A 57,671-nucleotide genomic window follows, 5' to 3' on the forward strand; every position below is an offset into this window, starting at 1 on the left:
ACTTGAAGCGCTTTTTTGACGATTAAGAGAGCCAATTTCAGACAAAAGAAAGTCTCTTTTAGCCTCTAAATCACGGATAGTTCTCGTCAGAAGCAAGCGGTCAACCCAATCAATTACAAAGGAGCAAACACGACCAAATAGTGAAAGTACGACCATGGTCATGACTAGAGCTTCAATCAGTGAATGCGCATCATCGCCAGTTAATTGATAAATTACCGTTTCCATGATTAAGCCTTGTTCGCCTTCATGAAGTTATCGAAATGCTTTTTGATTTCTTCATCGACAGGAACAAGCTTGTTAACCAAGATATCGAGCGGGTCATTAGGGTTGGCACCAAAGTTCAACTCGTATTCACGGTTAGCCACAAAAGCGCGTGACTGGATAAGTTGACGTGCGTATTCCACATCAATTTTCAGTGCTTGCTTGTTGTATGGGATGTCAGTTGAAAAGCCGATGCCCGTTTGTTGAAACTTCTCGTTATCGACTTCTTCAACGGCACGAAGTACAGACAGTTCCGCGAACTCCATGCCAGATTTAGGGAAACGCTTGATAGAGATACCAGTTATTGTAGGCATATTCTTGACTCCAAAATTTCGATTTTCTGTTTAGTGTATTCGTCAGGAATGCCCAACGATGTATTGAAATTAGCGCGGCGATGGTGCGTAGGAATGAGCATTCCAAACGCTTCACCCAAGTCTCCCTCAGTCATAGCAACGACCTCAGATAGAGCCTTACCACATTGACGACGAACCCAAGCAATACGAGCCATAAACTCCAATCCGGCTTTCTTCTTATTCAGTTCAAGCTTCATTGGTTCAGCAGGGTCGATACTGGCTGCAAAGTCACACAGACCAGCAAAGGCCGAAGCAGGCGAGGCGAGTAGTGCTAAATCGCACTTCTTCAATTCCACTTCGTTGCGATACCAAATCACTTCAGGGTCAGCGATATTTTGCTCGAACTTCTTGTTATAGATACGCCAGTAAACTGAAGACGTACGAGAGCCAACAAGTACAGCTTCCTCTGATAATTCACCAGACTGTGAAACGCGCTTATGAGGAACCATTGTCGGACCACGACCACGAGAAGCAGTACGAAATGCTCCCTCATAAAAACATTTCTCAGCATACTTACAGTCAAAGATTCCGGTGTAGTCATCCACGCAGAGATCCAAACGGGCTAGGCGAGTGATGCCCAAAAGAGACAACCACCAGTGCAGTTTTTTGTGTGTGGTGAAGTCGAATAACTTCGAACAGCCAGTACCATTAATCTGTACATAGACCGTGTCATTGTTGCCACCAACACCAACCAAACCACATTCAACAGTTCCCGTAGAATCGTAAATCACCATCGAATCTTCATAGCCATGCAAGCCACGACCACGCATAGGCGACAGACGGAAGTTAAAGACTTTCGCCATAAACTCATCAAACCTATCAGCCAAAACTTTACGGCATTTGTTACGGTGTAACTCAATTGATTTTTCTATAGCTTCTGGTGAGTTAAGACGTCCTTTAACGGTTTGCTTCTTAAACTCAGGAAACTGCAAGTTGATAAAGTCTTGTTCGTTAGAGCTATCCAAATGTCTCAGTGAGCCATACGAAAATGAAAAGGCTAGGTGATCCACTTGAACCGGACGAATCTCATCATGGAACTTATGTGGTTTTTTAGATAGCACTGAACACGCCCTTAACCAAAAGCTCTTGGTAGTTTTCATCAGTGATTTCAACAATCTGAAAAGACACCATTCCATAGTGAGCTTCCATGAACTGGAAGAAATCGCGTGGAGTCTTAAAGAAGTTATGACCCCAAGGAAAGTAAGCGTTGATGCCATGATTGGGTTCATTGTCGAAGTAGATTGAATCCATGACTATCGGCTCACAGGGTAAGAAGTTTGAGCCAGAGGCCAAGAAGCTTGGAGTTGGTTAACAATCGCATGAGCATCTGACACAGAAAGGAATTTACTTTGAAAGTGCTGAGCTGTGGTGATCACAAAGTGTTTACCTGTTGCAGTAACTCCAAAGCCTGCAAAATAATGAGGGAAACAACCAGAAACTAATAAAACATTTACCATAGTGATCACCTTGAAAATTTGAATTTGACTGAGGTGAAACATCTCAGTCCTGATTTGTGTGTACTATAAGACACAGAAATCAGGACTGACAAGACCGCTTTTTGTGGACTGACGGTATACAATTGAAGGAAATGGAGGGACAACCATGTACCAAAATAAACTGTTAGATGCCTATAAAGAGGCTCAAAACTACGTACAAGATAAGCAGATTGCACACGACTTGGCGTTAAGTCGTCAAAAGATAAGCGCAATTAGAAGCGGAGCTCGCTATCTAACTGAAACAGAAGCACTTTTTATTGCAGAAAGAATCGGTTTGTCAGAAGAAGAAGTCTTAGTGTATTTAGCCGCTGACCGCAGCAAAAACCACAAGGCTCAACAGGCTTGGCAGAACATAGCAAAAAAGTTTAACGGGCTTAATATGTCAGGCGTTTCAATGGCTTGTGGTGGATTAGCGTTATGGATGATGCCCACTCAAGAAGCACTAGCCAACTGCGTATTATGTATATTATGTTAAATATGGTTTGGTAATCATAAGGCAGAGTTCGATATACGATGCCCTGCCTTCGTTTCTATCCAACTGATACTGTGTATTTAACCATAATGGCTATTTACCATAAAATACCTAATAAACATATTTCCTAATCTTCGATTAAGAATACGTTTATTAGATCTCAAGCATTAATCTATCTATAGCTTCTGTTATTTCTTTTGTTCTTACCGGTTTGGTCACGAAATCATTCATACCGACATCTAAACATGAGCATTTATCTTCAACCGATGTGTGTGCCGTTAGCGCGACGATTGGTGTTTGTATGTTTGCTTCTCTCATGTATTTGGTTGTGGTTAAACCGTCCATTACCGGCATCGATACATCCATTAGGATAATGTCTATCGAGTCGTTGTTGTCTTCGACAAATCCTATCGCTTCTTCGCCATTACTTGCGATAAAAACTTCATGACCCTGTCTTGTTAGAATGAGCTTAATCACCATTTGGTTTGTTGGGTTGTCTTCAACAACCAGCACTGAATATCGGCTTCTTAGTTCTCTTGAGCAGACATCATCTTCCAGTTGATTGCAGTTGTTAGTCACTCTGGTGAGCACTGGCAATTGGACTTCGAACTTAGAACCTTTCCCAGGCTCGCTTTCCACTGATATACGTCCACGCATCAATTCGACCAATCTCTTTGTGATCGCCAAACCTAAGCCTGTGCCACCAAACCTTCGTGTGATTGTACTATCTGCTTGCACAAACGGGCTGAACAATGACGATAGCTGTTGCGAACTAATTCCAATGCCGGTGTCTTCGACTGCTATGTAGAATGAGCTCTGCTGGTATTTTATGGATACATGAACGTGCCCATGTTCCGTAAATTTGATGGCATTGCCTATTAAGTTAAACAAGATCTGTGCTAAACGGCTCGGGTCTATATAGTGAAGTTCACCCTCAGGGATATCACTAGAAATCGTGAGCGTTAGACCTTTATCGTCTGCCGCCTTCTTTTGTTCAGATAAAACAAAAGTTACAGTGTCTCTTACGTTGCTCCATTGTGGTGCTAATGAGAAGCACCCGGATTCTATTTTGGAAAAGTCCAATACATCACTGATGATCGCTAGCAAAAGCTCAGACGATGTACTCATATTTAGCAGTATAGACTGTTGTTCTGGCGTTAGTTGAGTCGATTTCAAGGTGTCGATTAGCCCAATGATTGCGTTCAGTGGCGTTCTTAACTCGTGGCTCATCATGGCCAGGAATTCTGACTTGGCTTTGTTGGCTCTTTCAGCGTCTTTCCTTGCAGTGACAAGCTCCGCGGTTCGCTCTCTCACTGTGGCTTCGAGTTTCTCTTTGTTCTCTATGTCGAAAACAGCGCGCTCAATAAGCGGGCGAAAACGGTTTAGAGTTGCTTTAGTTTCGATACTAAAATGTTTGGTATTCGAGTGAATAAAAATAATGACCGATTGCGTTAACCCGCTATCGATACCAGTAATCAACACCGAGTTTATTTGGTCAAGAATAATGGGATGCAAAGAGTTGAATTCACCCAGAGACTTGGGTTCAAAAAGGATAGCGCATTCCCCATTAATGACTCGAGACAGCTTACCACAATCTGTCCAGTGCATCTGTTCAAAGACTTTATTATTTGTCAGTAGCGTCTTGAAATCACCTTCGTTCCCTACTCTTGAGACTACGATAAAGTCGTCAAATTTGATGTACTTTTTTAACACAAACTCAAGGCTAGAAAATATCTCAGATATGTTACTTGCTTTACTGATCGCAGAGATAGTCGATAGGATCACCCTATTCTCTTCAGCCAGTTTTCTCTCACGGGCTTTTAGTTTTTGTAGTTCAATACGTGCTTCTTGCAGCGCTTCTTGACCTTCAGAGCCCATTATTTTTTTAACCTATAAAACGTTGCTGATGACACCATTAAGTTACCGTGTGCGTTCTCTCCACCAGAAAGTCTTCCTTGCTCACCAAAAGTGAATGGGCATATGTAAGGAAGCCCATTAAGTGCTTGATTTATTTGTTCACAAACCTCATCCATGTCTTGTTTAAGGTTTAACATTGGACCGGCACAAAAGATGTTGATAGCACCTAATTTCTCTTCCAGATCCATGTCATTGTAGTAAGACGAATGAATGATGTTGGCGGCGCGGCTAATTAACTGCTGCTTGGAACCTTGCATTAAGTATATGGTGTCGCCTTCGTTGATGTCGGTAAATAACTCGATTCCGTCGCACTCTGTTTCTCGGATAGAGTGTGAAAGCTTGAAATACGGATAGTTGTAAGACGAACCGACTTTTCTTCCCAAAGGATAAACAGACGATTTTTCAAAGATATAGCCGTCGTCGCTGCCTCCTAAGTGGAAATTGGTCCACTCGTTGTAAACCGTAGCAGCTGGCCTATGATCTATCTCCAGTAAGATTCTGTTTCGTACTTTAGTCACGGTACCTGAGTAACGCGTGGGCGTGTGACCTGCACTGAATGATGAATAGATGGATTGAGAGGCGAAAAAAACCGTTAAAGAGATCCCGTTAATAGAAAGCGACTCTTCGGTAAAGATACTCCAGTTACCAGATACCTGATTATCGGCAGCACTGCCACCAATGATAGGAACTTCAGTCCCGAACTTAGTATCGATAGCTGCCATTACTTTCTCCTCGTTACCAGGAGTAGAATGAAGCAAGATTAAATCTGGGATCTCACCTTCTCTATTTGCGTTTCTAAGCGCTGTATCTATAGCGTCGAAGGTGCTTTGCTCGATGGATTGGCTGAAGTGTTTAATACCCGTTCCGTAGGCATTAATACCTGAATCATAGATGATGAGTACACCGATGACTGGACCTGAATGAAAGCCCGTTTCAGTCATTATTCCATGGCAGGTGGTACAGCCGTGTATAGGAGTGTTGGGAAGCGCATCTACGAAATATCTCTGCACAGCGAGCGTGGAGTACTCTTCTGTGCAGTAACAAATGAGGCAAGCGATATTCTCAGGGTTTTCTACCCCTTGAAGCAGTTCATCTACTGCGATTTTATCGTCTAGGGAATAAGAGACTTTTGATAGAAATTTCATAGATTTCTGGAAACTTTATTAATGTCTTCTTTATAACACTTTAATGCACAAGGTTTCACTGGTTTAGTCAACATTTCTATCAAAGAGCGAGGTGTTGCTCAGTTTTCCATTTTATTCTTTGGATAGGTTTACTGTATACGTCATGACCTGTTGTGGAAATGTAACCGTTATTGAGGCGCTCTTATCATCGGTTTGTAAAAGCCAAGATGAAGCCCCTTTCGATTCTAAAACTCCGCTTCCTTCATAGCTAATGATAAATTTGCCAGTTTTAGATGTTTCGATCGAATACCCCTGGCTATCGTCCGAAATCAAAACATTATTATTATCAATACCAAATTCACAAGGTTTTGAAACGATACAGGTTATTGTCTCGTTATTATCGTATGTCACTGTTCTCCAAGTAAATGCAGCTATTAAAATAACCAACATGACGATAATTTGAACAAGCCTGCCTTTTGTTAGCTTTTGTGCCGCCATTATAATCTTTACTCCTTGTTACAAAGTTCAAAGTTTTTAAATAAAAATCCAATTCCAGACCAAGCGTAAGGTTACTACTCTGTCATTGATTTGTTAATTCAAGTATAGTGTCGCGTTGAAAATGCCACTTTTTTTTAAAATCAGCAAGTGGAAATAAGGTCCTGAATAGGCTGAATTTCCTTTTCTAATTTGGGTGGCATTACGACGTGAGTCGTGTTGGAAGTAAAGTGTAGTAAATAAGAAATTGGAAGCATGCAAATGAGCCAAGAAAAGCAGCTTGAACAAAACTACAACTATACGGTCGTCCGTCAATTTACCCTGGTTACAATTTTGTGGGGTATTGTCGGTATGGGCGTTGGTGTTTTGATTGCCGCTCAATTAGTTTGGCCACAGCTAAACTTTGATACGCCGTGGTTGACGTACAGTCGTTTACGTCCCCTGCATACTAATGCGGTTATTTTTGCGTTCGGTACAAGTGCGCTGTTTGCAACATCATATTATGTTGTGCAACGTACCTGTCAGACGCGTCTCTTTGGTGGCCCTCTCGTAGCCTTTACCTTTTGGGGTTGGCAAGCGATTATCCTGTCCGCTGCAATTACTTTACCGTTAGGTTTGACCTCTGGTAAAGAATACGCAGAACTAGAATGGCCAATCGATATTGCTATTACTCTTGTGTGGGTAGCTTATGCGGTCGTGTTCTTCGGAACCATGATTAAACGTAAGACATCACACATTTACGTAGCAAACTGGTTCTTCGGAGCCTTCATCATCACGGTTGCCGTGTTGCACATCGTTAACAGCCTAGCTGTTCCTGTATCTGCGTTTAAGTCGTACTCGATTTACTCAGGTGCAATTGATGCAATGGTGCAATGGTGGTACGGACACAATGCGGTAGGCTTCCTATTGACAGCTGGTTTCCTAGGTATGATGTACTACTTCGTTCCTAAACAAGCTGGTCGCCCTGTTTATTCTTACCGTTTGTCGATCGTTCACTTCTGGGCACTTGTGTCTCTGTATATCTGGGCTGGTCCTCACCACCTACACTACACTGCACTTCCAGACTGGACTCAGTCTCTAGGTATGGTTATGTCTTTGGTTCTGTTTGCTCCTTCTTGGGGTGGCATGATCAACGGTATCATGACTCTGTCTGGTGCGTGGCATAAGCTTCGCTACGACCCTATCCTACGTTTCCTAATCGTTTCTTTATCATTCTACGGCATGTCGACTTTCGAAGGCCCAATGATGGCAATTAAAACGGTTAACGCACTATCTCACTACACGGACTGGACTATCGGTCATGTTCACTCTGGTGCGTTAGGTTGGGTTGCAATGGTTTCTATCGGTTCGGTTTACCACTTAGTTCCTAAACTATTTGGTCAAGAGCGTATGTACTCTGTATCTCTAATCAATGTTCACTTCTGGTTAGCAACGATTGGTACGGTTTTCTACATTGTTGCAATGTGGATCTCTGGTGTGATGCAAGGTCTGATGTGGCGTGCAGTTAACTCTGACGGTACATTAACTTACAGCTTCGTTGAATCTGTAGAAGCGTCTTACCCGTTCTACTTTGTACGTTTCCTAGGTGGTTTCATCTTCCTATCTGGTATGTTCTTAATGGCATACAACACGTACAAAACTGTTTCTGCACCTAAAGATAGCCTTAAAGCTATCCCTCAACCGGCTTAAGGAGATTTAGAATGAGCTCAAATTCAAATAATCGCCATGAGTTGGTAGAGAAGAACGTTGGCTTACTAGCGATCTTGATCGTTATTGCTATCAGTTTTGGTGCTTTAGTAGAGATTACCCCTCTTATCTTCCAAAAGCAGACAACTGAACCTGTAGAAAACCTACGTGTTTACTCTGCTTTGGAAATGGAAGGTCGTGATATCTACATTCGTGAAGGTTGTAACGTATGTCACAGCCAAATGATTCGTCCTTTCCGCTCTGAGACTGAACGTTACGGCCACTACTCTGTAGCTGGCGAAAGCGTTTGGGAACACCCTTTCCTATGGGGCTCTAAGCGTACTGGTCCTGATCTAGCGCGTGTTGGTGATCGTTACTCTGATGAGTGGCATCGTGTTCACCTTATCGACCCTCGTGAACTTGTTCCTGAATCAAACATGCCTGGTTTCCCATGGCTTGCTGAGAATGTACTTGATGGCAAATTGACTCAACAGAAGCTTGAACTCTTCCGTAATCAATTTGGTGTTCCTTACACAGACGAACAAATTGCTAACGCTAAACAAGATGTTGAAGGAAAAACAGAGATGGATGCAATCATCGCTTACCTTCAATCGCTTGGCCACGCAATGAAATAAGGAATAATTATGGACATTATTACATTTCAAAGTGTTTGGACTGTGACTGTTTTTGCTTGCTTCATCGGCATCGTTTGGTGGGCATATGGCAAGAACCGTAAATCACGTTTCGACGAAGATGCGAACCTAGTGTTTGCTGACGACGAGCCAGCAACAAGTTCTAAAAATGAAGGAGTGACAAAGTAATGAGTACATTCTGGAGTATCTGGGTTAGTGCGATTACGATTGGTACCCTAATTGGTTGTGCTGTCTTACTTCGTTGGTGTTTTAAAGACAAAACAGGCGTAGAAGAAGGTCAAGATATGGGCCATGAATACGATGGTATTCGTGAGCTTAACAACCCACTACCAAAATGGTGGACATACCTTTTCATCAGTACGATTGTTTTTGCAGCGGTTTACCTTGCTCTATACCCTGGCCTAGGTAACTTTAAAGGCCTTTTAGGTTGGACAAGTTCAGACCAAACGGTACGTAGCGTTGAAGAGTCTCGCTCTGCAATTGCTGCTGCGCAAGCAAACAAACAGTTAGATGCGTACGCGAAAGAGCTTGATGATGCAGACACCTACTTCGGTGAAGCATTCAGAAAGCTGGCTCACGACGAAAACGGTTTACGTTCAATCCCTGACATTGCATCAGACGCTGACGCAATCAAAGTGGGTCAACGTTTATTCTTGCAAAACTGTTCTCAGTGTCATGGCTCTGATGCACGTGGTCAGAAAGGTTTCCCTAACCTAACTGATGACGCATGGCTATATGGCGGTGAACCTGAGGCTATCGTTACAACAATTATGCACGGTCGTGTTGGCCAAATGCCAGGTTGGAAAGACGCGCTTGGCGAAGAAGGTGTAAAAGAAGTAGTTAGCTACACTCTTAGCCTTTCTGGTCGTAGCGTAAACGCACGTGAAGCAGAAGCTGGTAAAGCTCGCTTTGTTGTGTGTGCAGCGTGTCACGGTACTGATGGTAAGGGTAACCCTGCTGTTGGCGCACCTGACTTAACTGACCGCGATTGGTTGTTTGGCGATTCTCGTGCAGACGTAACTGAAACAGTTATGTACGGACGTTCTGGCGTAATGCCTGCTTGGAAAGACATTCTAGGCGAAGACAAAGTACAACTGGTTTCATCTTACGTGTGGAGCTTAAGCAACTCAGATAATAAGTAACATTTCAATAACAGCCTCTTTCTAAGAGGCTGTCTTTCCTTTATTTTATAACCTCTTCTTTTTATTCTTTTTTGAGATCTTTTTTATGGTAAAGCCTTGGTATAAACAGTTTTGGCCGTGGTTCTTAATCGCGTTGCCAGCGACAGTAGTTATTTGGACCATTATGACGGTTATTGTGTTTACACAGAACTCTGTAGACCTAGTGACTGAGGATTACTATAAAAAAGGAAAAGGCATTAATGTCGACATTTCAAAAGTAAATATCGCCAAAGAGCTGGGTCTATCAGCTTCGCTTAATGAGAAAGGTAACTCAGTTATCATCACGTTAGATAAAGGCAAACTTGATCACTTCCCTGCTATCAGCGCAATGTTTGTTCACAGAACACTACCAGATCGCGATTTCACTCAGCTACTAACCGCTGATGCGAGAGGCAACTACACAATGACTCTGGATCATCACTTAGAAGGTCCGTGGTTCATTGAGTTGACGCCGCATGACGAACAATGGTTAGTTCAAGGTCGCATGAACTTCCCGATTGAAACTCCTACTCAACTAACGAACTAAAGCTTATGTGTGAATCCTGTTATCACTGCGGTGAAGATGTACCAGCGGAAACGGATTTTGAAGTCGAGATCTTAGGATCGCCTCGTAAGATGTGTTGTCCGGGCTGCGAGACTGTAGCTCAGACAATCGTTGATAGCGGTTTGGTTTCTTACTACCAATACCGTACCGCTCCCGCTGAGAAAGCGGATCTAGTGCCAGAGCAACTTCTGGCACTCAGTCATTATGATAATGAAGACGTTCAATTGGAGTTTGTAAGGAACTCTGAGAATGTTTCTGAAGTGACATTGTCACTAGAGGGTGTTTCATGTGCAGCATGTGCATGGCTAATCGAGAAACAAGTCTCTTCAAAACAAGGTGTTGGTAGCATCCGGGTGAACACCACCACCAACCGCGCCCTACTCAGCTGGGACAACACGCAAGTTAAATTGAGTGAGTTGTTATCGGCGATCCATACCTTAGGTTACAAAGCTGCGCCTTTCGAGGCTGACCAACAAGAAGCAGCCTATCACCGCTCAATGAAGAACTACCTCTATCGCCTTGGCGTTGCTGGTTTAGCAACCATGCAGGTGATGATGCTGGCGGTCGCACTATACCTTGAAGTATTTGGCAATCTTGAGCCTGAGTTTAAAAACTACTTCCGCTGGGTAAGCTTGATCTTTGCAACGCCGGTATTGCTTTATTCTGCTCTGCCGTTCTACATCAATGCATGGCGCAGTATTAAGGGGCGAACGCTGGGTATGGATGTGCCTGTGTCGATTGCTCTGCTGTTTGCTTACGTTGCGAGCTTGGTGGCAACCGTGACAGAGAAAGGAGAAGTTTTCTTCGAATCTATTTCGATGTTTACCTTCTTCCTGCTGCTTGGTCGTTTCTTAGAGATGAGAGCGCGTCGTAAAGCGGCGGCAGCGAGTGGTAATCTGCTCAAGCTCGTTCCTGCAATGGCGACAACGTTAGATGGCGACCAAGTTCCAGTGAAAACCCTTAAAGTAGGCGATCAGATTCGCGTACTACCGGGTGAGCATATTCCTGCGGACGGTAAAGTACTTTCTGGTCGAGTTCACATTGATGAATCCATGCTGACTGGCGAATCTATCCATGTCGTGAAAAACGAAGGCGATACTGTCTTCGCTGGTACGTTGAATGGTGACGAGTCGTTTGAACTGGAAGTGATGACATCAAAAGCGGACTCGGTCATCTCTAATATCGTTCGTCTTCAAGATGAAGCACAGTTGTCTAAGCCTCGTATCGCGGAGATTGCAGATATTGTAGCTCGTTACTTTGTAGCGGTTATTTTGATTATCTCTTTCGGTACTTGGTTCTACTGGCACCAAACTCGTCCAGAAGATGCATTCTGGATCATGTTGTCTGTACTGGTAGCGACTTGTCCATGTGCTCTTTCACTGGCTACACCGACTGCAATTACTTGTTCAACATCCCGTATGGGCAACTTTGGTATTTTACTGCGTAAAGGCCACGTATTCGAAACCTTGTGTAAAGTGAATCACTTGATCATCGATAAGACGGGTACATTGACTGAGGGTGATATTCGTATCAGCCGTGTGGAAACTTTCTCTGAGCTTGATAAAGAGACGTGTTTAAAAGTGGCTGCGAGCCTAGAACAGCATGCTAACCACCCTATAGCGAAAGCATTCAAGACTCACGTGTCCGATGATGTTGAAGTCAGTTCCGTAAACAACGTGATTGGTTCGGGTATTACCGGTGAGTGGAACGGTCAAGAAGTGGCGATAGGTAGTAGTGAGTTTATTCTTGGTGAAGCTCAACCGACGCAAAGCAACGGCATCTACTTGTCGATGGCGGGACGTCATATCGCAACCTTCACTTATGAAGACCCGATTCGTAAAGAAAGCATCGAGTTCATCCAAAAATTCAAAGAAGCGGGTATTAAAACCACCCTGTTGACTGGCGACTCCTTGATTAACGCGGAGCCTGTGGCTGAAGAAATTGGGATTACCGATATTGTCGCGAACGCGAAACCAGAGGATAAGCTTGCTTACCTTAATTCTCGTGACGAAAAGGACATTACCATGATGGTCGGCGACGGTATTAACGATGCGCCTATTCTTGCAGGGGCTCACCTTTCTGTTGCGATGGGCGGTGGTACAGATGTAGCTAAAGCATCGGCTGATATGGTTTTGTTGGGCGACAAGCTTGATAGATTACTTAAGTCGCGTACATTGGCGCTAAAAACGCGTAAGATAATCCGCGAAAACCTAGCATGGTCATTGGGTTACAACCTACTCATCCTTCCATTGGCCGTAGCGGGTTTGGTTGCTCCATACATTGCCGTTGTTGGCATGTCTGCAAGCTCTATTATTGTTGTGTCTAATTCGTTAAGGCTTTTAAAAGAGCAAGGTAAATAATGGAAAGTTTATACATCCTGATTCCCATTGCGATTGTACTGGTGTGTATCGCTGTTGGTATTTTTCTATGGGCCGTTAAGAGCGAACAGTTTGAAGACCTGGAGCGTCAAGGTCACAATATTTTGTTTGATGAAGACGAAAAGGCCCACAATCACTCTGACAGCAAGCCTGTTAAGAATGATAAAGCCAATACAGAAAGCCAAACTAACTTAGATAAAAAGACCGATGACGCCTGATTGGATCGGAGCCTTTGTTGTCGGACTGATCGGCGCGGGCCACTGCATGGGAATGTGTGGTGGCATTGCGTCGCTCCTTTCAATAGGCAATACCAAACCTTCCCCGGTTATTCCCCTACTTTACAACCTTGGTCGCCTCCTCAGTTATGCTGTGATTGGTGGCGTGATTGGCGGTGCTATATCTTCAATTGGCCAGCTTAGCGATTTCAACGCGCTACTTAATTGGCTGCGTTTGTTCGCTGCCATCTTTATGATCATTCTGGGTCTATATATCGGTAAGTGGTGGTTCGGCTTATTATTCTTTGAAAAAGTAGGTCAGAGGCTATGGCGTTATATTTCTCCAATTGGTAAATCCTTCCTTCCACTCAAGCATCCAAGCCACGCTCTACCGTTTGGTTTCATTTGGGGTTGGTTACCGTGTGGTCTGGTCTACTCTATGCTGACCTGGGCGGCTGTGTCAGGCAGTTGGTATAATGGAGCGGGAATTATGCTCGCATTTGGCTTAGGAACGCTTCCTGCGATGCTGACGGTTGGTATGGGCGCTAGCTTCCTCAAGAAATTGCAACAAGCTGACTTATTTCGTCAACTCGGTGCGATTTTAATCCTGATTTACGGTTTATACACCGGATATATGGCACTGCAGCTCATTATTTATACCGTATAGCCATTCTTTAAATCCGGTTTTTTTACTACCCAACTGGATAAAGGAATGCTAAAATATTGACGTATATCAAATAGTGAAAGATTGTTATGATTTCTGAAAAGCCTGTAACGAAACGTGTCCAATCTGGTGGCTGTGCGATCCATTGCCAGGATTGTAGTATTAGCCAACTTTGTATTCCGTTCACTTTGAATGAATCTGAACTTGATCAACTTGATCAGATCATTGAGAGAAAAAAGCCTATTCAAAAAGGCCAAGAGTTATTTAAAGCCGGTGACGAGCTTAAATCTCTCTACGCTATTCGCTCTGGAACGATCAAGAGCTACACGATTACCGAGCAAGGTGACGAGCAGATTACTGCATTCCACCTAGCGGGCGATCTTGTTGGCTTTGATGCGATTACTGGTGACCTACACCCTAGTTTCGCACAAGCACTAGAAACTTCTATGGTATGTGAAATCCCATACGAGATTCTTGATGACCTATCAGGAAAAATGCCGAAGTTGCGTCAGCAAATTATGCGCCTGATGAGTAACGAGATTAAAGGCGACCAAGAAATGATTCTGCTTCTTTCTAAAAAGAACGCGGAAGAGCGTCTTGCTGCATTCCTTTACAATCTTTCAACTCGCTTCTCTCAACGTGGTTTCAGCCCACGTGAGTTCCGCTTAACGATGACTCGTGGCGATATTGGTAACTACCTAGGTTTAACAGTTGAAACTATTAGCCGTCTTTTAGGTCGTTTCCAGAAAGCAGACATCCTAAGCGTTAAAGGCAAATATATCACTATCGAAGATCACGATGCGCTGATGGAACTTGCTGGCGTTTCAAAAGAATAGTCTAGATATCAATGATGTAGTTCAATAATGAGCTACATCATGTTTCTCCCTTAAAACCTCTTTTATTTCTCTTAATCTCTCCATAACTACGCTACATTATTTATATGTTCGGTCTGAAAAGTAGGCTTAGTTATGAGTATCTATAACAAAATTTTAGTTGTCGCAGACATTAATCACGATGAGCAACCTGCTCTAGTTCGTGCTATCCAACTTGCTAAGAAAAGCACCTCAACAAGCCATATCACTTTCTTTTTGTCTATCTACGACTTCTCGTATGAAATGACATCTATGCTCTCTGTCGATGAACGAGACGCAATGCGCAAGGGCGTGATTCATCAGCGTGAAATCTGGATGAACAAAGTCGCACAGCCTTATCTAGATGATTCTATCGAATTTAATGTGCAGGTGGTTTGGCATAACCGCCCGTATGAAGCGATCATTGCAGAGGTATACAGCGGTGGTCACGATATCTTGATTAAGGGCACGCGCAAGCACGACACCTTGGAGTCAGTTATCTTCACGCCGACTGATTGGCACCTATTGAGAAAATGCCCTAGCCCTGTACTGCTCGTTAAAAACGATTTCTGGCCAGAGCACGCGAAAATTTATGCGTCCGTTCACGTAGGCTCAGAGACAGAAGCGCATTTAGAACTTAACGATACTATGGTTGATCGACTCCTCGAGATAACTGGTCGTTTGGATGCGGAACCTTTCTTAGTTAACGCTTACCCAGTCACTCCGGCGAATATCACTATCGAACTGCCTGAGTTCGATCCTACGTCTTACACCGATGCGGTTCGTGGTCATCACTTGACGGCGATGAAGGCACTGCGTCAGAAGCACGGTATGTGTGAAGAGCAGACCGTTGTTGAACAAGGCTTACCAGAAGATGTGATTCCACGTGTCGCGTCTGAAAACAACGCTGCAATGGTAATCTTGGGTACAACCGGTCGTACCGGCTTATCTGCGGTGTTCATCGGTAATACTGCGGAGCATGTTATCGATAAAATTAACTGTGATGTTTTGGCGCTTAAGCCATCTGGTTACGTTAGCCCACTCGACCCTAACCTTTCGAAAGGTTAATGCGTTTAAGCAGACGAACTTAACGGCGAGTTCAACTTATAAAAAAACGCCTCAAGCATTGCTTGAGGCGTTTTTATTTGTCTGTTGTAGGCGCATCTATTGCGCCACAACGAATATTCTTATTATACGTTTGTTACGTCGATGAACATTGACTCATCGATGTTAGAAGATGAAATTTCAGCTTCTTGGAATTCGTACTCTTCACGCTCGCCACTACGGTCTAGTGGAAGGTTTACAAAGTCAAACAGTTCGCGGTCAGCCAGTTGGCTTGGGCTAACGTTTTGAATTGATTTAAAGATCTTTTCAACACGGCCTGGTGTTTTCTTGTCCCAATCAATCAGCATTGCTTTAATGCTCTGACGTTGTAGGTTTTCTTGCGAACCACATAGGTTACAAGGAATGATTGGGAACTCTTTGTGTTCAGCGTATTTGATTAGGTCTGTTTCACGACAGTAAGTCAGTGGACGAATAACAACGTTACGACCATCATCAGAACGTAGCTTAGGTGGCATAGCCTTTAGGCGAGCGCCGTGGAACATGTTAAGGAACATAGTTTCCACGATGTCATCCATGTGGTGACCAAGAGCGATCTTAGTCGCGCCAATCTTCTCAGCGAACGAGTACAAAGTACCGCGACGCAGACGAGAACATAGACCACATGTTGTCTTACCTTCTGGAATCTTCTCTTTAACTACTGAGTACGTATCTTTATCTACGATGTAGTAAGGAATGTTCAGCGTTTCAAAGTATTCAGGAAGAATGTGCTCAGGGAACCCAGGTTGTTTTTGATCTAGGTTTACCGCAACAACATCAAATTTGATTGGTGCTGCTTCACGTAAACGTAGCAAAATATCTAGCATCGCAAATGAATCTTTACCGCCACTGATACATGCCATTACCACATCATTCTCTTCGATCATGTTGTAGTCGATGATGGCATTTCCAACATTTCTTCTCAGACGTTTCTGAAGTTTGTTGAATTCTAGTACTTCTTTTCTATTATCGTTTTGGTTCATTGCGACTCTCACACCGTCGTATTACCGACTGTAGATTGCTAGTGGGACTGTTTTAGGGCGTGGATTATACGGATTTTTATTTCATGTTGAAATAGTAACGGCAGGATAAACAAGGTGACTGGTTGAAAGATGCCACTTTATCTAGTGATAACCGCTCATCTTTCATAAAACATGAGCTTCAAAAGCGCAAACCATACTGGTTGTAGGAAAAGAAAAGCAGCCTTATTTGGTTTGAGTTGGCTGCTTTACGATGTTTTGCTTAGATTAACGCCGTGTGGTCAGTAGCCTAACCCAAGGTTATTGAGCCGGAATGTAAGGTAACACACGAGTTGTCGCTTCTGGTAACGTGATGCTGTCACTTCCATTGAGTTCTTCTAGTGTGAACTTAGCGCGCCCTTGGGTAATTGGGAGCTGCTTGCCGTTAGAAAGCGTGATGTTACCTTCAAGTTTGTTTGCGAACTCAAGTGTTAACCCTTGGATTTCCGGTGTGAACCAGCTTGAGAACATGCCGCTTACGTCTTCTAACATTGCTTGCATCTGTGGTAACAGGTTTTCCAGCTGTGCCACCTCAACCGTACCAGCTAAAGGTGCTTTAGTCATAACAACCAAAGAGTATGCGCACTCTTGTTCTTTTGTTTGCACAAAAATAAGCGGGTTTGCTGAACGAAGGTTTTGGTCTACTGGTAGCAGAAGCTCGTTAGCTGGAGAGACTTTCAGCTCTTCATAGTGTTCTTCTTTTTCCATCCAAGCTTTGCTGATATGACAGGTTGTTTGGGCTTGCTGATCGACAAAGAAGACCGCAACTTTAACGTCCTCATGCCCTTCTTTGGTGTTGTTTTTAAGCTGTGTGTAAAGCTTAGAATAGGTAAACATGTATTCTTGCGCTGCAGCAGGTAAAGAGATCCCTAGGCTTAGAGAAGCTAATAAAGCGAGTGCTGTCTTTTTCATTGTTATAGTCTTGTCGAAGTTGAGCGTTTATAAATAGAAAGAGCAGCCAATGAGCTGCTCTTTATGTGATGTTATTTGGTCAAACTTACCGTTTAAGCTCGCCAAATGACTATCAAATCGAGTTACTTTTTCCAGTATACCTCGTTGTGACGGATCATAGCTTGTAAATCAGTCACATAGTCTGAACCTCGCTCAGAATATTTTAGCAAGCCGTTGGTGAGCTCTGTTGCGGTTTCGGTTGTTAACAGATCGTCGCCCTGTGCCGCTAGTTTTGCGCGAATTGCTCTTAGGTCTGCATAAGCACGGTTTCGGTTTAGGTTCATGAAGTAACGGTGCACAGACTCTTGGCTTGAAGAGAATGTTGCCACTTCATGTGAGCTACCTTCGTTACGTTGTAGCGGAATTAGGCCACAACCTTTGGTGTAACACCAATGACCAAAATAGTTATTCGCTTTAGTGGCGAAACGAGATGTGCCCCAAGCCGATTCATTGGCTGCCTGAGTTAACACAAGCGCTTCAGGTAGCACGTTTACACGATTCAACATTTCTTTCTGCCAAGCGTCATCTATGCCCGTTGAAGGTACAGGTAGGCTATACAGTTTCCCTAGTCTCTTTGAGTATGACGCATCTTCAGAGTCAACATTGTTCATCCCCGCTTCTGAAAGCTTGGTTAGAAACGCACGCTCTTTCGTGATTCGCTTGTTTTCGATGTTGATACTTGGGCGAAGGTATGAAAAGAAGGTGTCTTTCTTTTCATTTACATCTTCAATCGCTGCGAAATCTGGCTTATTAGAAGAGACGGTCAAATCACCAAAGTTTTGCTCTGAGTCTGGAGCCTTTTGCCCTGCTCGCCTGCGCTCTTCTTCTTGTTGGTAAAGCATTGGGCCAACTAACGAGATCGAGCCAACTAGGGCTAATGCTGTCACTTTTAGCGCAAGTGATTTACTTGCGCTTGATTTAGAGTTGTTATGCATCGAATACCTGTGGATCTTTGTTGTTGCTACCGTTGTGGTCGTCGTCGCTCTTTGGTCTGTCTGACGCAATCAGTTTGAGTTTAATGCCAAACATCTCGCGGTAAAGAATCCCTTTCACGTGGAAGAAGAAAGGTAAAACGAAGATAAGGCCAATGCCGTACATCATTGCCGCGACGATGAACATCAGCATTACTAATAGGTAGATAGAAGCAACGGTGAAGATTTTCTTGTTTACAGCACGCAGAGAAAGTAGCAGCGATTGCATTGGTGGTACTTTCTTATCGCAAATCAACAGGATTGAGTGGCTGAACGCAAGCGAGAAGTAAATCGACAGAAACGGCAGAATCATACCTGCAATACCTTGAAGCATCAGGCTGAACAGAGTCACAAGAATTACTGGAATCGTAAATTGTAAGCCTTTGCCAATGTGACGTACTTTGGTCTGTAGCCCAGCTGCGTGGCTCATCGCCATCAAACAGATACCTGCATAGATAGGCGCGCTGATAACTTCATAGCTGAAGTTGGCAATAAAAATGGACTCAACGATTTGTGGCGTAAACGCCTCAGGGTCGATAACCGCGTCTAAGATAACCGCAGGGTCACCCAGTTGCAGTTTTAATGCGATATAAAAGATAGCCAGTTGCACGAACATCAGAGCAACAATCGCAGGGGAAAACGAAAGAAAGTGACTTACCGTATGTTTCCATGCCTCTTGGAATACAGCCGTTGCTTTGAGCTCATAATCGCCAGAAAGTGCACGGTCGATACTACCGCCCAAATTAAAATCTTTTTCGATGTCGTTGTTCATAGTGATACCTAGGTGCGCCAATTAAACTGAGCCACCTAACTTATTGATAAAAAATTACCTTCATTATACTCATATGTCGGATACAAACTAAAATATGAATCTGTAACAAGGCTTGCTTTTACGTCTTAATGGTTAATAATTAGACACTTGTTGGGGCGTAAACCCAGTAAATAACAGTATGGTAAAGGATGTTTACTTTTACCTGCGAAATTTTTTATCTTCGAATGGTAAAAAATGCTTTGATTTCACGTTTTTGGTGATTATGATGCGCGCCTCAAAGGTGTATAGCAACAGGTTCTCAAACAGAACCAAGGTGGAGAAAAACAGACGTTGAACGCTAAAAAATCAGTAGGAAAACCAGTAGTACAGCTAACTGGTATTAGTAAAAGCTTCGATGGTAAGGAAGTCATCGGCAATCTTGATCTAAACGTAAATCATGGTGAGTTTCTCACGATTTTAGGCCCGTCAGGTTGTGGTAAAACAACGGTACTAAGAATGATTGCGGGTTTTGAAACGGCAGATAGTGGTCAAATACTGCTAGCTGAACAGAACGTAACCCACGTCCCTGCTGAACAAAGGCATGTTAACACTGTATTCCAAAGCTATGCGCTATTCCCACATATGACCGTTTTCGAAAATGTGGCATTTGGCTTACGCATGCAGAAAGTTCCAAACAGCGAGATTGAACCTCGTGTATTGGAAGCTTTAAAAATGGTGCGCCTAGAACAGATGGCACAAAGAAAACCACACCAGCTTTCTGGTGGTCAACAGCAACGTATCGCAATCGCTCGTGCTGTCGTTAATAAGCCTAAAGTTCTTTTGTTGGATGAATCTCTGTCTGCTCTGGATTACAAACTTCGTAAGCAGATGCAAATCGAGCTGAAACAACTTCAGCGCCAGCTTGGTATCACGTTCATTTTTGTAACGCACGACCAAGAAGAAGCGCTGTCTATGTCTGATCGTATTATTGTGATGCGTGATGGCGTGATTGAGCAAGACGGAACACCAAGAGAGATTTACGAAGAGCCTAAGAACCTTTTTGTCGCTCGCTTTATTGGTGAAATTAACGTATTCGATGCGACAGCGACATCTCGTTTAGATGAGAAACGCATTGTTGCGACAATTGAAGGTGAAGAGTCGGTTATCTACCACGATAAAGACATCACCTCTGGTCAAAAACTGCAGGTATTGCTTCGTCCTGAGGATCTTCGTATTGAAGAGATTAAAGAGTCTGAGCAACGCGGTATTGTTGGCCACATTGTCGAGCGTACCTACAAAGGCATGACTTTGGATTCAGTTGTAGAGCTAGAATCTGGCATGCGCGTAATGGTAAGCGAATTCTTCAACGAAGATGACCCTGATGTTGATCACTCACTGGGCCAAAAAGTTGCAGTAACTTGGGTTGAGAGCTGGGAAGTGGTATTAGAAGATGAGCAAGAAGTTTAATTTACAAAACGCGATTGTTGCTTTAATCACAGGTTGGTTGGTGCTGTTCGTGATGATTCCAAACATCATGATCATCGGTACCAGCTTCTTAACTCGTGACGAAGCAAACTTGATCGAGATGACCTTCACTCTCGATAACTACATCCGTTTGGCCGACCCGCTGTATTTTAAAGTGCTGATGCACTCTTTCTATATGGCGATTATCGCGACGCTATTGTGTTTAATTATTGGCTACCCGTTTGCCTACATCGTGGCAAAAATGCCGGTGAAATGGCGCCCTTTCATGCTGTTCTTGGTGATTGTGCCATTCTGGACGAACTCTTTGATTCGTACCTACGGCTTGAAGATTGTACTGGGTACTCAAGGTGTCTTGAACAAAAGCTTACTAGCGCTAGATATCATCGATAAGCCACTGCGTATTATGTACACAGAAACGGCGGTGATGATCGGTTTGGTGTATATCCTACTGCCATTCATGATTCTGCCGTTGTATTCAGCGATTGAAAAACTGGATGACACGTACCTAGAAGCAGCAAAAGACTTAGGCGCAAACAAGCTTCAAACCTTGTTGAAAGTTGTACTACCGCTAACGATGCCTGGCATTATCGGTGGTTGTTTATTAGTACTTCTTCCTGCGTTAGGCATGTTCTATATCTCTGACTTGCTAGGCGGCGCTAAGAACTTGCTGATTGGTAACGTGATTAAGAGCCAAGTACTCAACGCACGAGATTGGCCGTTTGGCGCGGCTACGAGTATTGCGCTGACGGTTGCGATGGCAATTATGCTTTATGCCTACTACCGAGCAGGCAAGCTATTGAACAAGAAGGTGGAGCTAGACTAATGGGTCGCACAGTTAAGTTCAGCTTTATGGCGTTGGTATACGCTTTTCTATACCTACCTATTATCGTATTGATTGCGAACTCATTTAACGCCAACAAGTTTGGTATGAAATGGGGTGGCTTCACCACCAAGTGGTATGACGCACTTATTAACAACGACAGCCTAATGCAGGCTGCGTGGCACTCGATTAACGTAGCGGTGTTCTCAGCAACAGCCGCTACGATTGTCGGCAGCCTTACAGCCGTAGCCCTATTCCGCTACCAATTCAAAGGTAAAGGTGTAGTCAATGGCATGTTGTTCATCGTGATGATGTCACCAGACATCGTAATGGCAATCTCGTTACTGGCTCTGTTCTTAGTAATGGGTGTGCAACTAGGCTTCTTTACCCTGCTTGCTGCGCATATTACCTTCTGTTTGCCGTTTGTTGTTGTAACGGTTTACAGTCGCTTGAATGGCTTCGATGTGAAAATGCTCGAAGCAGCAAAAGACTTAGGTGCAAGTGAATGGACGATTCTAAAACAGATCATCCTGCCTCTTGCTAAGCCTGCGGTTGCTGCGGGTTGGTTATTGAGCTTCACACTGTCTCTGGACGATGTGATTATCAGTTCTTTCGTAACCGGTCCAACGTATGAAATCTTGCCACTGAAGATTTACTCTATGGTTAAAGTGGGTATCTCTCCAGAGGTCAACGCCCTAGCAACAGTGATGTTAGTGGTGTCGCTAGTACTGGTGATTATTTCTCAGTTATTAGCGAGAGAGAAAATTAAGTAAGTCTCCTACTCTATACAGAGACTAACTTGATAAGAAGTTAACAAACTTCATGTTCTACAAAGTGTTAATCATAAACAGAATGGTAAATTGCCATTCTGTTTTTCTATCTACTGCCTTCGGGCAACGTTTAGTTTGGAGCTAACGTCAATGAAAAAATGGGCTACTCTATTAGCTGGTAGTGCATGTGCGCTTTCAATGTTATCTGCACCGTCTTTTGCAAAAGATAACAAAGAATTGGTATTCATGAACTGGGGACCTTACATCAACAGTGAGATTCTAGAACAGTTCACTGATGAAACTGGCATCAAGGTTATCTACTCTACTTACGAGTCGAACGAAACCTTGTATGCAAAGCTAAAAACACACAACAAAGGCTACGACCTGGTTGTGCCGTCGACTTACTTCGTATCTAAGATGCGTGACGAAGGTATGCTTCAAAAGATCGACAAAACCAAGCTGAACAACTTTAAGAATCTAGATACAAACTACCTAGATAAGCCTTACGACCCAAATAACGACTACTCTATTCCACACGTAGTTGCTATTACTGGTTTGGCTGTTAACACAGACATGTACGATCCAGAAGATTTTCAAAGCTGGGCTGACTTATGGAAGCCTGAGCTTGAAGGTCAGCTGATGATGATGGACGATACTCGCGAAGTGTTCCACATTGCACTACGCAAGTTAGGTTACTCAGGTAACACAACCAACGAGAAAGAGATCGACGAAGCATACGCTGAGCTACAAAAGCTAATGCCAAATGTTCTTGTGTTCAACTCAGACAACCCTGGTGCACCATACATGTCTGGTGAAGTTGGCCTTGGTATGCTTTGGAACGGCTCTGCAGCAGCGGCTCAAAACGAAGGTCTACCAATTAAACTGGTATTCCCTAAAGAAGGCGGTATCGGTTGGGTTGACAACTTCGCAATCAGCTCTGGTGCAACAAACGTAGAAGCGGCTCACAAGATGATAGACTTCCTACTTCGCCCTGAAATCGCTGAGCAAATCTCTCGTGATACTGGTTACCTAACAGCAGTGAAAGCGTCTAACGAGAAGTTCAAAGACAGCCCGGCTCTGTTCCCGTCTCAAGAAGACCTTGATCGTGTTGAATGGCAAGCTGCAGTTGGCGATAAGACCGTGAAGTACGAAGATTACTTCATGAAGCTTAAAGCGGGTCAATAACTGGCTTACTTGACGAGTCTTACTCGACAGTCAATTGGTTAAAAACAACAATATCAATGAATAGGCAGCTTAGGCTGCCTATTTTATTATATCGCTGCTATAATATATCGCGATTTTTAGGAATCCTTTTACTTTGGGCTCACTACCCAACTTCAAATCAAACAAATGAACGGAACAGTAATGAAAAAAACACTGTATACCGGCGCATTGTGTGCTGCTACTTTACTTTCTACACCCTCTTTCGCAGCTGACCAAGAACTGTATTTTTACAACTGGTCTGAATATATTCCAAATGAAGTATTAGAAGACTTCACAAAAGAGACGGGCATTAAGGTTTATTACTCTACTTACGAGTCGAACGAAAGCATGTACGCTAAGTTAAAAACTCAAGGTACGGGTTATGACTTGGTGGTTCCTTCTACTTACTTCGTTTCTAAGATGCGTAAAGAAGGTATGCTTCAAGAGCTTGATAAAACCAAGCTAAGCCACTTTGCTGATTTGGATCCAAACTACTTAGATAAGCCATTTGACCCAAGCAACAACTACTCTATCCCATACATTTGGGGTGCAACGGGCATTGGTATCAACTCAGACATGCTAGACAAATCTTCGGTGAAAAACTGGGGCGACCTGTGGGATACACAGTGGGAAGGTCAGCTGATGATGATGGACGACTCTCGTGAGGTTTTCCATATTGCACTATCTAAACTGGGTTACTCTCCAAATACAACTAACCCTGAAGAGATCAAAGAAGCCTACGAAGAACTTCGTAAGCTAATGCCAAACGTATTGGTATTTAACTCAGATTTCCCAGCGAACCCTTATCTTGCTGGTGAAGTGTCTCTTGGTATGCTTTGGAATGGCTCTGCTTACATGGCACGCCAAGAAGGCGCAACGATTGATATCATCTGGCCAGAGAAAGGCGCTATCTTCTGGATGGACAGCCTAGCGATTCCTTCAGGTGCAAAGAACATCGAAGCGGCTCATAAAATGATCGACTTCCTTCTTCGCCCAGAGAACGCAGCTAAGATTGCTCTAGAGATCGGTTACCCGACTCCAGTGAAGACTGCTTACCCTCTTCTTCCAAAAGAGTTTGCTGAAGACAAGAACGTTTTCCCACCACAATCAGTGATGGATAACGGCGTATGGCAAGATGAAGTTGGTGAAGCGAGCGTTATTTATGACGAGTACTTCCAAAAACTAAAAGTAAACAACTAAGTTTGTTACTGATTGGTTACTAAAGCGGCGTAAGCCGCTTTATTTTTACCTAAACTTTATATAGGGTTGACTTAAACCGTATAAAGTTCGATTTAGTATGCCTGCAAACCCTATTTTATTGATTGTGACTCTGATGCTCGTGGCGTCATTCTTGATGCTCGGTCTGAGCTCATTCATTCACATAGATTCTAATTACGACCTGTTCTTCGAAACGAATACGCTCGTGATTACCATGTACATCTATTACGTCGCTCGTCACGCTATTCGTCCCCATAAGATCCTCCGCTACGGCGCACTGCTGCTTATTTTCAACCTATTCTATGATGTGACCACTGAGCTCAAATACCTCGATGAGTGGGCAGATAAAAATGAATTGCTCGATACCTTTCTCGAAGATGGTTTGTTGCAGATAGCTTTCCTACTTCTTGCCTATGGCATTACTGAACTTACCACTCAATTGAAAGATCAAAGTAAGCAAGATGAGCTAACGGGCTTATACAATCGTAAAAAGTTTGATGCGATCAAGCTGAAGGAGTTCGAGCTCATCTATTTCGATTTAGATGGATTAAAAAAGGTCAACGACCGCAAGGGCCACAAAGTTGGTGACCTGATGATCGTACGCTTTTCTCAAGCATTAAGTCAGTCGGTATTGGAAGATGAAATGGTGTTTCGTGTCGGTGGTGATGAGTTTGTTGCGACAGCACAACTGGGACGTAGTGGTGAGTTCGTAAGCCAAGTCAGTAACCTGCTTCACGGTGAAAACATCTCTTTTTCTTACGGCATCGAAGTGACGAACCAAGATAACTTTCAACAAGCGTTGGAAGAATCGGATAAAGCGATGTATGCGATGAAGCAAGCACGACGCTCCGTTGTCGCTGACGTTTGATCGGCCCAAGACAAGATTTCAAACGATCAGATCAAAAAAAGCAAACACGTCTCTGGGCTCTCTTTTGTAGTCAGACATGCGTTTGCTTCCTTTTTATGTTCATTCGACAGTGTGGCAGTATTGATTAAGCGGTTAATGAGCCTCTCTCAACCGACAATAGTTCACTCACTAGCTTGGGCACTTCGATACTGGCTTTGCCGTAGCGCTTCTCTTCAAACTCGCTCTCTACTGCACTTGGCTCAAGGTTGATTTCTATCGTGTGTGCGCCATGCATTTTCGCATCATGTACAAACCCAGCAGCTGGATATACCACGCCTGATGTACCAATTGAGATAAATAGATCGGCTTCTTCTAGTGCGGAATAAATGTCGCCCATTCTTAGTGGCATTTCGCCAAACCAAACAATATGTGGGCGCATTTGTGCAGGGATTTGGCAGCAATGACAAAGTTCACCCGTTTCAATATCGTCTTTATGCTCTACAACTTGATTGGATTCACTGCAACGCGCTTTTAAAAGCTCACCATGCATGTGAATAATGTTGTTGCTACCGCCTCTCTCGTGCAAATTGTCGATGTTTTGAGTAATGATGGTAACTTTGCCATCAAGCTTGTCTTCGAGCTCTCCTAGCGCCTTGTGGGCTGAATTTGGCTGAATGCTCTCACTTTGCAGGCCGTGACGACGTTTGTTGTAGAAAGCTTGTACCAAGTCAGGATCTTTTACGAACCCTTCAGGCGTCGCGACATCTTCGATTTTGTGGTTTTCCCATAGCCCGTCTTGTGCTCGGAATGTTTGTATCCCCGACTCTGCAGAGATGCCAGCGCCAGTAAGAATTACGATATTTCGATATGGGAAATGCATATAACGTCCTTTTAGATATGTCACTTTGTAACAGCTTAGCACTGTTCAAATTCCAACAATAGTTTTGGGGATTAGACCATAGTCTTAGGCAACTGAATTCATTGGCTATTTGTGACATAACTCGCTTGATAGTTGTGGTGGTTGTTACTCAAATTCTCTGTTTTGCTATCCATAGAAACAAAAAAGCGACCGAAGCCGCTTAGTTCTGTTCAACAGTTGTCTACTTGATGTGCTTTAACCCACCAAGTGAATAACGTTAGTCTTCGTTGATAGAAGAGATCTTATGGATAGAAAGATCCGCACCGTTGAATTCATCTTCTTCACTTAAGCGTAGGCCTGTTAGTTTGCTCAACACACCGTATACGATTAACGCGCCGACGACAGCAACAGCAACACCTGCGACTGTACCAATCAACTGAGAAGCAAAGCTCACGCCGCCTAGACCCCAGAAAGCTTGTTGGCCGAAGATACCAGCTGCAATGCCACCCCAGGCACCACATACGCCGTGTAGAGGCCATACACCCAATACATCATCAATCTGTGTTTTGTTTTGCATGTAAGTAAATAGGTAAACAAACAAAGCGCCCGCCACGCCGCCAGTAATCAGAGCGCCTAATGGGTGCATTAAGTCTGACCCTGCACAAATTGCTACTAAGCCAGCCAAAGGACCATTATGAATAAAGCCTGGGTCGTTTTTACCTGCAACAAGCGCCGCCAGAATACCACCAACCATTGCCATCAGTGAGTTCATCGCCACTAGGCCGCTGATGCCGTTGATTGCTTGTGCTGACATCACGTTAAAGCCAAACCAACCCACACATAAGATCCATGCCCCTAATGCCAGGAAAGGAATGTTCGATGGTGCGAAGTTAGTGTGTTTACCCGCGCGGATGCGACCTTTACGCATACCTAAGAAGTAAACGGCAACCAAAGCGATCCAACCGCCAACGCCGTGAACCACGACTGAACCCGCAAAGTCATGGAATCCATAACCAAACTGGCCTTCTAGCCAATCCTGGAAGCCAAAGTTACCATTCCAAATGATGCCTTCGAAAAATGGATATACGAAACCAACGGTAAATAACGTTGCAATTAGGATTGGATAGAAGCGCGCGCGCTCCGCGATACCGCCTGAAACGATGGCTGGAATTGCGGCTGCGAAGGTCATTAGGAAGAAGAACTTAACCAGTTCGTATCCATTACCTTGTGAGAGCGTTTCAGCGTCGGCAAAAAAGTGAGCGCCGTAAGCAACCCAGTAACCGATAAAGAAATAAGCGATGGCGGAGACACCAAAGTCGGAAAGGATCTTAACCAGAGCGTTGACTTGGTTCTTCTTTCGGACGGTACCGACTTCGAGAAACGCAAAGCCAGCGTGCATCAGGAAGACCATGATTGCACCGAGTAATAGGAATAAAGTGTCTGAACTTTGGGTAAGGGTTTGTACTGCACTATGAACTTGAGTCACCGTTTCACTCATTAAAGCATTCTCCTTCGCTTTATCTGATTTGCACTGCTATCGTGCGATTCAATGTTGTAATTAATTAAAGACTCAACAGTAAAGGCAAGATGCGTTCCAAGTGCGAAGGGTAATTTTCGTGCAACAGATTTCCTTTTTAACTTGTTGATTTTTATAGTCTAAATATTTGTGTGCACTTTTATGGTTCTTGAAAGTAGGAAAAATCACACCGACAATTGCACCAAATAAGGGAGTTGCACCATATTGAAGCGGTCAATGAGTAGGTTCTGATGCAGGGAGCGACCGAAAACTATTTACTGTTCTAAAGGCTCAAAAACAAAAAAGCCCAGTGAAATGAATCACTGGGCTTTCTTTAGATATGTCGTTAACGCGTTAGCGCTACAGGTTTGGTCCTGTCGACGGGTTTTGCGGTAGGTTTTGACTTAAACGCTGCATACCTTGATACATGCGGATAAACCAAACCACAATCGCAACACCACCGAACAACATGCCTACATATGGAATGTAGTAAGCGATGTCATCGATAATATGGTTTTGATACCAGTAATCGTTCACACCAATTAACACGCCGTTTGAGGTTGCTACCGTTACGATAAGCACCACGAAGAACGTCAGGTTCAAGAAGAACGAGCGGATCAAACCGTAGTAATGGGTATCCACTACTTCGCCATCTTCGCCTTTGTCTAAACGGTAGCCTGCGTAGATAATCGCAATCACACCAGAGATAAGACACGTAAATGGTGTAAAGCAGCTTAGGATGTAAGCAACCCAAATACCTTTATGAGGTTTGTTCATTCTTATTCACCCCTTCCGTTTTCTCTGTTGTTGCGTTTGCGCTTTGTTCAACGCCGTTTTTCTCTTGTTCCATTACTTCGTTGTACCAAAGGTCATGGTGCTCTTTCGCCCAAGTCTCATCAACTTCACCGGTTACCATGCCTTCTAGTGCACCTTCCATACCGAACAAGCCGATGTAGATGTGGAACACAAAGCCACAGATAAGAATCAAAGCTGCCAGCATATGAACTAAGTTTGAAAGCTCCATATCACGACGAGTTTGACCGAAGATTGGGAAGTCCAATACCAAACCGCTGATCGCAGCGACACTACCCATTACGATAAGTAGCCAGAACAGCGCTTTTTCACCGGCATTTGAGAATTCTGCAGACGGGTGAGAACCTTTATGTTTCCCTACCATACCGCCTAATTTCAAGAACCACTGAATATCGACTTTCTTAAAGATCGACTTACGCCACCATTTGATAAGAACCGCCATCAACAGTACATAGAAAATCGGGCCGATGTAGTTGTGATACTGCTTAGCCAGTAGAACGATGAAGCCCCATAGATCAGTCGGGATATAAGGTTTCAAGAAGTGTTTACCGTAAACCAACATCAAACCACTGAACGCCAGTGTTAAGAAGGTAAACGCCATGCTCCAGTGCAATGCACGATCAAGTCGAGACCAACGTTTGATCTTACGGCCTGTTCTTGGTGCACTTAACATCAATGGGCCAATCACAACATACATAAGGGTTACGAAAGCAATACTGCCAAAGATAGCGACGGCACCGGCTGGTGACATCCACTTCTCTTTCAATATGTACCACGTTTGACCTGGTGTACTGATTAACACACCGTGCTCAGCCGATTGAGATGTGGTGTAACCTTCTTCACCATTTCTTACTTGTCGCCAGAAATCGGCACCCGCAAGTTGTGTGATCTCTCTTTGAGCAGAGCTTGTTTGAGTTTGTGATGAGTTCGTCTCAGATGCATGACTCATAGGAGAAAGCATTGTTAGTGCTGCCAACATCGGCAGCACAACAAGGAAGAGACGCTTAAACATTGTAAGCATATGTCTCTCCTACTTAGCTCTTAGTCGCATCGTAAGAAAGGTCATTGCCGTCTGTCCAACCTGCACCTTTCGCACCACGCTCAACAACACGCTGACGGAAAACATCAGAAACTTTCTCCGCGTCACCCGCTAGCAGTGCCTTAGTTGAACAAAGCGAAGCACACATTGGCAGTTTGCCTTCAGCAATACGGTTCGCACCGTATTTTTGACGCTCTTCAACAGAACCTGGCTCTGTTTCTGGGCCGCCAGCACAGAAGGTACACTTGTCCATCTTACCGCGCTCACCAAACGCTTCCTGTTTAGGGAATTGAGGTGCGCCAAACGGACAAGCAAACAAGCAGTAACCACAACCGATACACAGATCTTTATTGTGAAGTACGATGCCGTCTTCTGTATGTTCAAAACAGTCTGCAGGACAAACGGCCATACATGGCGCATCAGTACAGTGCATACACGCTACTGAGATTGAGTTTTCACCTGGTTCGCCATCGTTCAGTGTTACAACGCGACGACGTTGAATACCCCATTCCAGAGCATCATCATTTTCATTCTTACATGCAGTGACACAACCGTTACATTCGATACAACGCTTGGTGTCACAAAGAAATTTCATTCTAGCCATTTTAAGACTCCTTACGCTTTACGAATATTACAAAGGGTTACTTTCGTTTCCTGCATCAACGTGACAGGGTCATAACCGTATGTGGTTGCTGTGTTAGCAGCTTCACCAATAACGTAAGGATCAGTGCCTTCTGGGTATTTAGAACGCAAATCTTCGCCTTGGAACTTACCACCGAAGTGGAATGGGATGAATGCCAGACCCGGTTTCACACGACGTGTAACCATCGCTTTCACCTTAATACGGCCCTTCTCTGCACCCTCAACCCAAACATCGTCACCGTCTTTAAAGCCGATGTCGTTTGCATCTTTCGGGTTCACTTCAACAAACATCTCTTGCTGTAGTTCTGCTAGCCAAGGGTTAGAACGGGTTTCTTCACCACCACCTTCGTACTCAACCAAACGACCAGAGGTCAGGATAATCGGGTATTCGCCAGATTTGTCTTGCTCTTGAATCGACTTGTAAAGCGTAGGAACACGGAAGATAGCTTCTTTGTCGTCCCACGTTGGGTAATCAGCAACGAGGTCGCGACGTGGAGTGTAAAGCGGCTCACGGTGCAGTGGTACACGGTCTGGGAATGTCCAAACAATCGCACGTGCTTTCGCATTACCAAATGGGATACAGCCGTGTTTAATTGCCACACGTTGGATACCACCTGAAACGTCAGTCTTCCAGTTTTTGCCTTCAGCAGCCGCTTTCTCTTCTGCCGTTAGATCATCCCACCAACCCAGTTGTTTCAGTAGTTTGTCACTGAACTCTGGGTAGCCGTCTTTGATCTCACAGCCTTTCGAGTAGCTGTCTTCTGCTAGTAGGCTTTGACCTTCAAACTCAACACCAAAACGAGTACGGAAGTTACCACCACCTTCAGCAACCGTCTTAGACGTATCGTAAAGGATGTGTGTACCCGGATGTTTCATCTCTGGTGTGCCCCAACATGGCCAAGGTAGACCGTAAGTCTCGCCATTTGCTGGCCCGCCTTCTGCTTCTAGAGACGTTTTGTGGAATGTGTGCCAATTCTGTTGGTGTTCTTTCAAACGCTCAGGGCTTTGACCTGTGTAGCCGATCGTCCACATACCTTTGTTGAATTCACGTGTAATATCTTCAATCAGTGGTTGGTTGTTCTCAACACGGATGTTTTTGAACAGCTGATCAGAGAAACCAAGCTTCTTAGAAAGCAGGTACATGATTTCGTGGTCAGGTTTAGATTCGAATAGAGGATCAACAACCTTGTCGCGCCACTGTAGAGAACGGTTTGACGCCGTTACACTGCCGTAGGTTTCAAATTGAGTGGTTGCTGGAAGCAAGTAAACGCCATCTGTTCGATCGTTCATTACTGCTGCGACTGTTGGGTATGGGTCAACGATAACCATCATATCCAGCTTCTGCATCGCCTTCTTCATCTCTGGACCACGAGTCTGAGAGTTCACCGCGTGACCCCAGTAGAACATGGCACGGATGTTTTCGCGCTGACGAATCTTGTCTTTGTCTTCAAGTACGCCATCAACCCAACGAGATACAGGAATACCTGCACTGTTCATTGGTTTTTGACCACCGTATGCGTTGTCGTCGAAACGGCCTTTGATCCAATCAAAGTCGATATCCCAAACTTTCGACCAGTGACGCCAAGAACCTTCAGACAAGCCGTAGTAGCCAGGAAGTGTGTCTGACAGTACGCCAAGGTCAGTTGCGCCTTGTACGTTATCGTGACCACGGAAGATGTTTGCACCGCCACCAGATTTACCGATGTTACCTAGCGCAAGCTCAAGTACACAGTAAGCACGTGTGTTGTTGTTACCAGTCGTGTGTTGAGTACCACCCATACACCAAACGATACAACCCGGACGGTTTTCAGAAAGTAGTTTCGCGGTGTGGTATACGTCTTTTTCACTAACACCAGTTACGCGTTCAACTTCTGCTGGGTTCCACTTCGCGACTTCTTCACGGATCTCGTCCATGCCGAATACACGTTGTTTAATGAATTCTTTGTCTTCCCATTGGTTTGCAAAGACGTGCCATAACACACCCCAGATAAACGCAACGTCAGAACCTGGACGAAGAGAAACGTAGTGATCTGATTTCGCAGCAGTACGCGTACGACGAGGATCCGCAACAACGATCTTACAGTTGTTCTTCTCTTTCGCGATCAAGATGTGTTGCATCGCTACTGGGTGAGCTTCTGCTGGGTTTGAACCAATGAACAGCATCGATTTACAGTTGTGCATGTCATTGAACGAGTTTGTCATTGCACCGTAACCCCAAGTGTTCGCAACACCGGCTACTGTGGTTGAGTGACAAATACGCGCTTGGTGGTCAACGTTGTTGGTGCCCCAAAGCGAAGCCATCTTACGGAATGCATAAGCTTGCTCGTTACTGTGTTTCGCACTACCTAGGAAGTAAACTGAATCAGGGCCAGACTCTTTACGAAGTTCTAGCGCTTTGTTACCGATCTCTTCAATCGCTTGTTCCCAAGAAAGCTTCTTCCACTTACCGCCTTCCAATTTCATTGGGTACTTAAGACGACGTTCACCGTGGCCGTGCTCACGAAGTGCTGCACCTTTCGCACAGTGTCCACCAGCGTTAAATGGGTGATCGAATGCAGGCTCTTGACCTGTCCATACGCCATTTTGAACTTCAGCGTAGATACCACAACCCACAGAACAGTGAGAACAGATAGTACGTTTCACTTCTGTTTTCGCTTCTGGATCGACTGATTTAGCCTGTGCTTTCTTCATCATACCTGGTGCAAATAGACTTGCGCCTACCACTGCGCCACCAGCAGCTAATGAAGTGTTTTTCATGAAGGCACGTCGAGACACACCTAGCTGATTGGTTTCTTTGCTCACACTATCGGAGCGTTTGACAAGTTTCATCCGTTATCTCCTAAAGTGTGTCGTAGTAATCGCGAATGTGTTGCGTCTCACGATACCCTGTCTTCTTCACGTCTTCTTTCGAAATTTCAACAGTTTCTGAAGCGGTTGCCACTTTAGTTGTACCAGCGACAACGGCACCAGCAACGGCTGCAGTCGTCAAGCCTTTGAGTAGATCCCTACGGCTTGTATTTATATCTTTATTATCTTTCATCATTGCTTCCTTACCTTACGGTAGATCTTTTTTTGGAGGCTTAATGCCCCTCTATCGATATAATCGCGTACTGCTCGATTACTCGTAATCAGTGACGTTTTTCACATCAATCTTTAATTTGTGCTTACTGCTTTTTGTATTCACGCTAAAACGCACTTGTTCTAACGTTAAGAATGCTTCACACAGTTGAGCGGCCGATTTGTAGAAGTTCGCGCTTTCTGCCCCTTCAAGCTGACGCGTGAAAGAGTTAAACCAAGGGCCAAGGTGCTTATTGAATACCGCCTGTTGTAGTGCTTCTTCTTCAGCCGTTAGCATAGCCATCACTTCACACAGTGCTGCGATATGATCTTCTGGCTCTTTCACTTGATCGTCACGCTCAATGCCTAACAGCTCTAAGTCATGACGAATCTCTGCCAATGGTTTTTCCATCATGGCGCCCGTGCGATGCCAAGAACCAAATGGAACGACCTCGCCACGACCAATGCCGATGAACAAATCTTGATATTCGTCTTCAAGCGCTTCACGGTTTGATTCTGTTGCCGCTTGTTGAATGGCAATCCAAGCCTTTTGCATAGCGCTTTCAGACGCTTCAATGTCTAGCGTTTTTAGAAAGTCGATCACCTCTTCAGAAGGTGCGCTGCGAAACAGTGCGGATAGAACCAAATAGATCTCAGTTCTTAGTGTCTGTTCTTGTGCCTGATCCAAATTCGTTTCCAAGGCTAACTCCTAGTATTTCAATTGTTTCAATGGGTCTTGAGCCATTGAATCGAACATATCCACCACACGGCAGTCTTCACACATAGCAATACGATTAATCGCTGCTTCATCTGAAAAGTGAGAGTGACCGCGTAACTTGTTCTGTAACATGTCAATCATAGACTGAGGTGCGAATGGTTTATGGCAACGTACACATTCCGCAGCTTTCTCTTCATGAATCACAACTGCTTTTTGACGTTCTTCTTTTACCCAGTTCATACGAGGCGTAAGAGTCAGAACATTTTCAGGACATGCCTTTTCACACAAGCCACATTGAATACAGTCTTGTTCTACAAATTTAAGTGATGGAGAAGCCCCGTCGGTATGAAGTGCACGTGTCGGACACACAGCCACACAGCTCATACATAACGTACAATCTTTGCTATCACACGAAACGTTGCCGTAAGGTGCGTTTGACGGAAGCTCAACAATATTTTCAACAGGAATACGAGCTGAAGACATCGCATCAAGTGCTGTAAATAGACGTTGGCGCTTGTTGCCTTGAAGATCGCCAAGTGCAAGGTCGAATGAATCCACACAAAGTGTTGGAGGCCCTTCACGTAGAGATTCTAAGTACAGAATATCGATGGTTTCTTTTGGAATACCGATTTGATCTAGTAGTTCTTGTGCAATCCCTACTTCGTTATTTAGAACACGAATGATCGTTTCTGGCATAAAGCGGGATGCCGCAAACAGAACTTGAGTCGCGCCATTAACTAATGCTGCAAACCAAGTATCGATACCAATAGATGGCAGTTCTTCTACGACAATTGGAATCACGTTATCTGGTAGCGCTTTAAGAGCCATCACGTTGTAAGTTTCATGACGTGAGCTACAGATAAGTACGATTGGATCCAGACCACCCGCTTGCTCATAGTTAGCTAGCGTACGTTCAATGAATTTTTGAGTATCGTCAGGGTTAGGTAATGCGTAAGAGATAGCTTCTGTCGGACAGCTCGTTGCACAAGTACCCACGCCTTGACATAGGTAAGGGTTAATCTCGATCTTATGACCCGTCTTATCTGAGCCTTCACTTGAAAGCGCGCCAGCAGGACAAGCATCAACACAACGCTCACAACCTTTAACACCACGAGAACTGTGTGCACATAGGTCTGTGTCCAAACGGAAGAACTTAGGCTTATCAAACGTGCCCATTAACGTAGGAATTTCTTCTAACGCTTCAGCTAGTTTTGGATAACCACGACCTACTGGGTAATAACCAGGAACAGGCACTTCTTCAGTCATGCAGCTATTCAGACATAAGTCCAAAACCACATCAAAACAGTCATGATTGATTGCTACTTTTGCAAGGTTATTGGTTAGGCCTTTGTTTTCGATTAGAACTTCGAACGTACCAAGGAACCCTGAAACCTGAACAGCATTTGCGTAGTAAAGCTCTGACTCAGTGTTGGTCGCTTTCGCACCGTCTGTTGAAAGTAGTGTCAGGCTTGTTAACTGAGGCAATTGCGCCGCAGCACTTTCGATGATCGCAGTTGGACCAATAATTAGCGTATTACCACCACTTTCATAACTTACTGTCGGTGGAATTAGGTTTGTTAACTCAACGGTATTCTCAAACGCATACAGCCTCGCCTTTGCGTTATTTGAAGTTGCTTGTTCTAATAATTGTTTAAGCATTGCTCAGTTCCATTTTTGGATATGGATAATCTGTTCAATCTTCATTGTAGTTAGCGTTGGAGAACTTGCTGAGTATTCAGTTAACAACGTATGGTCTCGTTAACTATTCATTCACTCATCAAGTTTACGCGAGTTATCTACAAAAAAGTCGATAATGGACTAGTTTTAGCAAATGCCGTGCCAATTTAATAATTCAATATTTTCAATGGATTAGATTAAATTTAAATCGATTTTGATAATAAAAAAACCGCTTGGGACATTTTGTCGCAAGCGGTTCATTGAGTGTTTAGTCAAAATGTACCTATTCTTTGTGTGGTATATTTTGTCCCACCTCTTTTGGGTCATTTTCGATAGCATCGGTGTCGAAACCAACCGGTACTGTGTTTTTATACAGTTCTTTTTGTTGTCCCGTAATTTCGTCACTTTCAACAAGATCTGATTCCGCGTCTTCAGCGTTGCTCACTGAAACTTCTTCTTTATTTTCAGTAACTTGCTCTTGTTCGCTTGACGTTTCTTCTTCTGCCTTCTCTTTTACCCAATCACGTAAGCTTTCAGCGACACCTTCAGAAAGTGACTTAAGATTACTATAATCGTCATCGTAATCGTCTAAGCCATCACGTACGTTAAACTCTTCTGAGAGAAATAACTTACGTAATGCGGCTTTTTTTACGCTTTCTGATGCTTCTGATACCAATAATTGAGCCATAGACAGCTCTTCAGTTGCCTCTGATGCCGACTCTTTAGTGTCACCTGACTCTCCTAAAGCGTTAGTTGGCTCGATAGGAGCTGGGTCATTTGGTGCGAGTTCTTCAGCAGAGGTGGGTGTTTGAGAAGCAGACTCAGGAGAGGTAACCGAGGTTTCCTCAAGAGGCTGTTCAGCTTCACGCGCTTTATCAGTCGATTCATCGAGCTTTCGTTGAGACCAACGGCTAAAAAAGTTAGTTGCCATTAGAACGACCTGCCCCTTTACGCTTCTTGCGTCTCGCTTCTAATAATTCACCATGACGACCGATAAAGGCTTCCATCCACGCTTGTACAGGTAAAGGCATGTCGTAAGACAATACTTGGTTATCTCCGTCCATGTACTGGCCTGCGACTGTTTGTGACGCCGTCAGTAATTGAATAATAGGCTTACCGGAGTCAACATTATCCATAACTAAGAATAGCTTAGGTTGCTGAGAGCTTAGATTGAAGCGGTAGTCGGTACGTTCGTCTTTGTGTAACTGGAGCAAACATACGTCTGGGGTTTCATGTTCAGGTGATAATTCAAAACCGATGAGTTCCCATTGAGTCGTTACCCAAATGCCCGTTTTGATCTCTTTCTCTATTCTTTGGACACCTATTGGCCAAGCTGATTCTGTTTTTTCGTAGTGTTCTTGGAATTCTTTTATCTCAGACATACTGCACCCAATTGATTTTCTTTATTCTGATCGTACGTAGGACATTTTGTACTTCGCATAATCATATACCCTCTACAAAGCAATAAACACGCCAATACATTTTAAGTCCTGCTCCGTCTTTAGTGCGTTTGTCGTAAAGTTACCCCTATAACGTTAGTCGATTGCGCTGGTTTGAGACAGTTAGTCTCGGTGAACTCTCATATTTTGCGCTATTTTAATCGAATGCTTCATGTTTTCTCGAATAGCCGCTATTTTGGAATGAGAATTGCTAAATGCTTGAGTTAAAGCTAAGAATGACTAAGTGACAGATAACGCATGTATTCTAAAGAGTCGTATGATGACTCTTGCCTAACTTCTTATCCCTTATAATCGCTATCTCATTAAGTAGGACGTGACTGTGGTAAAACCAAACATAATAAAAACCAGTGAAAACCCACTTCAGACCATCGAAGTTGAAGTGTTTGATGAATATGGCGAAAAGCTAACGAAACAAATTGCGTGCGAGCGCCCTCTTACCGTGATGTTGAACTGGAAAGAGATCGTAACGCTGATGACATTAGGCTCACGCCCAGAAGCATTAGTCTTGGGTTACTTGAAAAACCAAAGCTTCCTGTCTGATCCAGAAGCCGTTGAATCAATCATTATCGATTGGGAAACCAGTTCTGCAGCGGTTATTACTAAAGAAGATACGAGCCAACTTGAACAAGCACTGAAGAAGAAGACCGTAACGTCTGGCTGTGGTCAAGGTACCATGTATGGCAACGTGATGAAGCAATTGGAAGATTACCAAGTGCCTCAAACCAAGATTAAGCAATCTGAAATCTATACGGCTCTAGAAGCGCTGACTCATTATAACGACACCTACAAGAAAGCGGGTGCGGTTCATGGCTGTGCTGTTTGCAAAGACGATCAAGTGTTGTCGTTTGTGGAAGATGTAGGCCGTCACAATGCGGTTGATACCCTAGCGGGTGAGATGTGGCTTAACAAAGAAGATGGCGGAGATAAGATCTTCTACACCACAGGCCGCCTAACGTCTGAAATGGTGATTAAGGTAGCGCAGATGGGAATCCCTGTTCTACTGTCACGCTCTGGCGTCACACAAATGGGCTTAGATTTAGCTCAGAGGTTCGGCATAACAACGATTGCTCGTGCTAAAGGCTTGCGCTTCCAAGTGTTTACTGGTGCAGACAAAATAGATTTCGATGTGAAAGGCGAGCAGTAAACGTAAAGTTAACTCGTGCTTAGTTAATTTGTTATGGGTGCAGTATCAGCTGCACCTTTTTTATATTCTTCAGTTTTTAGACCAATCTAGCCCCTAGCCAAATTTACTTTCTAATCAAATACCCTCCCACTGATCGCTTAAACACCCTTAGTTTGTTCTTATGTTGAACACTTTTCTATCTCATAAACTATTCCATCATTCTTGTTAAGTTTGATTGAACATTAATTTCAAAATTACTAGATATACCAAACGTTAACAATTCTTTATCTTGTGCTCCGTGAACAGAACGAAGCACGCACCCAACGTGCCGCTTGGCGAAAGTTTCACTTCTTTGAATGCTCACATCAAAGAAAAACGAATAAGAAACAAAGAATTGGATAACAATATGAAACAGCCATTAAAAGCACTCGCGTTAGCGCTCGGATTGACGTTAGCAGCAAACAGTTATGCCATCGAAGTGAAACCTGTTGATACCGATTTCACACTTCAGATCCTTGGTTCGGGTGGTCCTATCTCGGATGACCTACGTGCATCTTCAGGAGAGATCATTTGGTGGAAAGGAAAGTCACGCATCATGATTGATGCCGGCGGCGGTGTTTATCTTCGCTTCGGTCAAGCAGGCGCAAAGCTTGAAGACTTAGATTTTATGGGGATCACTCACTTTCACACCGACCACGTAAATGACGTTCCTGCGCTACTTAAAGGTGGCTATTTCTTTGAGCGTGAAAAGGCATTGGAGATTTCAGGCCCAGCCGCTGGTTCAGCCTTCCCAAGCCTAAATGGTTACTTCGCAGCGAACTTTGACCCTGACCACGGCGCATACGCTTATCTTGCTGGCTTATACGATGGAACCGATGGCCTATTCCCAGTCAACCTTATCGATGTTGATTACCAATCGACAGTGCCAACCGTCGTTTATGAAAAGGATGGTTTGAAGATCACCGCTCTGGGTATCCCTCATGGTGATGTGCCTTGTCTCGCTTACCGAATCGAAAGTGAAGAAGGCGTGATGGTGATTTCAGCAGACCAAAATGGTAGCAACCCTGCTTTCTTAGACTTCGCTCGTGGCGCTGACATCATGATGATGCCAATGGCTATTCATGAACAAGCCGATGGTGTTTCTACCTTCATGCACGCTAAGCCTTCTGTCGTTGGAAAGATTGCTCAAGAGATCAATCCGAAAATGTTGGTGCTCAACCACTGGATGGGTTTAGGACTCAAGCTTAAATCAGAATCTGTGAAAATCGTTCGTGAATACTACGATGGGCCAATTATGTCTGGCCGCGACCTCGCAAGCTTCCCTATGTCTGCCGTAAAGGAGAAATAATATGAACAATAAAATCGCCCTTTCAATCGCAATTACTTCTGCAATTAGTCTTCATTCTGCGATGGCATTTGCAGATACGCCACCAGAAGCGCCCGTTGAGGCAAAAGCATCATCTGGTCATGGGGGCAAATGTGCAGCCGGTAAGTGTGGTACCGAAAAACGTTTCGAAAAGGCTGAACTTACTAGCGACCCGCAAGATCGCCTGGTGCGTGCTCGTGATGGTAAGTGTGGCTTAACGGCTGAAGGTATTTCACCGAGTAAAGAACGCATCATATTGGCGAACAGCAAGGTAACAGGTGGAGTATGTGGCCAGTAGAAACACATGAAACTAAAGCGTTAAAAACTAAGGCTCTAGCATCAAATAACCGAGCCCTTTCAAGTAGAGAGTTAAACCATAAAGTGCGAACTATTCAGAATACAGACAAAGGCATTGGATTACGCAGTGAGCACATAGAACTGCTCGCTCGTTCCCCAAAGCACCCTGATATCGATTTCCTGGAGCTAGCACCAGAGAACTGGATGAGTTTAGGCGGACTAAAGCGTGAACAACTACAGGATATAGCGAAGCAATACCCTTTGATCGCACACGGTTTAAGCTTGTCTATAGGGGATTGCCAACCGCTAAATACGAAGTTTGTTCGTCAAGTTGGTCAATTTCTCGATGAGTTAAATATCGAGGTGTATAGCGAACATTTAAGCTTTTCTCGCGATAACCAAGGGTATTTGTATGAACTGTTACCCGTGCCACGTCGAGCGGAAAATATCATCTACTTAGCAGACAGAATTAAACAAGTCCAAGACATCATCCAACGTCCTTTGGTGATGGAGAACATCTCTTATTACCATAACTACGGACAAGAGATGCTTGAGGGTGAGTTTATCGCTGATATTGCTGAGCGTAGTGGCTGTGAGCTGCTTGTCGACATCAACAACCTGTATGTGAATAGCCAGAACCATCATTTCGATGCGGCTGAGATGATCAAGACGCTGCCAAGTGATGCGATTCGCTACTACCACATTGCTGGGCATCTTGTAGAGAGTGACAAATCGCTGCTAGATACCCACGGTAAGGAAGTACAACAGGCTGTGATTGACCTGGCACGTTATACCTTTGCACTTCATGGCAGCAAGCCTTTGTTACTCGAACGAGACAACAACGTGCCTCCTTTGGTTGTGCTGACAGAAGAGCTACGAGATGTACACAGTCAGATCTTGGATGCGGGTGTAACTCATCGCCCTATCGAGCAGGAGTTGTCATATGCATAACCCACCAAGCTCAATGGTAACGCAAACACAAGCTTTGGCCGCATTGATACGTTCGCCTCTTGAAGACAATACCGTGTGTCGATACAGCGAATTCATTAGAGATAACGTGTTTGGGGTATTAAACAACACCTTCCCGTTGTTTTGTCAGCAAGTCGATCAAGACCAACTACTGATATTGGTGGATGAGTTTGTGGTCGTGCATTACGCCTCTGAGCCGGAGTTTCACCATATCGCGACTGAGTTTGTCAGCTTTATTCAACGCCGAACCGAAGCCATGTATGGCAGTCGCTTGACCGCAGCCCACGCTCTATCAACAGACCACTTGGCAGTTCTTGAATATGAGTGGTGTGCGTTTTGCGTTGAGATTGATTCAACAGAAAAAGTGTTACCTGTTACGTGTACATGTGACGTTCGAGAGGATGGACAACAGCTTCAGTTAGGGCTGTCAGTGAATCAAACAATGAATCTCGTTCAGGTGCCTTTCCTGATTCATGGTGAGTCACTGACGTTTCTGACACAAAGGCGCCACCCGGTGTATTACGCGATGTACCGAGACTCAAACCAGCGCGTTAATACCATAAAACTTAGAGAAATCGATGTTGCGATTATCCAAATGATCCAACAACAGCCAAATCAATCTCTAGCCAATACAAAACAAATAATTGCTCAACAATTGGCGAGATTCGAGTTTATTAATTGGGTTGAACACTTCAGTGACATTGAGCTGATTGGCGTTCACTCTTTAGGAGAAAATTTATGATTAAGTCAGCCGTCAACTGGTACGACGCTATCGTCGAAAAATGCAAACAATACGATTACTTAGCACTGCTTTTGGTGCGCCTTTACTTGATTCCAGTGATTTATGTGGGTGCTCGTTCAAAGGTACTTGGCTTCTCAGGAACCGTTGCATGGTTTGGGGCTTCTGCAGCCGATGGAGGCCTTAACCTTCCCTTTCCTGAGTTACTGGCATTCCTAGCGGCAGCAACCGAAGTGCTTGGGTGTATCTGTATCGCGTTAGGTCTGTTTACTCGCTTTATCTCGATTCCAATGATTTTCATGATGAGCGTAGCGAGTGCAATGGTTCACTGGAAACACGGTTGGGATGCGATTGCGACTGGCGGTATGGAAGCGACCATTAGACTGAATGGTTTCATCGAATGGTTGTCTGTTAACTTCCCTGGTCGCTACAACTACATCACTGAGCTTGGCGACCCAGTAATGCTGAATAACGGTATGGAGTTCGCAGGCACCTATTTTGTCATGCTGTTGGTTCTTCTTGTCTTCGGTGGCGGTCGCTACGTAAGTGCTGATTACTGGCTACGTAAAAAGTTCTCTAAAAAGCAAGACAAAGCACTTCGTTGGTAATCAAACCCAATTACGTCTAACGCCATAGCGCTATATGTAACCTCCTAATTAGTTCTCTCTAATTATCATTTTATTTTCCATTATCTTACCCGTCACACACGTGGCGGGAAGGAGTTTTTATGCTTACAGATGTCGTCGATCTGTCGCGGTTTCAATTCGCGAGTACCGCGCTTTATCACTTTATATTCGTTCCGCTCACTATAGGACTCTCCTTTTTACTTGCAGTGATGGAATCGCTGTATGTCATGACCAATAAGACAATCTACAAGGACATGACTAAGTTCTGGGGTAAATTGTTCGGTATTAACTTCGCGGTTGGTGTAGCAACCGGCTTAACCATGGAATTCCAGTTTGGTACTAACTGGGCGTACTACTCTCACTACGTGGGTGACATTTTTGGCGCGCCGCTCGCGATAGAAGCTTTGATTGCGTTTTTCTTGGAATCCACCTTAGTCGGCATGTTCTTCTTTGGTTGGGACAAGTTATCTAAGCGTCAGCACTTGTCAGTGACTTGGCTAACAGCCTTAGGTTCTAACTTCTCTGGTCTATGGATTTTGATGGCCAACGGTTGGATGCAAAACCCTGTTGGTGCCGAGTTTAACTTCGAAACCATGCGCATGGAGATGACAGATTTCATAGAGGTGATCTTTAATCCTGTGACACAGGTGAAGTTTGTGCACACCGTTGCCGCGGGTTACACCACCGGCGCATTATTCATCATGGGTATCAGTGCTTACTACATGTTGAAAGGTCGTGATCTGCCGTTCGCTCGTCGTTCATTTGCAATCGCGAGTGCCTTTGGTATGGCTGCCATTGTTTCAACCGTGATGCTTGGTGATGAGTCTGGCTATGAGTTAGGTGATGTTCAGCAAGTGAAACTGGCCGCTATCGAAGCTGAATGGCACACTGAAGAAGCACCGGCCTCTTTCACTCTGTTCGGTTTCCCAAACCAAGAGACCATGGAGACAGACTACGCTATTAAAATCCCTTACGTGATGGGGATTATCGCAACGCGTTCTTTAGATACACCTGTTATAGGGATTCATGATCTATTAGCAAAAAATGAAGAACGAGTGCGCAGCGGTATCTTGGCTTATGGACTATTAGAAAAACTACGCTCTGGTGATAAATCACAACAAAATATCGATGATTTTGAATCGGTTAAGCACGATCTCGGCTATGGGTTGCTGGTTAAAAAATACAGTGACAACGTGGTGGATGCTACAGAAAGCCAAATCAAGCAGGCCGCTAAAGACACCATTCCTACGGTTGCCCCGCTATTCTGGAGTTTCCGAATCATGGTGGTGTGTGGTGTCTTGATGTTCGCGATCATTGGGCTTTCATTCGTCCAGATTTGCCGTCGTAAGATTGGGACGAATCGTTGGCTGTTGAAAGCAACCGTATGTGCGATACCACTACCATGGATTGCCTGTGAAGCCGGATGGTTTGTTGCTGAGTATGGTCGTCAACCTTGGGCTATTGGTGAAATCCTCCCAGTAAATATGGCGGCTTCAAACCTACCCGCTTCAAGTTTGTGGCTCTCTATTGCTTTGGTTTACCTCTTGTACACCTTGTTCTTAATCGTGGAAATGTTCCTGATGGTCAAGTTCGCAAAAATGGGCCCGAGCGCGTTAAAAACCGGCCGTTATCACCACGAGAGAACGCATACCGAGCCAACATCTTCTTTGGAATACAACACTACGAATCAGTTAGATAAATCTATTGATCTTCATTAAGGAATTCAGATGTTTGATTACGAAAGTCTTCGCCTGTTTACATGGGCAATAATTGGCGTGTTGTTGATCGGTTTTATCATCACTGACGGTTTTGATATGGGAGTCGCAACTCTACTCCCTGTTCTTGGAAAATCGGAAGTCGACCGACGAATTATGATTAACTCCATAGCACCTCACTGGGACGGTAACCAAGTGTGGCTAGTAACGGCAGGTGGCGCAATATTCGCTATATGGCCAGCAATATACGCCGCCGCGTTTTCAGGGTTCTATTTAGCAATGATATTAGTGCTCGCGACCTTGTGGTTGAGACCATTAGGTATGGACTACCGTGCAAAAATCGACAATCCACAATGGAAAAAAGCCTGTGACATTGCACTGATCATCAGCGGCTTTATTCCTCCAGTTATTTTTGGTGTTGGTTTCGGCAACTTATTAATTGGTGTTCCGTTTGAATTTAACGAGTTGCTAATGATGTCGTACCAAGGTGGTTTTTGGGATCTACTTACGCCCTTCCCGCTATTATGCGGTCTAGTGAGCTTGGCTATGGTTGTGACGCAAGGCGCGGCATTTTTACAAATGAAAACAACGGGCGATTTAAAACAGCGAGCACAGAGAGTCATTATATGTATGGCACTCACTACTGCTGGGTTATTTGCTGTGGGCGGTTTGTTTGCCTACACCCTGCCAGGCTATCTCATCACTAGTCCAGTCGTAACGGATGCGGTTTCAAATCCATTACTGAAGCATGTTGTGAAGTTTGATGATTTACTTCTGCACAACTACGAAACTGATCCCGTACTTTGGATTATCCCAGCGTTAGGCATCATTGGGATGTTGAGCTGCGCACTAATGACTCGACTGAACCGTGCAGGATTAGCTTTTGCATCTTCAAGCTTGTCTATTGCAAGCATTATAACAACCGCGGGCGTCGCTTTGTTTCCAATGATCATGCCATCTAGCTTGGTACCTTCTCATAGTTTGACGTTGTGGGACGGAACCTCTAGTCAACTGACTTTGAGCATTATCTCTGTTGTTGCGGTCATCGTTGTGCCTATTATCTTGGGTTACACAATCTGGTGTTACTACAAGATGTTCGGTCGCTTAGACAGTAAATACATTCATGATAACAGTTCATCGCTGTATTAATTTTGGCGAACCAAGAGGATAACTTATGTGGTATTTATGTTGGGTTCTGGGAATCTTGCTCGCTTGCGCATTTGGCATCATTAATGCGCTATGGTTAGAAAACACAGACCTTCTAGATGAGACGGATTAACGGATAACTCGTTTCATATAAACGAACATAGGGTATGTTGTTTTCATTTTTTATACTGAAAATTGCCCGCTAATGTTTGTGGAAAGCCTTCGTTTCGCTATGAAATGGAGGCTTTTTTTGATCGTACATGAGCCACTCGTACCATCTAAACCTGCAGGTCCTATCTCTTGAATTAGCTTTTCCTTAAATGAATCTTGATTTAACACCCCAATAAGCTATTAGTTACATATTCATCAGTTTAATGAATCTATTAATACAAATTAGAGATGAATATCAACGTCACCGGCTTAAAGGGAATTAACCATGAGTAATCCATCGGAACCTAAGCATCCTCTGCTGTCTCTTTCTATTCGCAGTAAGTTTATTTTAATCAACCTCACCCTGTTTATTTCTGTTTTTATCTATGCCGTCTACGAGCAACTCAGCTTAGACAAATTGGAATCATTGGAGATCGCTGCGACCGAAAACCTCAGAAGCTCAGTAGATTTATTAACGCTTAGGCGACATGAGAAAGACTTCTTGTCTCGCCACAATCAAAAATACGCAGAGCGTTTCGATAAAACCGCCGACATATTGAATCAAAGATTGGTGACGTTGAACCAAACTCTCACCTCGCACGAACTTCACCTGACCGAGCAAATGACCAAGATCTCCGATACCCTTCATCAGTACCAGAAACAGTTCCACCAGATCGTCAATCAAGTGAACGACATTGAACGTACAACCCCACCTTTGGGCTTTGTCGCCGCTCTTGATGGAAAAAGAACAGCGCTGAAATCAGCAATCGAATCAGAATCAAGCTTGGCACTGGAACTTGCGTTGTTAGAGCTGATCGAAAAAGACTTCCATTACCTCGCACATATTAATAGCCAAACGAATGCGGCGTTAACCAATGCTCTTGTTGATTTTGAACCCTACTCCCAAACCTCGATTGCGACTGAACAAGCCTATTCCGAATATAAGGCTGCAGTTGAAACTCTGTTGGTCGCTAACAGCAATCTAGGCTTGTCTGCAGAGTTGGGGCTTAGAGGCGCATTACGTAGCAATGTCCATAAAACGGAACAAGCCATTGAAGAAGTGCAGAATGAGATAAGCCATGCAATTACAGTGGCAGTTAGGCACACACAAAATATGTTGCATCTGTTTGGCGCCGCTATTGTTGCGTTGCTTTCTTTGCTGTTGGTGTTCATCGGTCGCAATATCTTGGGTCGTATCAAAGCGATAAACGTGATGATGGAGTCGATTGCCAATGGCGATGGTGATTTAACGGTGCGAATGAACGCTAAAGGTAACGACGAGCTCGCTCAACTTGCTCACTCGTTTGATACCTTCATCAACAAGCTGCACGGCAACATTAAAGAGTTGTCGGGAGTTATGACAGTGTTGACAGAGAGTTCATGTAGCTCTGAAGAAGCCGCGATCAAAAGCATGAGTAATGCTGAGAAACAGAAACAACAATCGGAGTCCGTCGCGACCGCTGTGAACGAACTGGTGATGACCAGTAACGAGGTCACAGCCAATATAGAAAATGCCGCAACTAATGCAGAGAAAATTAAAGATAACGCCCATCAAGCATTACAAGAAACACACTTAACAGATGCGAGTATCAATGTGTTGGTTGAAAACATTGCAGAGTCGCAAGACCTAATCGTGCAGCTTGAAGAACAGAGCCGTGAAATCAATCAAGTGGTAACGACGATTCAGGGAATTGCCGAACAAACTAACCTACTTGCGCTTAACGCTGCGATTGAAGCTGCACGAGCAGGCGATCATGGACGAGGCTTTGCCGTGGTCGCCTCTGAAGTGAGAGAGCTTTCTTTAATGACTAACGACTCAACCCATCAAATTGAATCGACCATTCATGGTTTAACGTCCGGCATTGCCAAGACAGTCGCTAAGATGTCGGCAAGCTTGGAGCAAACCGAACAAGTTAAGCACCAGACTAAAGATGTGGTCAATGCGATTGAAGGTATCCACTTTCAAGTCGGAGAGATGTTCGACCTTAACAGTCAGATAGCGACAGCATCTGAAGAACAATCCATGGTATCTGCGGAGATCGACCGAAACATCAGCGACATCGCTCATCTAGCAAGTAATACACATACCGTAGTATCAGGATCAGTGCGTTGTAGTGAGCAGGTATCGAGCGTGAGTGTGAAGTTAGAGAAGATTGTGGCTCAGTTTAAATACTGATGTGTAGCCTACTTTGTTGTGGGCTGTCACCACCTCTGCATAAACTGTAGGTAATAAAAAACGCCCTTATCGCTTTATGCTGATAAGGGCGTTTTAATTCTATAAGGACACTTTCTGTTATCTGCAGACTACAGGTGTCTATAAACAGCGGTTGTCCGAAGCACTAGTCTAGATTAGCCACGTGCTTTTAGGAATTCAGCGTAAGTACCACGGAAATCGTTGATCTTGCCATCTTTGATTTCAAGGATACGCGTTGCTAGAGAGTCTACGAATACACGGTCGTGAGATACGAAGAACAATGTGCCTTTGTAGTTCTCAAGAGCCAAGTTAAGCGCTTCGATAGATTCCATATCCATGTGGTTAGTTGGTTCATCCATAAGTAGGATGTTTGGCTTGTGCATCATGATCTTACCAAGAAGCATACGACCTTGCTCACCACCAGAAATTACCTTAACTGATTTCTTAATGTCGTCTTGACCAAATAGCATACGACCTAGGAAGCCACGAACTACCTGCTCGTCTTCACCTTCTTGACGCCATTGGCTCATCCAATCGAACAGGTTCATGTCTTGTTCGAAGTCATGTGCGTGGTCTTGAGCGTAGTAACCGATGTTTGAGTTTTCAGACCACTTGTACTCACCAGTGCGAGCTTCAAGTTCGCCAGCTAGTGTGTTCAGAAGTGTTGTTTTACCCACACCATTCTCACCGATGATCGCAACGCGCTCACCTACTTCGAAGATCGCATCGAACTTGTTGAATAGGTCTTCTTCGAAGCCTTGAGATAGGTTTTCAACCACAAGTGCGTTACGGAATAGCTCTTTAGACTGTTCAAAACGAATGAATGGGTTTTGACGGCTAGAAGCTTTCACTTCTTCAAGCTGAATCTTATCGATTTGCTTAGCACGAGACGTTGCTTGCTTCGCTTTAGATGCGTTAGCAGAGAAACGAGAAACGAAGGTTTGAAGTTCAGCAATTTGTGCTTTCTTCTTAGCATTATCAGACAGTAGACGTTCACGCGCTTGAGTCGCAGCCGTCATGTACTCATCGTAGTTACCCGGGAATAGGCGAAGTTCACCGTAATCAAGGTCAGCCATGTGCGTACAAACAGAGTTTAGGAAGTGACGGTCGTGCGAAATGATGATCATTGTGCAGTTACGTTGGTTTAGCGTATCTTCCAACCACTTGATGGTATCCATGTCCAGGTTGTTCGTTGGTTCGTCAAGAAGCATGATGTGCGGGTCTGCGAACAGAACTTGTGCTAGAAGCACACGAAGTTTCCAACCAGGTGCTACTTCGCTCATTAGGCCGAAGTGCAATGCTTCTTCGATACCTACAGCAAGAAGAAGCTCACCCGCTTTCGCTTCTGCCATGTAACCGTCCATCTCAGCGAATTGAACTTCAAGATCAGCTACCTTCATGCCGTCTTCTTCGCTCATTTCTGGCAAAGAATAGATGCGGTCACGCTCTTGTTTAATAGTCCAAAGCTCTTTGTGACCCATGATAACTGTGTCGATTACCGAGAATTCTTCGTAAGCGAATTGGTCTTGGTTCAGTTTTGCAACGCGCTCGTTTGGATCGTAGCTTACGTTACCAGCACTCGGCTCAAGTTCACCAGATAGGATCTTCATGAACGTCGATTTACCACAGCCATTCGCGCCGATTAAACCGTAACGGTTACCTTCGCCGAACTTAACTGAAATATTTTCGAAAAGTGGCTTAGCGCCGAATTGTTGGGTGATATTTGCTGTGGAGATCAATGCCTTTACCTTTTTAATGTGAAAAACGCCGCAACGTTACTTGTTCAGGGCTTTAACTGCAAGTATTGATTGCAATTACCCGCTAATAAGTGAGCGATAACCTAGCTAAATCATAGTTTGAGATAACTCACATTTTTGATTTCTATTTATAGAGCGATAAATAGCCAAACTGTGCAACATATAAAGTATTGAGCCACTGAGTAAAATCCGCCTTATATAAAGACATATCTCTTATAAATAATTTAATATATCGCATAACAACCCGTTACAACCAAAGCTTCTTTATACATAGCTATTCACAACACCCTCTAATGCACAAATACTAGTCTAACGCCTGACAGTTTCATGACAAAACACCAAGATTCGGGGATAAAGTACTCGCCCTCATTAATGCATGAGATTTCACAAAGCTCGATTATCTAACTATAGTAATCCTAACCTCATAATTCTAAGAGACTTTTATGCGTTCATTACCGCGCTTCTTATTCCTCATATTAGCCATGCTCTCATGGCCGAGTCATGCCAACTTGGAATATGACTTACAATCACAACCTCAGGTCTCTGACATTGCCCAAGATCTGAGTAATCGTATCGATGAGCTTCCCGACCCTCTTTTTATGGAGGCGTCAGATAAGCGCAAGGTAAATCTGTTGCTCGCTGAAGTGCTCCGTGTTCAGAATCAGCAAATCGCAACGTTCGATAAACGACTCAAGGCTTATCGAGAAAACAGCGAGCCAAAACAGTGGTTCGATGTAGAGTCTAGCTACGTCACGTTGAACAGCTTGAATGTGAGCAAGCAGCACTTATTGGAGCAAAGCACCACAAGTAACAGAGAACGCTTGACCGGTTTTGGTCCTTACGGTGTTACCCAGTTCAAACAAGAGTGGGAACTGACAAAGCTAAACGTCGAATACTTGGTGTATTTCCAAATACGCAGCTTCAAAGCGCTTATTAAAGACATCTTCATTTCCCCGGTGCCTGTGATTGGTGCAGCGTTAAAAGTGCTGTTCATCTATTTTGCGCTGGTGTGGTGGTTAGCGAACAGTAAAAGGTTGATCGAACTGTTTCGCGTTAACCTGCTCGAAGCGAAGCCAAACCCTCCATTCCTGATTCGTTTAATTTGGTATGTGAGCCGTGCGGATAGAGCCATTGCTTGGTTAATTGCTATCACCCTGTCTCTGCGTGTGCTATCAAGTATCCCTAGCCTGCAACATCTGATATTCCTTGAGATCTTCACGTGGTGGATTTTAGGTGGCTCGATCGCAATCAGCTTCATTCTTGAGTTTGCATACCGCATGGGACGTACCTCAAACAAAGAAGTCATTGCGCTACGCCTTTCAACGATTCGCCGTTACGTATGGAGTTTCATTGTTGCTGGTGTGATTCTGCAAATCTCAAGCATCACGCTGGGTAAAGGCACCATCTACAGTTGGATTTACAGCGTTCTATTCTTTTGGTTTGTGTTGGTGACCATCTCGGTACTTCGATTATGGAGAGCGAAGGTATTCAATAGCCTAGAACATATCTCTGATCGCCCAGTGTGGGTTAATTGGGCCGTGAATCGCCAAGATACTTTTTTACTTAATATCATCGCGACTGCGCTTGGTATTGCTTGGTTGAGTGTTTATCACTTCCAGCATCGCATCATGTCACTGCTTTCGAACTACACAGTATTCAGTCAAGCACTGGCTTACCTGTTTAGGATTGAAGTGGCTAAGCAGTCTGACCTTGATAAGAATCAGAAAAACTTAGTGCGTATTAAAGGCGATCAGACATACGAATACATTCTACCTGGATCCATCGACAGCGAGCTGATTGACTATGCAGGCGATGAAGTAAAACAACTGTCTCGTTATCTTATGTCTGACAGCCCAGCGATTTGTATCGTGTCGGGTGAACGTGGCGTGGGTGCAACAACGCTTCTGTATACCCTACTGCACAAGGTATCGAATGCAGAACCAATTTACGTTAGTTGCCCTTACGCGGGTTACCAAGAATTACTGTGTCACCTAGCAGTAAGCATCGGCTTAGAAGAAGACGCAACTGAGATTCAAATCTTGGCACATCTTCGTAAGAGCGAAACGACTTATCTGATTGCAATTGATAATGCCCAGCGCCTAGTTAAACCAATGGTTGGTGGTCTTTCTGATCTGATTCGATTAACTAACTTACTTCGTCGTTCGAAGAAGAACCACAGAATCGTGATGTCGATTGCCAAGTCTAGCTGGCGATTTGTCGACCGAGCTCGTGGCGAGCGTCTATTGTTTGATTTGGTTTGTTTCCTTCCACGTTGGACTGAGAAACAAGTTGGCGAGTTGCTAACCAGCCGTATCAATACTGAACTCGATAAGCCATTGTCGTTTGATGGTTTAGTGGTACCAAAACAGTGGGACCAAGATGACATGAGCGAAGAAGAGCGCGCGCGCCAAGGTTTCTATCGTATCTTGTGGCACTACTCCGATGGTAACCCAACCGTTGCACTGCGCTTCTTCCGTCTCTCTTTAAATAGAAATAAAGAGACAGACCAAGCGGTGGTAAGGCTGTTCCACGTACCCGAGGCGCAAGAACTAGAGAACATGCCAAAACCAATGTTGGCGGTCCTTCGCTCTATCGTTCAGTTAGAGATCGCGTCTACCGAGGTGCTATCAGAGTGTACTCAGCTAAGTATTGCTGAAGTCACCGGTATTCTTCGCTATTTTGAAAGCCGTGGTTACATTGGTTGGAATGAAGACAAGGCGAAAATTTCCGACCACTGGTTCCGACACATTACTAACGTTCTCGACCGTCAACATTTATTGGTGAAGTAAAATGAAGAAGTTATTTGTCCTATTATTTGTTGGCTTGGCAACGGCGGTAAGTTTCCCGACTTATGCGACAGAAGAGTTAGCCAATGTAGAAAACATCTCTAAGATCGCGAGCTTGGTTCGTTGGAGTGGCGTGTTCTTCTCCATCATAGTCATTGCAGCGATGTGGTTATTATTGAAGTTCATCAACTCAATGGTGACGAGCTTTGGTAGTCAGTTCGTTCAATATCGAATGCTGTTGCAAAAGCTTCAATCGTTCATGCAGTTCTTCATTTATGTGAGTACGGGTCTTATCGTGTTCATGATGAGTTTCCGTATCAACGACCAAATCTTGGCTCTGATTGGCGGTACTCTTGCCGTATCGGTCGGCTTTGCGCTTAAAGACTTGGCGGCCTCTTTCATCGCGGGTATCACCGTAATGATTGACAGACCATTTCAAGTCGGTGACCGCGTCACGTTTGAAGGTAACTACGGCGACATTATTACTATCGGTTTACGCTCGGTACGTATGAGAACTTTGAATGACGACATCATCACGATTCCAAACAACAAGTTCTTAAACGAAGTCACCACCAGTGGTAACTATGGCGCGCTGGATATGCAGGTGGTGATTCCGTTTTACGTCGGTATGGATGAGGACATCACCCTCGCCCGTGATCTGATACAGGAAGCGGCCTCATCAAGCCGTTACATCCACCTACCTAAGCCTGTGACGGTGTTGGTGAAACAGACCATTACTGACAACTACCTAGCAATACAGCTAACCTGTAAAGCTTATGTGGTGGATACAGCCTATGAGAAACTGTTCGAGACAGATATTACGCTTCGTGTCATGAAAGAGTTTAAGAAACACAACATCAACCCACCTAAAATCTCGGTGGCTGCTCACTCATAGCTTTAGGTTGATTACTCGATTGTTCGAAACAAAAACACCTCCGCACTTGAATAAGATTGGAGGTGTTTTTTTATGGTTGCCGCCTATGTAACAGCTATTAATTTTACCGCTCTATGGCTCCATAAGTTTCTGGTGAAAAGCGCTAAACCTTAAAGTACTTCAACTGTTCTGTGAGATGTTCAGTGGTGTTTGCCATCTTCTGACTGTCTTCAGCCAGCGATTGTGAAGCCTGTAGGACTTCGTTAGCGGCCAAATGAATACCAGTAACACTCTCACTCATCTCTGTTGCTACTGTGCTCTGCTGCTCGGACGCAGCAGCAATTTGCGAGACCATATCATTGGCGTTGTGTAGCTCATTCACAATCACATCGAGTTGCTGGCGTGTCTCATTAGATGCAACCACGCTGTGGTCCACTTTTTCGTTGCTGCTTTGCATAGCATTAAATGTACGTTCGGCTTGTTGTGTTAGCTTCTCGATGGTCGATTGCACTTCGTTGGTAGAATTTTGCGTGCGACTTGCTAGGTTACGAACTTCATCAGCAACTACAGCAAAACCGCGCCCTTGTTCCCCTGCACGTGCCGCTTCGATAGCGGCGTTTAACGCTAGTAGATTAGTTTGCTCAGACACATCGCGAATCACACCAACCACTTGGCTTATCTCTGTAACACCAGATTGAAGATCTCTGACCAAGTTATTTGCAGTTGAAATGTTCTCAGATACTTGAGATATGGTCGTTGCGGTTACCTGCATGTTTTCATCATTTTGGTTAGCGTGATCGACCACTTTGTTGGTACTCGCAGCGGTGTTTTCTGCATTCATCGCGACATCTGAAATGGTCGCGCTCATCTCTGTCATTGCGGTCGATAACAGTTCAAGCTGTGCATGTTGCGAATTCACACTGGTTGCTGCCTCTTCACTGGCCTGCGCGATATGACTTGCCATATTACTAGACAGATCCGCAGACTCGTTTGCTGTACGAAGCGTTGTTTGCAGTTTGTCGAGCATGGTGTCGATCTGGTGGCTCATATCGCCCAACTCATCTTTACGTGTCATATTCATGCGAACACGAAGGTCACCATCGGCAATTTTATGCGTGTTATCGATAAGCTTGTTAAGCGGGACGATTATGTTATTTGAAATCGCATAACCCATCGCAAACAGTAAGCCTGATAAAACAACTGCGACCATGCCTTCTTTAAGTGCTAATGCGTAGAAAGCCTCTTGAATATCAGCGACCAGTATTCCTGAGCCAATAATCCAGTTCCACTCAGGGAAGAGTTGTACGTAAGAGATTTTATCTTTGAGTTCACCTTGAGGGCTCATCCACTGGTAATCGAGAAAGCCTTTCTCTTGAGGTGAGCGTGAGATCGTCACCATTTCACGCCAATGGTGCTTTCCTGCTCCGTCTTTCAAATTACCTGCGTTGGTACCATTAAGCTCAGGTTTGAGCGGATGACTAATAATGTTGAGTTGTTGGTTAAGGATCCAGAAGTAATTGGTGTTGTCATAACGAAGCGTCTTAATGGCTTGTAGCGCTCGCTCCTTTGCGACTTCTTCACCTAGTACACTACGTTGGCTGTAGTAATAGCCGGCTAAGCTTACTGCGGTTTCAACTTGAGCACTGAGCTTATCTTGCCGCTCTTCCATAGAGCTGGCTCTTTGCTGCATGAGGTTAAATGTAGATGCCATTACTAGCAGTACAACCGATAGAACGACAATTGAGGCGAGTTTTGACTTGATAGATAAGTTACTTAATTTCATAGCTGACTGACTTTATTATTTGTTTTGATTATGGATTTTCGACCAAGTTATCAAAATTTTGTACAGTTCAGATGATATGCATCAAGAACACTAAATATACACTGTGTTACATAATCAAAAAGAGGTATAGGTCAAACAGGCAGAGGTTGAGGTTTGATTGGTGATAGTTTAGTAGTGCGGGATTTTCGTGCTTGGGCTGAATGTAAAAACAACAGCCCAAGCGAGCTAGGACAACCATCAAACGATAGCCGTAGCAGGTTTAGAGGTTAGACACCAATAACTGTGGTGTCGCTTTTTGCTGAAGGTAGATACTAAAGCGGCTTCCTTTACCCACTTCTGATTCTACGCGTATCTCGCCACCAATTTGACTTAAGATACTTTGAGATACAGATAAGCCTAAGCCAGTCCCGTCGCGTTTCGTTGTATAGAATGGCGAGAAGATGCGCTTTAACTGCTCTTCTTTGATGCCACAACCTTCGTCTTCAACATGCACGATAGCGCCATGAGACACGCCGTTTTCTACCCAATCTTCACTCGAGATTGTTAATGTTCCCTGCCCGTCCATTGCATGAATAGCATTCATTTGTAGGTTGACCAGAATCTGCAGCAGTTGGTTTCGATTTACTTCAACCGATGTTTTAGCGTTTAAGTTCGAAACGTAAACCATGCCGCGCTTTTTCGCCCCAGTTTTCACGAGCGTGATACTCTCATCGACGATCGGGTTGATGTGTTGCCACGTGATCTCATCCTGCACGCCACCGTGTCGGCTGTATTGAAGCAAGCTTCGCGTAATATTTCGGATTCGGTCGATTTGCTCCATGATGGCATGGACTTCTTCTTCGACACGGCTTACTTCATCCCCTAGTTCAAATTTCATCAACTCAACGTTGCCAAGGATTACCGCTGTTGGATTGTTGATCTCGTGAGCAATACCTGCGGTTAGCTCACCGAGCGCTGCCAGTTTCTCATTGACCACCAGCTTATCTCTAGCTTGATTTAGCAGCTTGATATGCAGCTCGAGTTCTTCGGTTTTCTCTTTCAAACTAGCGGTGCGAGAATGGACTTTACACTCGAGTTCTAACGCCGCTTGTTGAATCTCTTGATTGCGCTCATGCAGCAGATCCAACATCTTGTCGAATTGTTTAGCAAGTAAGGTAAGCTCATGTTGATCATCCAGTCCTAACGTACCAATTCGCTTGTCTTGCCCCATCTGTACTAGCTTCACCACTTTATGAATGCGTTCGATAGGGTTGAAAAGATCGCGCGCACCTCTGTGAACGATCAAACCTGAAACCAGCAACAACAGAACGATAGTTATACTGATTTCGCCAAGGTTAGTCAGGTAGGTTTCAATGAGCGGCCAGATTAGGTAACCCGTATATAGCATGCCGATCACGTTGCCAAACTGGTCGTGAATTGGTTGATAAGCCGTGATGTACCATGCATCGTATACATATGCTCTGTCGAGCCACTCTTTGCCCTCGTTTAAGACTTTAGAGTGAACCTCGTGAGAAACTCGCGTACCAATTGCACGCCCTACACTGTCTTCACTGCTTAATGGTACGTTAGTGCTCACACGAAGGTCGTCAAGAAATACGGTGACGGTTCCTACATGACGGTTGAAGCCCTCTCTCTGCGGATAGATCAGGTTGCTGATTTGATCGACCAACTGAGTGCTGTTATTCAACAAGATCCCGCCATCAAGAAAGCCGATCACATGATCATGTTTATCTTTAATGGATACGACAGTACGGCTAACCAAGCCACGTGTTTCAACATCATGACCATTAAGCATCGGAACCTCTGCCTTTTTTGCAAGATCACGATCTAAGTAATCGAGTTCATTTCTGTCTAACACACTGAAAAACGATGATTTATGCGTGAGATTCAGGTATTCAAGCTTCTTTTCCATGCTTTCTACGCTGCGCCAGCGTAAAAAATCGAGCTCATATCGTGACTTATTCTCTGAGACCCAACGAATGAGTTCATCTTGAGGCACGTCGTTCGCAAGCTTCATTCGAAAGTTGTAAGACTCAGCAAATGCGCGCACGTTATAAGCTTGTTGGTTTTGAATCAGATGAATACTGTTGTCTGCGACGTCGAGACGTTCATCAACATCGATCAAAGCGCCTTGCCACGTATAGTGAACAGACCAATAAAAGGTGATCGCAACGAGCGCGCACAGAGTAAGAAAGATCGGTGCTGACGTGAGAAACAGTAAACGGTAGCGCACCATGGTTTTGAAGCGGAACGCCCACTTTGCCCACCACTGACGTCTAATCGGCATATTCTGAGCCTTCTGTGTTCCAGTCTTTGTATTTGCGTTCTAAGGTTTTACGAGCAACGCCAAGGTCTCTTGCCGCTGCAGACTTATTACCATCGTGAAAACTCACAAGCTGTTCGATATGTGCTTTCTCCACTTCTTTAAGTGTCCAAGTGTTTGGATAGCCTTCAGCAGCGTCCGTTGTATTCAAGTTCGGCACTTCAGCACCATGTGACACCGTCACTGAAATACTCGCAGGTGCCGGGTCGCCATTTATCTCTCGCCAATAGTGAGCTGGTGGCTTGTCTAATAGAATGCAGCGCTCCACGAGGTTTTTAAGCTCGCGAATATTGCCCGGCCATTCGTATTCATTCATCGCTAAGATATCTTCATGTGCCCAATTAGGTATCGGCATACCTAATTCACTCGATAGTAGGCGCGTAAAATATGGAACAAGCTCAATCAGATCGGATGGTCGTTCGCGTAACGGAGTCACATCAATCTTAAGTACATTGAGTCGGTAAAATAGGTCGCGGCGGAAGTGCCCTTTCTCGACTTCTTCTTGAAGGTTTCGATTGGTTGCCGCGACAACACGAACGTCTACGGATATCTCTGTCTCGCTACCGACGGGGCGAATGGTACGTTGCTCGAGCACTCGCAGCAGTGCAGCTTGCAT

The 57,671-nt window shown here is 44.3% G+C and carries 56 protein-coding genes (1 of these 56 running past the window's edge); 29 read left to right on the forward strand and 27 right to left on the reverse strand.

All coding sequences use genetic code 11. The features are described 5' to 3' along the window. The 5 genes from F0251_RS13405 to F0251_RS13425 all read right to left on the reverse strand — a co-directional run. A partial coding sequence (locus F0251_RS13405) for a hypothetical protein (RefSeq protein ID WP_171731154.1) occupies positions 1 to 225 on the reverse strand: 225 nt, incomplete at its 3' end. Positions 226 to 227: 2 nt separating this feature from the next. Beyond that, positions 228 to 575, reverse strand: coding sequence for a DUF1293 family protein (locus tag F0251_RS13410; protein ID WP_108167718.1), 348 nt, complete (start codon positions 573 to 575; stop codon positions 228 to 230). Further along, positions 563 to 1,675, reverse strand: a complete 1,113-nt coding sequence (locus F0251_RS13415) for a replication initiation factor domain-containing protein (protein ID WP_171731155.1) — start codon at positions 1,673 to 1,675, stop codon at positions 563 to 565. The genes F0251_RS13410 and F0251_RS13415 overlap by 13 nt, the downstream gene beginning before the upstream one ends. Next, positions 1,665 to 1,865: a hypothetical protein gene (locus F0251_RS13420; RefSeq protein ID WP_108167716.1), complete on the reverse strand. Its 201-nt coding sequence runs from the start codon at positions 1,863 to 1,865 to the stop codon at positions 1,665 to 1,667. Before F0251_RS13420 ends, F0251_RS13415 begins: the two co-directional genes overlap by 11 nt. 2 nt (positions 1,866 to 1,867) lie before the next feature. Continuing rightward, positions 1,868 to 2,071 carry a hypothetical protein gene (locus tag F0251_RS13425; protein ID WP_171731156.1) on the reverse strand — a complete coding sequence of 68 codons (204 nt, stop codon included), beginning with the start codon at positions 2,069 to 2,071 and terminating at the stop codon, positions 1,868 to 1,870. A gap of 145 nt (positions 2,072 to 2,216) precedes the next feature. On the opposite strand from F0251_RS13425, the gene F0251_RS13430 reads away from it, so the two are divergent. Beyond that, a complete protein-coding gene (locus F0251_RS13430; RefSeq protein ID WP_061040364.1) occupies positions 2,217 to 2,585 on the forward strand; it encodes a DUF3693 domain-containing protein in 369 nt (122 codons plus the stop codon). Positions 2,586 to 2,735: 150 nt separating this feature from the next. Here F0251_RS13430 and F0251_RS13435 read toward each other — a convergent pair whose 3' ends face one another. The 3 genes from F0251_RS13435 to F0251_RS13445 all read right to left on the reverse strand — a co-directional run bounded on the left by F0251_RS13435 (position 2,736) and on the right by F0251_RS13445 (position 6,121). Continuing rightward, positions 2,736 to 4,460, reverse strand: coding sequence for an ATP-binding protein (locus F0251_RS13435; RefSeq protein WP_171731157.1), 1,725 nt, complete (start codon positions 4,458 to 4,460; stop codon positions 2,736 to 2,738). Next, positions 4,460 to 5,644, reverse strand: coding sequence for an FIST signal transduction protein (locus tag F0251_RS13440; protein WP_061033420.1), 1,185 nt, complete (start codon positions 5,642 to 5,644; stop codon positions 4,460 to 4,462). Before F0251_RS13440 ends, F0251_RS13435 begins: the two co-directional genes overlap by 1 nt. Positions 5,645 to 5,755: 111 nt before the next feature. Continuing rightward, on the reverse strand, positions 5,756 to 6,121 hold the full coding sequence (locus F0251_RS13445; RefSeq protein WP_171731158.1) for a hypothetical protein: 366 nt from the start codon (positions 6,119 to 6,121) through the stop codon (positions 5,756 to 5,758). 252 nt (positions 6,122 to 6,373) lie between these two features. On the opposite strand from F0251_RS13445, the gene ccoN reads away from it, so the two are divergent. From ccoN to uspE, 10 genes are all read left to right on the forward strand, one after another. After that, entirely contained in the window at positions 6,374 to 7,807 is a 1,434-nt protein-coding gene (gene ccoN, locus F0251_RS13450) for a cytochrome-c oxidase, cbb3-type subunit I (RefSeq protein ID WP_009846707.1), read from the forward strand. 11 nt (positions 7,808 to 7,818) lie between these two features. Beyond that, positions 7,819 to 8,439, forward strand: a complete 621-nt coding sequence (gene ccoO / locus F0251_RS13455; RefSeq protein WP_004742292.1) for a cytochrome-c oxidase, cbb3-type subunit II — start codon at positions 7,819 to 7,821, stop codon at positions 8,437 to 8,439. A gap of 9 nt (positions 8,440 to 8,448) precedes the next feature. Then, complete coding sequence (locus tag F0251_RS13460) at positions 8,449 to 8,625, forward strand: CcoQ/FixQ family Cbb3-type cytochrome c oxidase assembly chaperone (RefSeq protein WP_004742291.1); 177 nt, start codon at positions 8,449 to 8,451, stop codon at positions 8,623 to 8,625. Continuing rightward, complete coding sequence (gene ccoP, locus F0251_RS13465) at positions 8,625 to 9,599, forward strand: cytochrome-c oxidase, cbb3-type subunit III (protein WP_061033419.1); 975 nt, start codon at positions 8,625 to 8,627, stop codon at positions 9,597 to 9,599. Before F0251_RS13460 ends, ccoP begins: the two co-directional genes overlap by 1 nt. An 85-nt stretch (positions 9,600 to 9,684) precedes the next feature. After that, positions 9,685 to 10,164 carry a FixH family protein gene (locus F0251_RS13470; RefSeq protein ID WP_008221951.1) on the forward strand — a complete coding sequence of 160 codons (480 nt, stop codon included), beginning with the start codon at positions 9,685 to 9,687 and terminating at the stop codon, positions 10,162 to 10,164. 5 nt (positions 10,165 to 10,169) lie between these two features. Beyond that, complete coding sequence (locus F0251_RS13475; RefSeq protein ID WP_171731159.1) at positions 10,170 to 12,542, forward strand: heavy metal translocating P-type ATPase metal-binding domain-containing protein; 2,373 nt, start codon at positions 10,170 to 10,172, stop codon at positions 12,540 to 12,542. After that, positions 12,542 to 12,778, forward strand: coding sequence for a cbb3-type cytochrome oxidase assembly protein CcoS (gene ccoS, locus F0251_RS13480; RefSeq protein ID WP_116870580.1), 237 nt, complete (start codon positions 12,542 to 12,544; stop codon positions 12,776 to 12,778). Before F0251_RS13475 ends, ccoS begins: the two co-directional genes overlap by 1 nt. Beyond that, positions 12,768 to 13,442 (forward strand): sulfite exporter TauE/SafE family protein, encoded by a 675-nt coding sequence (locus F0251_RS13485; protein ID WP_116870579.1) that lies wholly within the window; start codon positions 12,768 to 12,770, stop codon positions 13,440 to 13,442. Before ccoS ends, F0251_RS13485 begins: the two co-directional genes overlap by 11 nt. Before the next feature lie 86 nt (positions 13,443 to 13,528). Next, on the forward strand, positions 13,529 to 14,275 hold the full coding sequence (locus F0251_RS13490) for an FNR family transcription factor (protein WP_017632474.1): 747 nt from the start codon (positions 13,529 to 13,531) through the stop codon (positions 14,273 to 14,275). A gap of 132 nt (positions 14,276 to 14,407) precedes the next feature. Next, positions 14,408 to 15,358, forward strand: coding sequence for a universal stress protein UspE (gene uspE, locus F0251_RS13495; protein WP_008221946.1), 951 nt, complete (start codon positions 14,408 to 14,410; stop codon positions 15,356 to 15,358). 122 nt (positions 15,359 to 15,480) lie between these two features. Here uspE and ttcA read toward each other — a convergent pair whose 3' ends face one another. The 4 genes from ttcA to F0251_RS13515 form a co-directional block, all read right to left on the reverse strand. After that, entirely contained in the window at positions 15,481 to 16,374 is an 894-nt protein-coding gene (ttcA, locus tag F0251_RS13500; protein WP_008221945.1) for a tRNA 2-thiocytidine(32) synthetase TtcA, read from the reverse strand. A gap of 297 nt (positions 16,375 to 16,671) precedes the next feature. After that, entirely contained in the window at positions 16,672 to 17,322 is a 651-nt protein-coding gene (locus F0251_RS13505; RefSeq protein WP_171731160.1) for a DUF2987 domain-containing protein, read from the reverse strand. 122 nt (positions 17,323 to 17,444) lie between these two features. Then, a complete protein-coding gene (locus F0251_RS13510) occupies positions 17,445 to 18,296 on the reverse strand; it encodes a glucosaminidase domain-containing protein (protein WP_171731161.1) in 852 nt (283 codons plus the stop codon). Continuing rightward, positions 18,289 to 19,104: a membrane protein gene (locus F0251_RS13515; RefSeq protein WP_004742282.1), complete on the reverse strand. Its 816-nt coding sequence runs from the start codon at positions 19,102 to 19,104 to the stop codon at positions 18,289 to 18,291. Before F0251_RS13515 ends, F0251_RS13510 begins: the two co-directional genes overlap by 8 nt. A 330-nt stretch (positions 19,105 to 19,434) precedes the next feature. Between F0251_RS13515 and potA the strand changes: the two genes are divergently transcribed. From potA to F0251_RS13545, 6 genes are all read left to right on the forward strand, one after another. Continuing rightward, on the forward strand, positions 19,435 to 20,550 hold the full coding sequence (potA, locus tag F0251_RS13520; RefSeq protein ID WP_061033412.1) for a spermidine/putrescine ABC transporter ATP-binding protein PotA: 1,116 nt from the start codon (positions 19,435 to 19,437) through the stop codon (positions 20,548 to 20,550). After that, positions 20,534 to 21,391, forward strand: coding sequence for a spermidine/putrescine ABC transporter permease PotB (gene potB / locus F0251_RS13525; RefSeq protein WP_061033411.1), 858 nt, complete (start codon positions 20,534 to 20,536; stop codon positions 21,389 to 21,391). Before potA ends, potB begins: the two co-directional genes overlap by 17 nt. Then, positions 21,391 to 22,161, forward strand: coding sequence for a spermidine/putrescine ABC transporter permease PotC (potC, locus tag F0251_RS13530; RefSeq protein ID WP_008217945.1), 771 nt, complete (start codon positions 21,391 to 21,393; stop codon positions 22,159 to 22,161). Before potB ends, potC begins: the two co-directional genes overlap by 1 nt. A 147-nt stretch (positions 22,162 to 22,308) precedes the next feature. After that, positions 22,309 to 23,343, forward strand: a complete 1,035-nt coding sequence (locus F0251_RS13535; RefSeq protein ID WP_061033410.1) for an extracellular solute-binding protein — start codon at positions 22,309 to 22,311, stop codon at positions 23,341 to 23,343. Positions 23,344 to 23,523: 180 nt separating this feature from the next. Beyond that, positions 23,524 to 24,561, forward strand: a complete 1,038-nt coding sequence (locus F0251_RS13540; RefSeq protein ID WP_008217941.1) for an extracellular solute-binding protein — start codon at positions 23,524 to 23,526, stop codon at positions 24,559 to 24,561. A 97-nt stretch (positions 24,562 to 24,658) separates the two neighbouring features. Continuing rightward, on the forward strand, positions 24,659 to 25,447 hold the full coding sequence (locus F0251_RS13545; RefSeq protein WP_171731162.1) for a GGDEF domain-containing protein: 789 nt from the start codon (positions 24,659 to 24,661) through the stop codon (positions 25,445 to 25,447). Between the two features lie 124 nt (positions 25,448 to 25,571). Here the strand turns inward: F0251_RS13545 and cobB are convergent, their stop codons facing one another. The 11 genes from cobB to F0251_RS13600 form a co-directional block, all read right to left on the reverse strand. Beyond that, positions 25,572 to 26,306, reverse strand: a complete 735-nt coding sequence (cobB, locus tag F0251_RS13550) for a Sir2 family NAD+-dependent deacetylase (RefSeq protein WP_061033408.1) — start codon at positions 26,304 to 26,306, stop codon at positions 25,572 to 25,574. A gap of 256 nt (positions 26,307 to 26,562) precedes the next feature. Next, positions 26,563 to 27,783, reverse strand: a complete 1,221-nt coding sequence (locus F0251_RS13555) for an ammonium transporter (RefSeq protein ID WP_171731163.1) — start codon at positions 27,781 to 27,783, stop codon at positions 26,563 to 26,565. A 378-nt stretch (positions 27,784 to 28,161) separates the two neighbouring features. Continuing rightward, positions 28,162 to 28,578: a hypothetical protein gene (locus F0251_RS13560; protein WP_004742273.1), complete on the reverse strand. Its 417-nt coding sequence runs from the start codon at positions 28,576 to 28,578 to the stop codon at positions 28,162 to 28,164. Next, on the reverse strand, positions 28,562 to 29,635 hold the full coding sequence (locus tag F0251_RS13565; protein ID WP_061034045.1) for a formate dehydrogenase subunit gamma: 1,074 nt from the start codon (positions 29,633 to 29,635) through the stop codon (positions 28,562 to 28,564). The genes F0251_RS13560 and F0251_RS13565 overlap by 17 nt, the downstream gene beginning before the upstream one ends. A gap of 13 nt (positions 29,636 to 29,648) precedes the next feature. After that, positions 29,649 to 30,257 carry a formate dehydrogenase FDH3 subunit beta gene (fdh3B, locus tag F0251_RS13570; RefSeq protein WP_004742271.1) on the reverse strand — a complete coding sequence of 203 codons (609 nt, stop codon included), beginning with the start codon at positions 30,255 to 30,257 and terminating at the stop codon, positions 29,649 to 29,651. Between the two features lie 11 nt (positions 30,258 to 30,268). Continuing rightward, on the reverse strand, positions 30,269 to 33,124 hold the full coding sequence (locus F0251_RS13575) for a formate dehydrogenase subunit alpha (RefSeq protein ID WP_171731164.1): 2,856 nt from the start codon (positions 33,122 to 33,124) through the stop codon (positions 30,269 to 30,271). Between the two features lie 10 nt (positions 33,125 to 33,134). Further along, on the reverse strand, positions 33,135 to 33,335 hold the full coding sequence (locus F0251_RS13580) for a twin-arginine translocation signal domain-containing protein (RefSeq protein ID WP_008217926.1): 201 nt from the start codon (positions 33,333 to 33,335) through the stop codon (positions 33,135 to 33,137). 78 nt (positions 33,336 to 33,413) lie between these two features. Further along, positions 33,414 to 34,052, reverse strand: a complete 639-nt coding sequence (locus F0251_RS13585; RefSeq protein WP_017059621.1) for a molecular chaperone — start codon at positions 34,050 to 34,052, stop codon at positions 33,414 to 33,416. 9 nt (positions 34,053 to 34,061) lie between these two features. Then, positions 34,062 to 35,729, reverse strand: coding sequence for a 4Fe-4S dicluster domain-containing protein (locus tag F0251_RS13590; RefSeq protein WP_061034048.1), 1,668 nt, complete (start codon positions 35,727 to 35,729; stop codon positions 34,062 to 34,064). Positions 35,730 to 36,030: 301 nt separating this feature from the next. Then, on the reverse strand, positions 36,031 to 36,678 hold the full coding sequence (locus F0251_RS13595) for a DUF3306 domain-containing protein (RefSeq protein ID WP_171731165.1): 648 nt from the start codon (positions 36,676 to 36,678) through the stop codon (positions 36,031 to 36,033). Continuing rightward, complete coding sequence (locus tag F0251_RS13600; RefSeq protein WP_061034050.1) at positions 36,668 to 37,129, reverse strand: DUF3305 domain-containing protein; 462 nt, start codon at positions 37,127 to 37,129, stop codon at positions 36,668 to 36,670. Before F0251_RS13600 ends, F0251_RS13595 begins: the two co-directional genes overlap by 11 nt. A gap of 397 nt (positions 37,130 to 37,526) precedes the next feature. On the opposite strand from F0251_RS13600, the gene F0251_RS13605 reads away from it, so the two are divergent. From F0251_RS13605 to F0251_RS13650, 10 genes are all read left to right on the forward strand, one after another. Beyond that, complete coding sequence (locus F0251_RS13605; protein ID WP_171731166.1) at positions 37,527 to 38,351, forward strand: formate dehydrogenase accessory sulfurtransferase FdhD; 825 nt, start codon at positions 37,527 to 37,529, stop codon at positions 38,349 to 38,351. Positions 38,352 to 38,736: 385 nt separating this feature from the next. Next, positions 38,737 to 39,678 carry an MBL fold metallo-hydrolase gene (locus tag F0251_RS13610; RefSeq protein WP_171731167.1) on the forward strand — a complete coding sequence of 314 codons (942 nt, stop codon included), beginning with the start codon at positions 38,737 to 38,739 and terminating at the stop codon, positions 39,676 to 39,678. 1 nt (position 39,679) lies between these two features. Beyond that, positions 39,680 to 39,994 carry a hypothetical protein gene (locus tag F0251_RS13615; RefSeq protein ID WP_017630665.1) on the forward strand — a complete coding sequence of 105 codons (315 nt, stop codon included), beginning with the start codon at positions 39,680 to 39,682 and terminating at the stop codon, positions 39,992 to 39,994. An 83-nt stretch (positions 39,995 to 40,077) separates the two neighbouring features. Next, positions 40,078 to 40,944: a DUF692 domain-containing protein gene (locus F0251_RS13620; protein ID WP_116870623.1), complete on the forward strand. Its 867-nt coding sequence runs from the start codon at positions 40,078 to 40,080 to the stop codon at positions 40,942 to 40,944. Then, a complete protein-coding gene (locus tag F0251_RS13625) occupies positions 40,937 to 41,704 on the forward strand; it encodes a putative DNA-binding domain-containing protein (protein ID WP_171731168.1) in 768 nt (255 codons plus the stop codon). The genes F0251_RS13620 and F0251_RS13625 overlap by 8 nt, the downstream gene beginning before the upstream one ends. Beyond that, positions 41,701 to 42,309, forward strand: a complete 609-nt coding sequence (locus F0251_RS13630) for a DoxX family protein (RefSeq protein WP_116870567.1) — start codon at positions 41,701 to 41,703, stop codon at positions 42,307 to 42,309. The genes F0251_RS13625 and F0251_RS13630 overlap by 4 nt, the downstream gene beginning before the upstream one ends. Positions 42,310 to 42,428: 119 nt before the next feature. Further along, complete coding sequence (locus F0251_RS13635; RefSeq protein WP_171731169.1) at positions 42,429 to 44,045, forward strand: cytochrome ubiquinol oxidase subunit I; 1,617 nt, start codon at positions 42,429 to 42,431, stop codon at positions 44,043 to 44,045. Positions 44,046 to 44,054: 9 nt separating this feature from the next. Next, complete coding sequence (cydB, locus tag F0251_RS13640; protein WP_171731170.1) at positions 44,055 to 45,191, forward strand: cytochrome d ubiquinol oxidase subunit II; 1,137 nt, start codon at positions 44,055 to 44,057, stop codon at positions 45,189 to 45,191. 25 nt (positions 45,192 to 45,216) lie between these two features. Continuing rightward, a complete protein-coding gene (gene cydX / locus F0251_RS13645; RefSeq protein WP_116870564.1) occupies positions 45,217 to 45,321 on the forward strand; it encodes a cytochrome bd-I oxidase subunit CydX in 105 nt (34 codons plus the stop codon). Between the two features lie 303 nt (positions 45,322 to 45,624). Next, entirely contained in the window at positions 45,625 to 47,514 is a 1,890-nt protein-coding gene (locus F0251_RS13650; RefSeq protein ID WP_171731171.1) for a methyl-accepting chemotaxis protein, read from the forward strand. 173 nt (positions 47,515 to 47,687) lie between these two features. Here F0251_RS13650 and F0251_RS13655 read toward each other — a convergent pair whose 3' ends face one another. Then, positions 47,688 to 49,271, reverse strand: coding sequence for an ABC-F family ATPase (locus F0251_RS13655; protein WP_008217915.1), 1,584 nt, complete (start codon positions 49,269 to 49,271; stop codon positions 47,688 to 47,690). Positions 49,272 to 49,732: 461 nt separating this feature from the next. Between F0251_RS13655 and F0251_RS13660 the strand changes: the two genes are divergently transcribed. Together F0251_RS13660 and F0251_RS13665 are read left to right on the forward strand one after the other, a co-directional pair. Further along, a complete protein-coding gene (locus tag F0251_RS13660) occupies positions 49,733 to 52,078 on the forward strand; it encodes an ATP-binding protein (RefSeq protein WP_061034053.1) in 2,346 nt (781 codons plus the stop codon). Position 52,079: 1 nt separating this feature from the next. Next, positions 52,080 to 52,970 (forward strand): mechanosensitive ion channel family protein, encoded by an 891-nt coding sequence (locus tag F0251_RS13665; RefSeq protein WP_061034054.1) that lies wholly within the window; start codon positions 52,080 to 52,082, stop codon positions 52,968 to 52,970. Positions 52,971 to 53,112: 142 nt separating this feature from the next. Here the strand turns inward: F0251_RS13665 and F0251_RS13670 are convergent, their stop codons facing one another. From F0251_RS13670 to F0251_RS13680, 3 genes are all read right to left on the reverse strand, one after another. Next, positions 53,113 to 54,732 carry a methyl-accepting chemotaxis protein gene (locus F0251_RS13670; RefSeq protein WP_061034055.1) on the reverse strand — a complete coding sequence of 540 codons (1,620 nt, stop codon included), beginning with the start codon at positions 54,730 to 54,732 and terminating at the stop codon, positions 53,113 to 53,115. 259 nt (positions 54,733 to 54,991) lie between these two features. Next, positions 54,992 to 57,019: a cache domain-containing protein gene (locus F0251_RS13675; protein ID WP_171731172.1), complete on the reverse strand. Its 2,028-nt coding sequence runs from the start codon at positions 57,017 to 57,019 to the stop codon at positions 54,992 to 54,994. Further along, positions 57,009 to 57,671 carry the 3' end of a sigma-54 dependent transcriptional regulator gene (locus F0251_RS13680; protein ID WP_061034057.1) on the reverse strand. 801 nt of this gene lie beyond the right edge of the window, so 663 of the gene's 1,464 nt are visible here — the last part of the coding sequence; the start codon falls outside the window, past its right edge; its stop codon occupies positions 57,009 to 57,011. The genes F0251_RS13675 and F0251_RS13680 overlap by 11 nt, the downstream gene beginning before the upstream one ends.

This window comes from Vibrio sp. 070316B, assembly GCF_013114115.1.
GTDB classification, from domain to species: Bacteria; Pseudomonadota; Gammaproteobacteria; order Enterobacterales; family Vibrionaceae; genus Vibrio; species Vibrio chagasii_B.

Bases quoted from the DNA above. Each gene is read 5' to 3' on its own strand.
- F0251_RS13410 (WP_108167718.1), bottom strand. From the start codon at position 575: ATGCCTACAATAACTGGTATCTCTATCAAGCGTTTCCCTAAATCTGGC.
- F0251_RS13420 (WP_108167716.1), bottom strand. From the start codon at position 1,865: ATGGATTCAATCTACTTCGACAATGAACCCAATCATGGCATCAACGCT.
- F0251_RS13425 (WP_171731156.1), bottom strand. From the start codon at position 2,071: ATGGTAAATGTTTTATTAGTTTCTGGTTGTTTCCCTCATTATTTTGCA.
- F0251_RS13430 (WP_061040364.1), top strand. From the start codon at position 2,217: ATGTACCAAAATAAACTGTTAGATGCCTATAAAGAGGCTCAAAACTAC.
- F0251_RS13435 (WP_171731157.1), bottom strand. From the start codon at position 4,460: ATGGGCTCTGAAGGTCAAGAAGCGCTGCAAGAAGCACGTATTGAACTA.
- F0251_RS13440 (WP_061033420.1), bottom strand. From the start codon at position 5,644: ATGAAATTTCTATCAAAAGTCTCTTATTCCCTAGACGATAAAATCGCA.
- F0251_RS13445 (WP_171731158.1), bottom strand. From the start codon at position 6,121: ATGGCGGCACAAAAGCTAACAAAAGGCAGGCTTGTTCAAATTATCGTC.
- ccoN (WP_009846707.1), top strand. From the start codon at position 6,374: ATGCAAATGAGCCAAGAAAAGCAGCTTGAACAAAACTACAACTATACG.
- ccoO (WP_004742292.1), top strand. From the start codon at position 7,819: ATGAGCTCAAATTCAAATAATCGCCATGAGTTGGTAGAGAAGAACGTT.
- F0251_RS13460 (WP_004742291.1), top strand. From the start codon at position 8,449: ATGGACATTATTACATTTCAAAGTGTTTGGACTGTGACTGTTTTTGCT.
- ccoP (WP_061033419.1), top strand. From the start codon at position 8,625: ATGAGTACATTCTGGAGTATCTGGGTTAGTGCGATTACGATTGGTACC.
- F0251_RS13470 (WP_008221951.1), top strand. From the start codon at position 9,685: ATGGTAAAGCCTTGGTATAAACAGTTTTGGCCGTGGTTCTTAATCGCG.
- F0251_RS13475 (WP_171731159.1), top strand. From the start codon at position 10,170: ATGTGTGAATCCTGTTATCACTGCGGTGAAGATGTACCAGCGGAAACG.
- ccoS (WP_116870580.1), top strand. From the start codon at position 12,542: ATGGAAAGTTTATACATCCTGATTCCCATTGCGATTGTACTGGTGTGT.
- F0251_RS13485 (WP_116870579.1), top strand. From the start codon at position 12,768: ATGACGCCTGATTGGATCGGAGCCTTTGTTGTCGGACTGATCGGCGCG.
- F0251_RS13490 (WP_017632474.1), top strand. From the start codon at position 13,529: ATGATTTCTGAAAAGCCTGTAACGAAACGTGTCCAATCTGGTGGCTGT.
- uspE (WP_008221946.1), top strand. From the start codon at position 14,408: ATGAGTATCTATAACAAAATTTTAGTTGTCGCAGACATTAATCACGAT.
- ttcA (WP_008221945.1), bottom strand. From the start codon at position 16,374: ATGAACCAAAACGATAATAGAAAAGAAGTACTAGAATTCAACAAACTT.
- F0251_RS13505 (WP_171731160.1), bottom strand. From the start codon at position 17,322: ATGAAAAAGACAGCACTCGCTTTATTAGCTTCTCTAAGCCTAGGGATC.
- F0251_RS13510 (WP_171731161.1), bottom strand. From the start codon at position 18,296: ATGCATAACAACTCTAAATCAAGCGCAAGTAAATCACTTGCGCTAAAA.
- F0251_RS13515 (WP_004742282.1), bottom strand. From the start codon at position 19,104: ATGAACAACGACATCGAAAAAGATTTTAATTTGGGCGGTAGTATCGAC.
- potB (WP_061033411.1), top strand. From the start codon at position 20,534: ATGAGCAAGAAGTTTAATTTACAAAACGCGATTGTTGCTTTAATCACA.
- potC (WP_008217945.1), top strand. From the start codon at position 21,391: ATGGGTCGCACAGTTAAGTTCAGCTTTATGGCGTTGGTATACGCTTTT.
- F0251_RS13535 (WP_061033410.1), top strand. From the start codon at position 22,309: ATGAAAAAATGGGCTACTCTATTAGCTGGTAGTGCATGTGCGCTTTCA.
- F0251_RS13540 (WP_008217941.1), top strand. From the start codon at position 23,524: ATGAAAAAAACACTGTATACCGGCGCATTGTGTGCTGCTACTTTACTT.
- F0251_RS13545 (WP_171731162.1), top strand. From the start codon at position 24,659: ATGCCTGCAAACCCTATTTTATTGATTGTGACTCTGATGCTCGTGGCG.
- cobB (WP_061033408.1), bottom strand. From the start codon at position 26,306: ATGCATTTCCCATATCGAAATATCGTAATTCTTACTGGCGCTGGCATC.
- F0251_RS13555 (WP_171731163.1), bottom strand. From the start codon at position 27,783: ATGAGTGAAACGGTGACTCAAGTTCATAGTGCAGTACAAACCCTTACC.
- F0251_RS13560 (WP_004742273.1), bottom strand. From the start codon at position 28,578: ATGAACAAACCTCATAAAGGTATTTGGGTTGCTTACATCCTAAGCTGC.
- F0251_RS13565 (WP_061034045.1), bottom strand. From the start codon at position 29,635: ATGCTTACAATGTTTAAGCGTCTCTTCCTTGTTGTGCTGCCGATGTTG.
- fdh3B (WP_004742271.1), bottom strand. From the start codon at position 30,257: ATGGCTAGAATGAAATTTCTTTGTGACACCAAGCGTTGTATCGAATGT.
- F0251_RS13575 (WP_171731164.1), bottom strand. From the start codon at position 33,124: ATGAAACTTGTCAAACGCTCCGATAGTGTGAGCAAAGAAACCAATCAG.
- F0251_RS13580 (WP_008217926.1), bottom strand. From the start codon at position 33,335: ATGAAAGATAATAAAGATATAAATACAAGCCGTAGGGATCTACTCAAA.
- F0251_RS13590 (WP_061034048.1), bottom strand. From the start codon at position 35,729: ATGCTTAAACAATTATTAGAACAAGCAACTTCAAATAACGCAAAGGCG.
- F0251_RS13595 (WP_171731165.1), bottom strand. From the start codon at position 36,678: ATGGCAACTAACTTTTTTAGCCGTTGGTCTCAACGAAAGCTCGATGAA.
- F0251_RS13600 (WP_061034050.1), bottom strand. From the start codon at position 37,129: ATGTCTGAGATAAAAGAATTCCAAGAACACTACGAAAAAACAGAATCA.
- F0251_RS13610 (WP_171731167.1), top strand. From the start codon at position 38,737: ATGAAACAGCCATTAAAAGCACTCGCGTTAGCGCTCGGATTGACGTTA.
- F0251_RS13615 (WP_017630665.1), top strand. From the start codon at position 39,680: ATGAACAATAAAATCGCCCTTTCAATCGCAATTACTTCTGCAATTAGT.
- F0251_RS13625 (WP_171731168.1), top strand. From the start codon at position 40,937: ATGCATAACCCACCAAGCTCAATGGTAACGCAAACACAAGCTTTGGCC.
- F0251_RS13630 (WP_116870567.1), top strand. From the start codon at position 41,701: ATGATTAAGTCAGCCGTCAACTGGTACGACGCTATCGTCGAAAAATGC.
- F0251_RS13635 (WP_171731169.1), top strand. From the start codon at position 42,429: ATGCTTACAGATGTCGTCGATCTGTCGCGGTTTCAATTCGCGAGTACC.
- cydB (WP_171731170.1), top strand. From the start codon at position 44,055: ATGTTTGATTACGAAAGTCTTCGCCTGTTTACATGGGCAATAATTGGC.
- cydX (WP_116870564.1), top strand. From the start codon at position 45,217: ATGTGGTATTTATGTTGGGTTCTGGGAATCTTGCTCGCTTGCGCATTT.
- F0251_RS13650 (WP_171731171.1), top strand. From the start codon at position 45,625: ATGAGTAATCCATCGGAACCTAAGCATCCTCTGCTGTCTCTTTCTATT.
- F0251_RS13660 (WP_061034053.1), top strand. From the start codon at position 49,733: ATGCGTTCATTACCGCGCTTCTTATTCCTCATATTAGCCATGCTCTCA.
- F0251_RS13665 (WP_061034054.1), top strand. From the start codon at position 52,080: ATGAAGAAGTTATTTGTCCTATTATTTGTTGGCTTGGCAACGGCGGTA.
- F0251_RS13670 (WP_061034055.1), bottom strand. From the start codon at position 54,732: ATGAAATTAAGTAACTTATCTATCAAGTCAAAACTCGCCTCAATTGTC.
- F0251_RS13675 (WP_171731172.1), bottom strand. From the start codon at position 57,019: ATGCCGATTAGACGTCAGTGGTGGGCAAAGTGGGCGTTCCGCTTCAAA.